The organism is Serratia sp. CY82433 (assembly GCF_052166535.1).
Lineage (GTDB): Bacteria > Pseudomonadota > Gammaproteobacteria > Enterobacterales > Enterobacteriaceae > Serratia > Serratia sarumanii.
Window position 1 is genome coordinate 56253 of the sequence record NZ_JBJNOR010000002.1, and the last position, 56979, is coordinate 113231.

The 56979-nt window shown below is 61.1% G+C and carries 51 protein-coding genes (2 of these 51 running past the window's edge); 22 read left to right on the forward strand and 29 right to left on the reverse strand.

Going from position 1 to position 56979, the window contains the following annotated elements:
* The 4 genes from ACJ8PI_RS13875 to ACJ8PI_RS13890 form a co-directional block, all read left to right on the forward strand.
* Nucleotides 1-196 carry the 3' portion of an SDR family NAD(P)-dependent oxidoreductase gene (locus ACJ8PI_RS13875; RefSeq protein ID WP_239509788.1) on the forward strand. The gene continues 605 nt to the left of window position 1, outside the view, so only the last 196 of its 801 coding nucleotides appear in the window; its start codon lies beyond the left edge, outside the window; the stop codon is at nt 194-196.
* Between the two features lie 12 nt (nt 197-208).
* Complete coding sequence (locus tag ACJ8PI_RS13880; RefSeq protein ID WP_060706240.1) at nt 209-1180, forward strand: aldo/keto reductase; 972 nt, start codon at nt 209-211, stop codon at nt 1178-1180.
* A 29-nt stretch (nt 1181-1209) separates the two neighbouring features.
* The gene (locus ACJ8PI_RS13885) at nt 1210-2202 is read left to right on the forward strand and encodes a Vgb family protein (protein ID WP_239509789.1); all 993 of its coding nucleotides are present in this window, start codon (nt 1210-1212) and stop codon (nt 2200-2202) included.
* Between the two features lie 196 nt (nt 2203-2398).
* The gene (locus ACJ8PI_RS13890; RefSeq protein ID WP_060439082.1) at nt 2399-3016 is read left to right on the forward strand and encodes a Fic/DOC family protein; all 618 of its coding nucleotides are present in this window, start codon (nt 2399-2401) and stop codon (nt 3014-3016) included.
* Here ACJ8PI_RS13890 and ACJ8PI_RS13895 read toward each other — a convergent pair.
* Nucleotides 3013-3180 (reverse strand): hypothetical protein, encoded by a 168-nt coding sequence (locus tag ACJ8PI_RS13895; RefSeq protein ID WP_162846236.1) that lies wholly within the window; start codon nt 3178-3180, stop codon nt 3013-3015. The genes ACJ8PI_RS13890 and ACJ8PI_RS13895 overlap by 4 nt on opposite strands.
* A gap of 392 nt (nt 3181-3572) precedes the next feature.
* Between ACJ8PI_RS13895 and mutS the strand changes: the two genes are divergently transcribed.
* A complete protein-coding gene (gene mutS, locus ACJ8PI_RS13900; RefSeq protein ID WP_041037851.1) occupies nt 3573-6128 on the forward strand; it encodes a DNA mismatch repair protein MutS in 2556 nt (851 codons plus the stop codon).
* Nucleotides 6129-6208: 80 nt separating this feature from the next.
* On the opposite strand, the gene rpoS is transcribed toward mutS, so the two are convergent.
* The 8 genes from rpoS to ftsB form a co-directional block, all read right to left on the reverse strand.
* Nucleotides 6209-7207, reverse strand: coding sequence for an RNA polymerase sigma factor RpoS (gene rpoS, locus ACJ8PI_RS13905; protein WP_004932578.1), 999 nt, complete (start codon nt 7205-7207; stop codon nt 6209-6211).
* Nucleotides 7208-7261: 54 nt separating this feature from the next.
* Nucleotides 7262-8260, reverse strand: a complete 999-nt coding sequence (gene nlpD / locus ACJ8PI_RS13910; protein WP_033652940.1) for a murein hydrolase activator NlpD — start codon at nt 8258-8260, stop codon at nt 7262-7264.
* 325 nt (nt 8261-8585) lie between these two features.
* Nucleotides 8586-9212, reverse strand: a complete 627-nt coding sequence (locus ACJ8PI_RS13915) for a protein-L-isoaspartate(D-aspartate) O-methyltransferase (RefSeq protein ID WP_033637164.1) — start codon at nt 9210-9212, stop codon at nt 8586-8588.
* Nucleotides 9206-9967, reverse strand: a complete 762-nt coding sequence (gene surE / locus ACJ8PI_RS13920; RefSeq protein WP_033637163.1) for a 5'/3'-nucleotidase SurE — start codon at nt 9965-9967, stop codon at nt 9206-9208. The genes ACJ8PI_RS13915 and surE overlap by 7 nt, the downstream gene beginning before the upstream one ends.
* Complete coding sequence (truD, locus tag ACJ8PI_RS13925; protein ID WP_033649256.1) at nt 9948-10994, reverse strand: tRNA pseudouridine(13) synthase TruD; 1047 nt, start codon at nt 10992-10994, stop codon at nt 9948-9950. Before truD ends, surE begins: the two co-directional genes overlap by 20 nt.
* A gap of 4 nt (nt 10995-10998) precedes the next feature.
* Nucleotides 10999-11472 carry a 2-C-methyl-D-erythritol 2,4-cyclodiphosphate synthase gene (gene ispF / locus ACJ8PI_RS13930; RefSeq protein ID WP_004932594.1) on the reverse strand — a complete coding sequence of 158 codons (474 nt, stop codon included), beginning with the start codon at nt 11470-11472 and terminating at the stop codon, nt 10999-11001.
* A gap of 10 nt (nt 11473-11482) precedes the next feature.
* Nucleotides 11483-12190 carry a 2-C-methyl-D-erythritol 4-phosphate cytidylyltransferase gene (gene ispD / locus ACJ8PI_RS13935; RefSeq protein ID WP_033649254.1) on the reverse strand — a complete coding sequence of 236 codons (708 nt, stop codon included), beginning with the start codon at nt 12188-12190 and terminating at the stop codon, nt 11483-11485.
* A gap of 3 nt (nt 12191-12193) precedes the next feature.
* Nucleotides 12194-12514 (reverse strand): cell division protein FtsB, encoded by a 321-nt coding sequence (ftsB, locus tag ACJ8PI_RS13940; protein WP_016929043.1) that lies wholly within the window; start codon nt 12512-12514, stop codon nt 12194-12196.
* Between the two features lie 403 nt (nt 12515-12917).
* Between ftsB and ACJ8PI_RS13945 the strand changes: the two genes are divergently transcribed.
* From ACJ8PI_RS13945 to ACJ8PI_RS13955, 3 genes are all read left to right on the forward strand, one after another.
* On the forward strand, nt 12918-13688 hold the full coding sequence (locus ACJ8PI_RS13945) for a basic amino acid ABC transporter substrate-binding protein (protein ID WP_033637160.1): 771 nt from the start codon (nt 12918-12920) through the stop codon (nt 13686-13688).
* 180 nt (nt 13689-13868) lie between these two features.
* The gene (locus tag ACJ8PI_RS13950; protein ID WP_086556831.1) at nt 13869-14636 is read left to right on the forward strand and encodes an amino acid ABC transporter permease; all 768 of its coding nucleotides are present in this window, start codon (nt 13869-13871) and stop codon (nt 14634-14636) included.
* Nucleotides 14620-15342, forward strand: a complete 723-nt coding sequence (locus tag ACJ8PI_RS13955; RefSeq protein WP_039568894.1) for an amino acid ABC transporter ATP-binding protein — start codon at nt 14620-14622, stop codon at nt 15340-15342. The genes ACJ8PI_RS13950 and ACJ8PI_RS13955 overlap by 17 nt, the downstream gene beginning before the upstream one ends.
* 52 nt (nt 15343-15394) lie before the next feature.
* Here the strand turns inward: ACJ8PI_RS13955 and ACJ8PI_RS13960 are convergent, their stop codons facing one another.
* The 5 genes from ACJ8PI_RS13960 to cysG form a co-directional block, all read right to left on the reverse strand.
* Nucleotides 15395-15721 (reverse strand): DUF3561 family protein, encoded by a 327-nt coding sequence (locus ACJ8PI_RS13960; RefSeq protein WP_004932611.1) that lies wholly within the window; start codon nt 15719-15721, stop codon nt 15395-15397.
* A gap of 84 nt (nt 15722-15805) precedes the next feature.
* Complete coding sequence (gene cysC, locus ACJ8PI_RS13965; RefSeq protein WP_077791443.1) at nt 15806-16495, reverse strand: adenylyl-sulfate kinase; 690 nt, start codon at nt 16493-16495, stop codon at nt 15806-15808.
* Nucleotides 16434-17861, reverse strand: a complete 1428-nt coding sequence (cysN, locus tag ACJ8PI_RS13970; RefSeq protein ID WP_442528120.1) for a sulfate adenylyltransferase subunit CysN — start codon at nt 17859-17861, stop codon at nt 16434-16436. The genes cysC and cysN overlap by 62 nt, the downstream gene beginning before the upstream one ends.
* A gap of 11 nt (nt 17862-17872) precedes the next feature.
* A complete protein-coding gene (cysD, locus tag ACJ8PI_RS13975; RefSeq protein WP_004932620.1) occupies nt 17873-18781 on the reverse strand; it encodes a sulfate adenylyltransferase subunit CysD in 909 nt (302 codons plus the stop codon).
* 22 nt (nt 18782-18803) lie between these two features.
* Nucleotides 18804-20234: a siroheme synthase CysG gene (gene cysG, locus ACJ8PI_RS13980; RefSeq protein WP_060422416.1), complete on the reverse strand. Its 1431-nt coding sequence runs from the start codon at nt 20232-20234 to the stop codon at nt 18804-18806.
* A gap of 261 nt (nt 20235-20495) precedes the next feature.
* Between cysG and ACJ8PI_RS13985 the strand changes: the two genes are divergently transcribed.
* Nucleotides 20496-21566, forward strand: a complete 1071-nt coding sequence (locus tag ACJ8PI_RS13985; RefSeq protein ID WP_049196060.1) for an aminopeptidase — start codon at nt 20496-20498, stop codon at nt 21564-21566.
* Between the two features lie 55 nt (nt 21567-21621).
* Here the strand turns inward: ACJ8PI_RS13985 and ACJ8PI_RS13990 are convergent, their stop codons facing one another.
* From ACJ8PI_RS13990 to cysJ, 3 genes are all read right to left on the reverse strand, one after another.
* Complete coding sequence (locus ACJ8PI_RS13990; RefSeq protein ID WP_016929052.1) at nt 21622-22356, reverse strand: phosphoadenylyl-sulfate reductase; 735 nt, start codon at nt 22354-22356, stop codon at nt 21622-21624.
* 62 nt (nt 22357-22418) lie between these two features.
* Nucleotides 22419-24134: an assimilatory sulfite reductase (NADPH) hemoprotein subunit gene (cysI, locus tag ACJ8PI_RS13995; RefSeq protein WP_060427205.1), complete on the reverse strand. Its 1716-nt coding sequence runs from the start codon at nt 24132-24134 to the stop codon at nt 22419-22421.
* Nucleotides 24134-25936: an NADPH-dependent assimilatory sulfite reductase flavoprotein subunit gene (gene cysJ / locus ACJ8PI_RS14000; RefSeq protein ID WP_060430870.1), complete on the reverse strand. Its 1803-nt coding sequence runs from the start codon at nt 25934-25936 to the stop codon at nt 24134-24136. The genes cysI and cysJ overlap by 1 nt, the downstream gene beginning before the upstream one ends.
* A gap of 436 nt (nt 25937-26372) precedes the next feature.
* On the opposite strand from cysJ, the gene queD reads away from it, so the two are divergent.
* The gene (queD, locus tag ACJ8PI_RS14005) at nt 26373-26732 is read left to right on the forward strand and encodes a 6-carboxytetrahydropterin synthase QueD (RefSeq protein WP_004932638.1); all 360 of its coding nucleotides are present in this window, start codon (nt 26373-26375) and stop codon (nt 26730-26732) included.
* Between the two features lie 29 nt (nt 26733-26761).
* Here queD and queE read toward each other — a convergent pair whose 3' ends face one another.
* Nucleotides 26762-27433 (reverse strand): 7-carboxy-7-deazaguanine synthase QueE, encoded by a 672-nt coding sequence (queE, locus tag ACJ8PI_RS14010; protein WP_041033308.1) that lies wholly within the window; start codon nt 27431-27433, stop codon nt 26762-26764.
* A gap of 326 nt (nt 27434-27759) precedes the next feature.
* Here queE and ACJ8PI_RS14015 point away from each other — a divergent pair, with 326 nt between their 5' ends.
* The 4 genes from ACJ8PI_RS14015 to ACJ8PI_RS14030 all read left to right on the forward strand — a co-directional run bounded on the left by ACJ8PI_RS14015 (nt 27760) and on the right by ACJ8PI_RS14030 (nt 34200).
* On the forward strand, nt 27760-29100 hold the full coding sequence (locus ACJ8PI_RS14015) for an MFS transporter (protein ID WP_033637149.1): 1341 nt from the start codon (nt 27760-27762) through the stop codon (nt 29098-29100).
* 379 nt (nt 29101-29479) lie between these two features.
* Nucleotides 29480-31171: a urocanate hydratase gene (hutU, locus tag ACJ8PI_RS14020; RefSeq protein ID WP_025159649.1), complete on the forward strand. Its 1692-nt coding sequence runs from the start codon at nt 29480-29482 to the stop codon at nt 31169-31171.
* The gene (gene hutH, locus ACJ8PI_RS14025) at nt 31168-32703 is read left to right on the forward strand and encodes a histidine ammonia-lyase (protein WP_033637148.1); all 1536 of its coding nucleotides are present in this window, start codon (nt 31168-31170) and stop codon (nt 32701-32703) included. Before hutU ends, hutH begins: the two co-directional genes overlap by 4 nt.
* Nucleotides 32704-32805: 102 nt before the next feature.
* Nucleotides 32806-34200 (forward strand): amino acid permease, encoded by a 1395-nt coding sequence (locus ACJ8PI_RS14030; RefSeq protein WP_033652933.1) that lies wholly within the window; start codon nt 32806-32808, stop codon nt 34198-34200.
* Between the two features lie 116 nt (nt 34201-34316).
* On the opposite strand, the gene eno is transcribed toward ACJ8PI_RS14030, so the two are convergent.
* From eno to rlmD, 5 genes are all read right to left on the reverse strand, one after another.
* A complete protein-coding gene (gene eno, locus ACJ8PI_RS14035) occupies nt 34317-35612 on the reverse strand; it encodes a phosphopyruvate hydratase (protein WP_033637140.1) in 1296 nt (431 codons plus the stop codon).
* A gap of 81 nt (nt 35613-35693) precedes the next feature.
* Nucleotides 35694-37331, reverse strand: coding sequence for a glutamine hydrolyzing CTP synthase (gene pyrG, locus ACJ8PI_RS14040; RefSeq protein WP_033637139.1), 1638 nt, complete (start codon nt 37329-37331; stop codon nt 35694-35696).
* 348 nt (nt 37332-37679) lie between these two features.
* Nucleotides 37680-38474, reverse strand: a complete 795-nt coding sequence (gene mazG / locus ACJ8PI_RS14045) for a nucleoside triphosphate pyrophosphohydrolase (protein ID WP_060452769.1) — start codon at nt 38472-38474, stop codon at nt 37680-37682.
* A gap of 102 nt (nt 38475-38576) precedes the next feature.
* Nucleotides 38577-40808: a GTP diphosphokinase gene (gene relA / locus ACJ8PI_RS14050; RefSeq protein WP_033637137.1), complete on the reverse strand. Its 2232-nt coding sequence runs from the start codon at nt 40806-40808 to the stop codon at nt 38577-38579.
* 9 nt (nt 40809-40817) lie between these two features.
* Nucleotides 40818-42167 carry a 23S rRNA (uracil(1939)-C(5))-methyltransferase RlmD gene (rlmD, locus tag ACJ8PI_RS14055; protein WP_033652930.1) on the reverse strand — a complete coding sequence of 450 codons (1350 nt, stop codon included), beginning with the start codon at nt 42165-42167 and terminating at the stop codon, nt 40818-40820.
* Between the two features lie 66 nt (nt 42168-42233).
* Here rlmD and barA point away from each other — a divergent pair, with 66 nt between their 5' ends.
* Nucleotides 42234-44960, forward strand: coding sequence for a two-component sensor histidine kinase BarA (gene barA, locus ACJ8PI_RS14060; RefSeq protein ID WP_041033294.1), 2727 nt, complete (start codon nt 42234-42236; stop codon nt 44958-44960).
* A 65-nt stretch (nt 44961-45025) separates the two neighbouring features.
* Here barA and degP read toward each other — a convergent pair whose 3' ends face one another.
* Complete coding sequence (gene degP, locus ACJ8PI_RS14065) at nt 45026-46465, reverse strand: serine endoprotease DegP (protein ID WP_033649228.1); 1440 nt, start codon at nt 46463-46465, stop codon at nt 45026-45028.
* 180 nt (nt 46466-46645) lie between these two features.
* Nucleotides 46646-48163, reverse strand: coding sequence for a dGTPase (gene dgt / locus ACJ8PI_RS14070; protein ID WP_033649226.1), 1518 nt, complete (start codon nt 48161-48163; stop codon nt 46646-46648).
* A gap of 129 nt (nt 48164-48292) precedes the next feature.
* Here dgt and mtnN point away from each other — a divergent pair, with 129 nt between their 5' ends.
* The 4 genes from mtnN to ACJ8PI_RS14090 all read left to right on the forward strand — a co-directional run bounded on the left by mtnN (nt 48293) and on the right by ACJ8PI_RS14090 (nt 50862).
* Complete coding sequence (gene mtnN / locus ACJ8PI_RS14075; protein WP_033652925.1) at nt 48293-48994, forward strand: 5'-methylthioadenosine/S-adenosylhomocysteine nucleosidase; 702 nt, start codon at nt 48293-48295, stop codon at nt 48992-48994.
* Between the two features lie 22 nt (nt 48995-49016).
* Nucleotides 49017-49802: a vitamin B12 ABC transporter substrate-binding protein BtuF gene (gene btuF / locus ACJ8PI_RS14080; protein ID WP_060431104.1), complete on the forward strand. Its 786-nt coding sequence runs from the start codon at nt 49017-49019 to the stop codon at nt 49800-49802.
* Nucleotides 49802-50416, forward strand: a complete 615-nt coding sequence (locus ACJ8PI_RS14085; RefSeq protein WP_033637131.1) for a TRIC cation channel family protein — start codon at nt 49802-49804, stop codon at nt 50414-50416. The genes btuF and ACJ8PI_RS14085 overlap by 1 nt, the downstream gene beginning before the upstream one ends.
* A gap of 200 nt (nt 50417-50616) precedes the next feature.
* Nucleotides 50617-50862: a hypothetical protein gene (locus tag ACJ8PI_RS14090; RefSeq protein WP_164134592.1), complete on the forward strand. Its 246-nt coding sequence runs from the start codon at nt 50617-50619 to the stop codon at nt 50860-50862.
* A gap of 56 nt (nt 50863-50918) precedes the next feature.
* Here the strand turns inward: ACJ8PI_RS14090 and erpA are convergent, their stop codons facing one another.
* Both erpA and clcA read right to left on the reverse strand, forming a co-directional pair.
* Complete coding sequence (erpA, locus tag ACJ8PI_RS14095; RefSeq protein WP_004932708.1) at nt 50919-51263, reverse strand: iron-sulfur cluster insertion protein ErpA; 345 nt, start codon at nt 51261-51263, stop codon at nt 50919-50921.
* 89 nt (nt 51264-51352) lie between these two features.
* On the reverse strand, nt 51353-52792 hold the full coding sequence (gene clcA / locus ACJ8PI_RS14100; protein WP_033637129.1) for a H(+)/Cl(-) exchange transporter ClcA: 1440 nt from the start codon (nt 52790-52792) through the stop codon (nt 51353-51355).
* Between the two features lie 174 nt (nt 52793-52966).
* Here clcA and hemL point away from each other — a divergent pair, with 174 nt between their 5' ends.
* Nucleotides 52967-54256 carry a glutamate-1-semialdehyde 2,1-aminomutase gene (hemL, locus tag ACJ8PI_RS14105; RefSeq protein ID WP_033637128.1) on the forward strand — a complete coding sequence of 430 codons (1290 nt, stop codon included), beginning with the start codon at nt 52967-52969 and terminating at the stop codon, nt 54254-54256.
* Between the two features lie 60 nt (nt 54257-54316).
* Here the strand turns inward: hemL and ampE are convergent, their stop codons facing one another.
* Together ampE and ampD are read right to left on the reverse strand one after the other, a co-directional pair.
* On the reverse strand, nt 54317-55171 hold the full coding sequence (ampE, locus tag ACJ8PI_RS14110) for a beta-lactamase regulator AmpE (protein ID WP_025301586.1): 855 nt from the start codon (nt 55169-55171) through the stop codon (nt 54317-54319).
* Entirely contained in the window at nt 55171-55767 is a 597-nt protein-coding gene (gene ampD, locus ACJ8PI_RS14115) for a 1,6-anhydro-N-acetylmuramyl-L-alanine amidase AmpD (RefSeq protein ID WP_039568845.1), read from the reverse strand. The genes ampE and ampD overlap by 1 nt, the downstream gene beginning before the upstream one ends.
* A gap of 84 nt (nt 55768-55851) precedes the next feature.
* Here ampD and nadC point away from each other — a divergent pair, with 84 nt between their 5' ends.
* Nucleotides 55852-56742, forward strand: coding sequence for a carboxylating nicotinate-nucleotide diphosphorylase (nadC, locus tag ACJ8PI_RS14120; RefSeq protein ID WP_019455086.1), 891 nt, complete (start codon nt 55852-55854; stop codon nt 56740-56742).
* 189 nt (nt 56743-56931) lie between these two features.
* On the forward strand, nt 56932-56979 hold the 5' end (the start) of the coding sequence (gene ppdD, locus ACJ8PI_RS14125) for a prepilin peptidase-dependent pilin (protein WP_041033285.1). 390 nt of this gene lie beyond the right edge of the window; 48 of the gene's 438 nt are visible here — the first part of the coding sequence; it begins with the start codon at nt 56932-56934; its stop codon lies off the right edge, out of view.

Here is a 56979-nt window from a genome sequence, read left to right on the forward strand (position 1 = left end):
CACGCCGATGACGCGCGGCAGCGTGGCCGACAGCGCGGCGTTCGCGCCCTTTATCGCCCATACGCCCGCCGGCCGCTTGGGCGAATCGGAAGACATCGGCGATGTGGCGCTGTGGCTGGCGACGGAGGAAGCCCGCTTCATCACCGGCCAAAGCCTGCTGGTGGACGGCGGTTACACCATCGCCGGCATGCGCTGAGGAGACGATGCCATGAACTACGTTCGGCTTGGCGACAGCGGCCTGCAGGTGTCCCGCCTCTGCCTGGGCGGCATGACCTACGGCGATCCGGCCTGGCGCCCCTGGGTGCTGAAGGAGGATGAAGCGCGCCCCTTTATCCGCGAGGCGCTGGAAGCGGGCATCAACTTTTTTGATACCGCCAACATTTACTCCGGCGGAGAAAGCGAGCGCATTCTCGGCCGCGCGCTGAAGGCGTTCGCCCGTCGAGAAGACGTGGTGATCGCCACCAAGGCCTACTTTCCGATGGACGCGCAGCCGAACAGCCGGGGGCTGTCGCGCAAGCACCTGCTGCACAGCATTGACGCCTCCTTGCAGCGGTTGGGAACGGATTACCTCGATCTGTTCGTGCTGCACCGCTTCGACACCGAAACGCCGATCGAAGAAACTGCCGACACCCTCGATGGCCTGGTGCGGGCGGGCAAGATCCGCTATCTCGGCGCGTCTTCACTGCACGCCTGGCGCCTGATGAAAATGCTGGCCTTTCAACGTCAGCACCGCCTGGCGCCGTTTATTTCGTTGCAAAGCCAATACAACCTGGTGACGCGTGAAGACGAAGAAGAGCTGATCCCGCTGTGCCTGGAGGAAGGTCTTGGCCTGACGCCCTGGTCGCCGCTGGCCCGCGGCGTGCTGGCCGGCTCCGGCAGTGGCGGCACGCTGCGCGCCGCCACCGACGAGCAGGCTCCCCGTTGGTACGGCGGCAGAAACGAGGTCGAACGCACCGTCGCTGCGGTAGCGGAGGTGGCGGCCGCGCGCGGCGTTCCCCCGGCGCAAATCGCGCTGGCCTGGCTGTTGGCCAAACCCGGCGTGGCATCGCCGCTGGTGGGCATGTCCAAGCCACACCATCTGCAGGATGCACTGGCGGCGCTAGACCTCAGGCTATCGCAAGAAGACGTGGCCGCGCTGGAGGCGCCAATGGCGCACGCTGCCCGCCCCGAACGTTGGTAGCCCCTTTTCCTTCATTCCAGGAGAAAGACATGGCATACGCTGTGACCGCGCGAGCGGCGTTATTCACCCTCGCTACTGCACTCACCCTCAGCACGCCGGCGCAGGCCGCCGTCGATGCACACTGTACGGAAAGCAGTATGACGCTGCCGCCCGGCGCGCTTTACCCCAACGGCATCGCCCGCGCGGCGGACGGCACGCTGTATGTCGGCCTGATCACCAGCGGCAACGTGCTGCGCAAACGGCCGGGTAAAGCGTGGGAAACCTTTTTCCCCGGCGCTGACACGGTGTTCGCCTCAAACGCGCTGCGGCTGGACGAACGGCGCGGGCTGCTGTGGGGCAATTCGCCGGATTTCCTCTCCGGCGGCAAAACGCGCGCCAACCGCATCTACGCGCTGAACGTCGCGGATGGCACGCTCAACCGCAGCCTGGCGCTGCCGGCGGGAGAAATGGGCAACGATATCGTGCTCGGCGCAGACGGTACGGTGTACGTGACGGAAACCCGCGGCGGCGGCATCCTGCGCCTGCGGCCGGGCGAAGCGGCATTCAGTACGCTGTATCAGGATCCACGCTTAGCGGCGCCCAGCGGGCTGGGCGCCGCCGGGATCGTGCTGCTCGACGACCGGCTGCTGGCTGTCGCCAATTTCGGCACCGGTAAGCTCTACACCTTCCGCTATAACGATCCAAAGCCGCAGCTGACGGAAATGCAGCTGCCGCGCCTGATTGAAAACCCGGACGGGATGGGGTTGGCACCGGACGGCGCGCTGATCGTGCTGGAAAACGGGATCCAGAGCGGCCAGGGGCGGATCCTGCGGATCCCGTCTCCCAAGGCGGCAGGCATGCACCGGATTGAGGTCTTGCGCGAAGGCATGGAATCGCCGGTCAATCTGACTATCACCCCACAAGGCTGCGCCTTCGTCAGCGAATCGCGCATTCGCCACCGCCTGCTGCCCGGCCATGAATCCGAAGTGCCCGACAGCTTCCGTCTCTATCAACTGCCCCTGCCCCTCACCGCCGCGCAATAAACTCCACGCCGCCTCAGCGGGCGGCGACTTGCGTTGTGCCGTTAACATCCAATGAATTGAAAATATTTATTTCGATGGTATTAATCAGAACTATGATTAATTCTAACTTAACAAACTGATTTTAATTAAATTGTTCCACTACACATCGCTGATTATACTTGCCTTATCCCCCACCTCATTATCATCGAGCGTATTCATGAGCCGATACCATATTTCCAGCAGCGAAGGTCAATATGAGAAAGAATCCGGCGAGCAAGTTCTAGCCAATAAGCTGGGTATCACCGATAGCGACGAACTCGACGGCGCCGAGTTGGTGTTGCTGGAGCAGCTCTACCGTTCCGTTTTCGAACAGCACTTTCCATTAGGAAGAATCACCGTCGAGATGCTTAAGGGATGGCATCACCGCTGGTTAGGCAATATTTATGCGTGGGCTGGACAAGCAAGAACCGTCAATATCAGCAAAGGAGGCTTCATGTTTGCCCCTTCGACGCGATTGCCCAAACTACTGGACGATTTCGAAGTGAAATACCTGGCAAGTTACACACCTTGCTCAGACATGAGCGAAGAACAGCTGATAGAAGCGATCGCGATAATCCATGTTGAACTGATACTCATACACCCTTTTAGAGAAGGGAATGGCCGTTTGTCACGGCTGCTGGCCGATGTGATGGCGGTTCAGGGTGGGCATAAACCGTTGGATTATCAAAGCTGGGAACAAAACAGAGCCCAATATATCTCGGCTATTCACTCGGGTATGAACATGAACTACGAGCCGATGAAACACTGGGTCAACCAAGCACTAAGAAAGTATTAGGCAAGGCGCAGATGAGCGAATTTTTTACGCACTTCTTCTAAAGAAGCTTCAATTCTGGCTGAAGGTTGACCTGTTTCAACCGCCGTTGATGTCGCCACTGAGCGGGCAATGTCCGTACGAGATGGCTTAACATAACCCACCGGCACTTTTTTAGTATTACTCATGACGCCCCCCGATCAGAAAATTCATTGATGAGATTATATCAAGGATTGTACATAACTTCATGCCCCTCACCGCCGCGCAATAAACTCCACGCCGCCTCAGCGGGCGGCGACTTGCGTTGTTGCCCGCAGGCGAACGACAATCTCGCTTCGTTACAACTCCTCCTTGCGCAGCGCTTCCCATTTTTACCTGTGACAGCCGATTGCCCGCTGGGCTAGTATAAGCGTCTGTGCAAACTTCGAGTTTGAGCGCGCCGTTTGGCGTTTTGATGATTTGATTTGCGCCGCCCGCCAAGCGCTGAATGGGGCGGCGCCTGCTGAAACAATGTGATAGCGAATGACGACAATGAAAATCACAGTTCCCTTTACATTCAATGGATTGGAAAAATAATCGCATGAATAGCACCGATAAACTCGATTCGCATACGCCGATGATGCAGCAGTACCTGCGCCTCAAGGCCCAGCATCCTGAAATCCTGCTGTTCTACCGCATGGGCGACTTCTACGAGCTGTTTTACGACGACGCCAAGCGCGCTTCCCAGCTGCTGGATATCTCGCTGACCAAACGCGGCGCCTCGGCGGGTGAACCGATCCCGATGGCCGGCGTGCCGCACCACGCGGTAGAGAACTACCTGGCCAAGCTGGTACAGCTCGGCGAGTCCGTCGCCATCTGCGAGCAGATCGGCGATCCGGCCACCAGTAAAGGGCCGGTCGAGCGCAAAGTGGTGCGTATCGTCACGCCCGGCACCATCACCGACGAAGCGCTGCTGCAAGAGCGCCAGGACAACCTGCTGGCGGCGATCTGGCAGGACGCGCGCGGCTTCGGCTACGCCACGCTGGACGTGAGCTCCGGCCGCTTTCGCGTCGCCGAGCCGCAGGATCTGGAAACCATGGCCGCCGAGCTGCAGCGCACCAATCCGGCCGAGCTGCTCTACCCGGAAACCTTCGAACAAATGGCGCTGATCGAACAGCGCCACGGCCTGCGCCGCCGCCCGCTGTGGGAATTCGAGCTTGAGACCGCGCGTCAGCAGCTCAACCTGCAGTTCGGCACCCGCGATTTGACTGGTTTCGGCGTCGAACAGGCGCACCAGGCGCTGCGCGCCGCCGGCTGCCTGCTGCAGTACGTCAAAGATACTCAGCGCACTTCGCTGCCGCACATTCGCGGCATCACCATGGAGCGCCAGCAGGACGGCATCATCATGGACGCCGCCACCCGCCGCAACCTGGAACTGACGCAGAGCCTGTCCGGCGGCAGCGACAACACGCTGGCGGCGATCCTCGATCGCACGGTCACGCCGATGGGCAGCCGCATGCTGAAACGCTGGCTGCACATGCCGACCCGCGATATCAAGGTTCTCACCGCCCGCCAACAGGCGATCGGCGCATTGCAGGAGCTGTTCACCGATCTGCAGCCTTCGCTGCGCCAGGTGGGCGATCAGGAGCGAATTTTGGCGCGTCTGGCGCTGCGCACCGCCCGGCCGCGCGATCTGGCGCGCATGCGCCATGCTTTCCAGCAACTGCCGGGCATCCGCGCGCTGCTGCAAGATGTGGAAACGCCGCACGTGCAGCAGCTGCTGTCTCAGGTGGGCCAGTTCGACGAGCTGCGCGAGCTGCTGGAACGCGCGGTCATTGAATCCCCACCGGTGCTGGTGCGCGACGGCGGCGTGATCGCCCCCGGTTACAACAGTGAGCTGGACGAGTGGCGCGCACTGGCCGACGGCGCCAGCGATTACCTCGATCGGCTGGAGATCCGCGAGCGTGAAAAGCTGGGGCTGGATACGCTCAAGGTCGGCTTCAACGGCGTACACGGCTACTACATTCAGGTCAGCCGCGGCCAAAGCCACCTGGTGCCGATCCACTATGTGCGCCGTCAGACGCTGAAAAACGCCGAGCGCTACATCATCCCGGAATTGAAAGAGTACGAAGACAAAGTGCTCACCTCCAAGGGCAAGGCGCTGGCGATCGAGAAAAGCCTGTACGACGAGTTGTTCGATCTGCTGCTGCCGCACCTGGCGGAGCTGCAGCAAAGCGCCGCCGCACTGGCCGAACTGGACGTGCTGGCCAACCTGGCCGAGCGTGCCGATACCCTGAACTACGCTTGCCCGGCCATGAGCGAGCAGCCGGGGATCCGCATTACCGAAGGCCGTCACCCGGTGGTGGAGCAGGTGCTGAGCGAGCCGTTTATCTCCAACCCGCTCACCCTGTCGCCACAGCGCCGTATGCTGATCATTACCGGCCCGAACATGGGCGGTAAAAGCACTTATATGCGGCAAACGGCGCTGATCGTGCTGATGGCGCACATCGGCAGTTACGTGCCGGCCACCAAGGCCACCATCGGCCCGGTGGATCGCATCTTCACCCGCGTCGGCGCGGCGGACGATCTGGCTTCCGGCCGCTCCACCTTCATGGTGGAGATGACCGAAACCGCCAACATCCTGCACAACGCCACCGAGCACAGTCTGGTGTTGATGGATGAAATCGGCCGCGGCACCTCCACCTACGACGGCCTGTCGCTGGCCTGGGCCTGCGCCGAGAACCTGGCCAACCGCATCAAGGCGATGACGCTGTTCGCCACCCACTACTTCGAGCTGACGACCCTGCCGGAGAAAATGGAAGGCGTGGTTAACGTGCATCTGGACGCGCTCGAACATGGCGATACCATCGCCTTCATGCACAGCGTGCAGGACGGTGCCGCCAGCAAAAGCTATGGCCTGGCGGTCGCCGCATTGGCCGGCGTGCCGCGCGACGTCATCAAGCGCGCCCGCCAGAAGCTGCGCGAGCTGGAGTCTATCTCCAGCCACACCGCCTCGGGCAGCGTCGATGCCACCCAGATGACGCTGCTGCAGGAAGAAACCTCGCCGGCGGTTGAAGCCCTGGAAGCGCTGGATCCGGATTCCCTGTCGCCGCGCCAGGCGCTGGAATGGATCTACCGGCTGAAAAATATGGTGTAGTCTGGCGCCAAACGCGGGCATAAAAAAAAAGGTGAGCATGACGCTCACCGTTTTTATTTGATGCGGTTCAACAACCGGCGTTATTCGCGGAACAGCGCCTCAATGCTCAGGCCCTGCATCTGCAGAATCTCACGCAGACGGCGCAGACCTTCAACCTGAATCTGACGGACGCGCTCGCGCGTCAGGCCAATCTCCCGGCCTACGTCTTCCAGCGTCGCCGCTTCATAGCCCAGCAGGCCGAAACGACGCGCCAACACTTCACGCTGTTTGGCGTTCAGTTCGAACAGCCATTTGACGATGCTTTGCTTCATATCGTCGTCTTGCGTGGTGTCTTCAGGCCCGTTGTCCTTCTCGTCGGCCAGAATGTCCAGCAGCGCTTTCTCCGAATCCCCGCCCAGCGGCGTATCCACCGAGGTGATGCGCTCATTCAGACGCAGCATGCGGCTGACGTCATCCACCGGCTTGTCGAGTTGCTCGGCAATCTCTTCAGCGCTCGGTTCATGATCCAGCTTGTGGGAAAGCTCGCGCGCGGTGCGCAGATAGACATTCAGTTCTTTGACGATATGGATAGGCAAACGAATGGTACGGGTTTGGTTCATGATCGCCCGTTCAATCGTCTGACGGATCCACCAGGTTGCGTAAGTGGAGAAGCGGAAACCGCGTTCCGGGTCGAATTTTTCCACTGCGCGAATCAGACCGAGGTTACCCTCTTCGATCAAATCCAGCAGTGCCAGACCGCGGTTGCTGTAGCGGCGGGCGATTTTCACCACCAGCCGCAGGTTGCTTTCAATCATGCGGCGGCGGGACGGCACGTCACCGCGCAGAGCACGCCGCGCAAAATAGACTTCTTCCTCTGCGGTCAGCAGAGGTGAATAACCGATCTCACCCAGATAGAGCTGCGTCGCATCCAATACGCGTTGCGTAACGCCTTGAGACAACAGCTCTTCTTCCGCTAAATCGTTCTCGCTGGTCTCTTCTTCTACCAGCGCTTTTTCATCAAACGACTCGGCCTCAGCTCCATTCTCGTCGAAATCCGCATCATCATGTAACTCGTTAACTTTCAGCGTATTTTGGCTCATATGCTGCTCCTACCCGTGATACCGCGAGCAGAATCTCAGCGTATTCTGCCCAATCTATCGCTGCGGAAGATAACGCAGCGGGTTTACGGATTTCCCCTTGTAACGAATTTCAAAATGCAAACGTACTGAACTGGTACCGGTGCTACCCATGGTGGCTATTTTTTGACCCGCCTTCACTTCTTGTTGTTCCCGGACCAGCATTGTGTCGTTATGAGCGTAGGCGCTCAGGTAATCATCATTATGTTTGATGATGATTAGATTACCGTAACCCCGTAAAGCGTTGCCTGCATACACTACGCGGCCATCGGCGGTAGCGAAGATCGGCTGCCCACGGGAACCGGCGATATCGACACCCTTATTCCCACCTTCTGATGAGGAAAAGTTATCAATAACCTTACCGTCAGTCGGCCATCTCCAGGTACTGACCGGAGCGCTGTTGCTGACGGTGCTGCTCACTGGTGGAGCGGCTTCCGGCGCGGTAACAGGCGCAGCCGCGGTCCCAACCGCTGCGGCCCCTGCTGCAGGTAACATCTTACCTACATTCTGTTTACCCGAGTTTTCAGAATACGCGTTAGTTGATTGAGAATCAACCGTTGCCGTCTGGATCTGGGAGGTGGAAGGTGGCTTCGGAACGCCGCCTTGGGTCGCGTCAGTCGTCGCCAACATACCGCCGCCGCCGTTGGCGGAACCATTACCAAGCTGAATGGTTTGGCCAACATTCAGGCTGTATGGCTCGGGAATATTGTTGCGCTGCGCCAGGTCGCGGAAATCGTTGCCGGTGATCCAGGCAATATAAAACAGCGTGTCGCCGCGCTTGACCGTATAAGTTTCGCCGCCGCTGTAACTCCCTTTAGGAATGGCGTTATAACTGCGGTTATAGACAATGCGGCCCTCTGGGCTGGCCTGCTGCGCCCCGCCATTATTATTGCCGGATGGAACGGCGCCGCCGCCCCCCACGCTGCTGATAGGGGCCGACGTTGAGGCATTGTTCGTACAACCCGCCAACCACAAACTTACCATCGTACACACCGCAACCCGGCGTAACGTAATCATTGGGCTTCCCGTGCTCATGCTTCCCCCATGACAGCAATATCAGTGATATATCCAAAATACCCTTTACATCGTAGCCGAGCTTTTGCCACTTCCCAGTTTCTGCGATGTAAAGGCGCCGCCGGCCGATCCCTGAATGCCAGGTCATCTCGCGCCGGAGCATCAAAACGCGCGCCAATGCTAACCAGATTGGCGTTGCCGCACCATAAGACAACTACGTAGAAAGGCCAATTCTAGTGAAAATTAACCTGATTGGAACGAGAAAACCTTATCCGGGCATGATGAAAGTGCAACAGATTTTGCCGACGGTCGAAAAATCAGACGATCGCTAGGCCAATTCGCCTTTCACCAGCGGCACAAAGCGCACCGCTTCTACCGCATCGACAACGAACTCGTTGCCATGACGCTGAATGCGTTTGAGAGTTTGAGCCTGCTCCCCCACCGGCAACACCAGAATACCGCCGTCGTCCAACTGTTCCACCAGCGCCTGCGGGATCTCCGGCGGCGCGGCAGTGACGATGATCGCATCGAACGGGCCGCGCGACGCCCAGCCCTGCCAGCCATCGCCGTGGCGGGTGGAAACATTGTGGAGATCGAGCTGCTTCAGGCGGCGCTTGGCCTGCCACTGCAACCCCTTGATGCGTTCGACGGAACAAACGTGTTGCACCAGATGCGCCAGAATGGCGGTCTGATAGCCGGAACCGGTGCCGATCTCCAGCACCCGCGAGGTGGGCGTCAGATTCAGCAGTTCGGTCATCCGCGCCACCATATAAGGCTGGGAAATGGTCTGGCCGGAGCCGATCGGCAATGCGGTGTTTTCGTAGGCCTTATGATCCAGCGCTTCGTCGACAAAACGCTCGCGCGGCACCGCCTCGATCGCCCGCAGCAGCTTTTCGTCCCGGATCCCCTGCTGCCGCAGCTGCGTCAGCAATGTTTGCATGCGCTTGTTCACCATTCCCCGCTAACCTCTGCTTTGGTTAACCATGTTTTCACGACTTCTTGCGCCGCGTAGGCGGTTAAATCCACCTGCAGCGGCGTTATCGCCACATAGCCTTGTTCCACCGCCGCAAAGTCGGTATCCGGCCCGGCATCAAATTTATCACCAGGCGGCCCGATCCAGTAGATATTTTGTCCGCGCGGATCCTGCTGGCAGAAGACCTTGTCGGCTGGATGGCGGCTGCCGCAGCGGGTCACGCGCAGGCCTTTGATCTCCGCCAGCGGCAGATCCGGTACGTTGATATTCAGGATTTTTCCGGTTCGCAACGGTTCGCGCTGCAGCGCGCGCAGGATGCGGCAGGTAATGACGGCGGCGGTCGCGTAGTGCCGGTGGCCGTTCAGCGACACCGCCAACGCCGGCAGCCCCAGGTGCCGGCCCTCCATCGCCGCCGCGACGGTGCCGGAATAGATGACGTCGTCGCCTAAATTCGGCCCGGCGTTGATGCCGGAGACCACGATATCGGGCGCCGGGCGCATCAAGGCGTTGACGCCAAGGTAAACGCAGTCGGTCGGCGTCCCCTGCAGCACCGCAATATCCCCGTTGGCCAGCGTCTGCGTGCGCAGCGGCGACTCCAGCGTTAAGGCATTGGAAGAGCCGCTGCGGTTACGATCCGGCGCCACAACCTGCACTTCGGCGAATTCCCGCAGTGCCGCCGCCAGCACCTGAATGCCCGGAGCGCTGACGCCGTCATCGTTACTCAGCAATATCCGCATCGCTGTCATCCTGCTGCATGATCTCGCGAACCACGCTGGTGGCGAAGCTGCCTGCCGGCAGCCAGAAGCGCAGTTCCACGGTAACGTCATCCCACCAGCTCCACCGCATATTTTGCGGCTGCAGCAGCAGGGCCCGACGAGCGGGGTCGACACGCTCGCGCTTTAAAAGCGTAAGCAATTCCGGCTGCTCCGCCAAGCATTGTTGTTCAAATGCCAACGCGCTGCCGGCGGTGCCCGGCTCGCCGTCGCCCGGCAACGTCGCGGTGACAACCAGCTCACCGGCATCCAAGCGCTGTTGCAACGTCTCCAGCTCATCGGCTTTGGCGACAAACCAGCTGCCGCGGCCGCTCAGCTGCAGGGCGTCACCTTCCAGCACGGTGCGCTGCAGGCCGTCCGCCAGGCGCCTGCTCGCGACCAGATTAAACAGCGCGCTGCGGCTGGCAGAGAGGTAAAAACTGCGCTTGCTGCGCTCTTTGACGCGAATTTCATCATTCGCCCAGCGGCGCGCCATCACCAGGTTGTTGCCGCCACGGCCGAAACGCTGGCTGCCGAAGTAGTTCGGCACGCCCTGCGCGGCGATGGCCTGCAGACGGCGCTCAACGTCCTGACGATCTGAAATCTGGCGCAGCACCAGCGTAAAGTGGTTGCCCTTCAGGTTGCCGATGCGCATTTTACGCAGGTGGCGGGCATACGAGAGCACCTCGCAGCCTTCCAGCGCAAACCGGGAGAAATCCGGCGTGTCCTTGCCCGGCATATGCAGGCAGAACCACTGTTCGGTCACCGCGTGGCGATCCTTCAAGCCGGCATAGCTGACGGAACGGGCGTGAATACCGGCGAAGCGCGCCAGATAGTCGGCCACGAACTGGGTATTGCAGCCGTTTTTGCGGATGTTCACCAGCACGTGCTCGCCTTCACCGTCCGGTGCAAAGCCCAGATCTTCCACCACCACGAAATCTTCCGGATTGGCTTTCAACACCCCGGTGCTCTGCGGCCGGCCATGCAGCCAGGTCAGATTCGCCATATCCATGCGGTTATTCCTTGATCAGCAAGGCAACCGCTTCGCAGGCGATGCCCTCACCGCGCCCGGTGAAGCCGAGCTGCTCGGTGGTAGTGGCCTTCACGTTGACGTCATCCATATGGCACTGCAGATCTTCCGCCAGGAAAACGCGCATCTGCGGGATGTGCGGCGCCATTTTCGGCGCCTGGGCGATAATGGTGATATCGAGGTTACCGAGGCGGTATCCCTTGGCGCGAATGCGTTTCCAGGCTTCGCGCAGCAGTTCGCGGCTGTCGGCGCCTTTGAACGCCGGATCGGTATCGGGGAACAGCTTGCCGATATCGCCCAGCGCCGCCGCGCCCAGCAGGGCATCGGTCGCGGCGTGCAGCGCGACGTCACCGTCGGAGTGGGCCAGCAAACCTTTGTCGTAAGGGATGCGAACACCGCCGATCACCAACGGGCCTTCGCCGCCGAATTTATGTACGTCAAAACCGTGACCGATACGCATGATGCGCTCCTTAATTGTCTAACTGAGTCAAATAGAACGCCGCCAGCGCCAAATCCTCCGGCCGCGTTACTTTAATGTTGTCCGCCCGGCCGGCGATCAGCAGCGGATGATAACCGCAATGCTCCAGCGCCGAGGCTTCGTCGGTGACGTTCGCGCCTTCATCCAGCGCGCGCTGCAGGCACTGCTTGAGCAACGGCAGCGGAAACAGCTGCGGCGTCAGCGCGTGCCACAGATCCTGCCGATCGACGGTATGGGCGATGGTTTCGCGGCCGGGTTCGGCGCGTTTCATGGTGTCGCGCACCGGCGCGGCGAGAATGCCGCCGACCTTGCTGTGTGCGGTAATCGCCAGCAGGCGCTCGAGATCGTCGGCGTGCAGGCAGGGGCGCGCGGCGTCGTGCACCAGCACCCAGTCCGCATCGCCCGCCAGATTCAGCCCGGCCATCACCGAATCCGCGCGCTGCTTGCCGCCCTCGGTGACGATCACCCGCGGATCCTGGGCGATCGGCAACTGTTCGAACTGGCGATCTTCGGGGCCGATCGCCACGATCACCCGCTCGATGCGCGGGTGGCGCAACAGGGCATGGATGGCGTGTTCGACGATACTATGCCGGCCGATAGTTAAATATTGCTTCGGGCATTCCGCCTGCATGCGGCTGCCGATACCGGCAGCGGGCAGGACGGCAATCACCGAGGGAAAGGTGCCTGCGGAGTGATTCATGCGTTATTTTTGTGCGTTGTTTTGCGAGGAAGACGCCGCGTTGCGTCTGGATTGGTCAGGAACCAGACGATAGAAAGTCTCACCGGGCTTGATCATGCCCAGCTCATTACGCGCACGCTCTTCGATCGCTTCCTGTCCGCCGTTCAAATCGTCGATTTCGGCAAACAGCTGATCGTTACGCGCTTTCAACTTGGCGTTGTTGCCCTGCTGGACCGCAACGTCTTCATTGACCCGCACGTAATCGTGAATACCATTTTTGCCCAGCCACAGTGAATACTGTAACCAACCGAGCAATGCCAGCAATAGCAGCGTAAGTTTTCCCATCTCCGCCCCCTGAAAAACCGACCAATCATCCCACAACTTCTCGTTGGACTCCACACTGAGAGCGGCATTTCAACGCCAAATTCAGAATACGGATGAAGGGTTCCCGAGTTTATAACCCAAATCCGCGGCGAAAGCGGCAAAAAAAGCCCCTTTTACCCGACGCGCGCGGCGCGTTTTCCGATGAGAGACACACTGCCCTTCCTCCATTATGCAGCAAGAATCACTGCACCGCCGCTTACCGGCCCATCGCTTACGCCACAGCAATGCAAAAAATGAATATTTACCACCATAGAAAGAATAATCCTCATGCAGTGGTTGCACTTTCATTCATTGAAGCTTATTTTTATGCACTACTAGTGCATAAATAATTCCAATGTATAACCTTTCATTATCGGGGATCGCGATGTTAAAACGTTTAGTTCTGATCGGCGCCTGCCTGGCCGCCACCTTCTCCACCGCCGCGTTGGCGGCTGAACCTACCTACGTCGTCGGCTCCGGCGGCACCTATCGGCCGTTCGAATTTGAAAACAGCCAAAAACAGCTGGAAGGGTTCGACATCGACATCATCAAAGCGGTGGCCAAGGCCGAAGGCTTCCAAATCAAACTGATCAATACGCCGTGGGAAGGGATCTTCGCCACGCTGAATTCCGGCGATCGCGATATCATCATTTCCGGCATCACCATCACCGACAAGCGCAAGCAAATGGTTGATTTCTCTGCGCCTTATTTCCCGGCCGAACAGGCCATCGTCGTGCCGCAAGACTCGACGGTCGATTCCATCGCCGCGCTGAAAGCGCTGAAGGTCGGCGTGGTGAACTCCAGCACCGGCGACATCGTGGTGTCCGATGTGCTGGGCAAAAACAGCACCGCCATCAAGCGCTTCGACAATACGCCGCTGATGCTGCAGGAGCTGTATGAAGACGGCATCGGCGCGGCGGTCGGCGACGTCGGCGTGGCCAAGTTCTATATCAAAACCCACCCTGAGAAGGCCTTCAAGCTGGTGTCCGACGCCAAGTTCGAGCGCCAGTATTTCGGCATCGCCGTCGCCAAAGGCAACGACGAACTGCGTAACAAGATTAACGCCGGCCTGAAGAAGATCGTCGCCGACGGCACCTACGCCAAGATCTACCAAACCTGGTTCGACAGCAACGTACCGACGCTGCCGGCGGAATAATCAACTGGCGCGCCTCAGCGCAGTCGGCCAGCAAATAAACAGGCGTAGCGAGCTAAGTCAGATTGGGTGCGGCCAGCGCACAGCCACCGGAGTGGACACGCAGTCCATGAGGATGGCGAGCACTGCCCAATCCCAAGATGACAACGCGCAGTAGCCTTAACACGCTTAAATAAGGATCTGATCTTGAACTTCCGCTGGGAGATTATCCAGGAATACGCGCCGCTGTTTATGGAAGGCGCCTGGATGACCATCAAATGCACCATTATCTGCGTGCTGCTGGGCACCACCTGGGGATTGATCCTCGGGCTGGGCCGTTTGGCGCAGGCGCCGCACGGCATCTGGAAACCCATACTGCATTACGGCGTTCAGTGGCCGGTGCGCATCTACATCAGCGCCTTTCGCGGCACGCCGCTGTTCGTACAAATCATGGTCGTGCACTTCGCGCTGGTGCCGCTGTTCATCAACCCGCGCGACGGCCTGCTGGTCACCAGCGGCCTGATGAGCGTCGATTTCGCCCGCGCGCTGCGCGCCGACTACGGCGCCTTTCTCTCCTGCGTGGTGGCGATCACGCTCAACGCCGGCGCCTATGTGTCGGAAATCTTCCGCGCCGGGATCCAGTCTATCGACCGCGGCCAAATGGAAGCTTCGCGTTCGCTGGGCATGAGCTACGGCAAGACCATGCGCCAGGTGATCCTGCCGCAGGCCTTCCGCCGCATGCTGCCGCCGCTGGGCAACAACGCCATCGCCATCGTCAAGGATTCGTCGCTGGCCTCCGCCATCGGCCTGGCGGATCTGGCCTATGCCGCCCGCACCGTCTCCGGTGCCTACGCCACCTACTGGGAGCCCTACCTGACCATTTCGCTGGTCTATTGGGTCATCACCTTCCTGCTCTCGCTGCTGGTGCAACACATGGAAAAGAGGTTCGGTAAAAGTGATTCGCGTACATAACCTGCAAAAACAGTTCGGCGAGAGCCACGTGCTGCGCGGCATTTCCTGCCGGATCGCCGCCAACGAAGTGGTATGCGTCATCGGCCCTTCCGGCTCCGGGAAGAGCACCTTCCTGCGCTGCATCAACGCGCTGGAAACGCTCTCCGGCGGCGAGATCGAGGTCAACGGCTTCGCCGTCCACGATCAGAAAACCGACCTGAACAAGATGCGTGAAAGCGTGGGCATGGTGTTCCAGCGCTTCAACCTGTTCCCGCACATGACGGTGTTGGAAAACATCATCATGGCGCCGGTGAGCGTGAAGAAACGGCCGCGCGCCGAAGCCATCGCGCAAGCCGAACAGCTGCTGCGCAAGGTCGGCCTGCTCGACAAGATAGACGCCTACCCCAACAGCCTGTCCGGCGGCCAACAGCAGCGGGTGGCCATCGCCCGCGCGCTGGCGATGGAGCCGAAGATCATGCTGTTCGACGAACCCACCTCCGCGCTCGATCCGGAGCTGGTGGGCGAAGTGTTGGCGGTGATGAAGTCCCTGGCCCACGAGGGCATGACCATGGTGGTGGTCACGCATGAGATGGGCTTTGCCCGCGAGGTGGCCGATCGGGTGCTGTTTATCGATCAGGGGATCATTCAGGAGGAAGGTGCGCCGCAGCAGATCTTCAGCCATCCGGCCAATCCGCGCACACAGGCGTTTCTGAGCAAAGTTTTGTAACCTTCGGCACCGCTTTGCAATCCTTCGGGCGCCGGCATCGGCGCCCGCTCTCTCACCACCCGGTCAAGAAGCTAAACACCAGCCAGAACAGGCACAGCACGATGGCGCCGGTCAGCAACAGCGTCAGGATCAGACGGCCGCGCAACAGCATGCTGAGGGTGATGCCGATCAGCACCGACAGCGGCATCAGCGCCAGGAAGAACGGCCAGGTATAAAGCAGGAAAAACAGCGTGTTGGAACCGTAAACCAGAAACGGCAACGCGAACGCCAGCCAGTAGAAAACAAAGCCGCTGACGCCGCCCAGGAAAGAATAAGAAGGCTCCTCTCTCTCCTGTTTTGACTGCTTGGAGTCGATCAAGATAGGCGTGACATTTTGCATAGTGATCCCTGGTTATTCGGCTCGCTCTGCGGCGGCTTAGAGTAAAAAGCGCATGGCGAAAAACGCCACACGCTTTTTTTGAATTCAGGGTTTGATAATAGCCTGACCACGCAACACGTCTAACAATTGCGCAATCAAATTTGTTACCAATTGTTGGCCATCGAGGTGGATTTCCGGCTGCTGCGGCGCCTCGTAAACCGCGTCGATGCCGGTGAAATTGCGCAGCTCGCCGGCGCGCGCTTTTTTATACAATCCCTTCGGATCGCGCGCCTCGCAGATCGCCAACGGCGTGTCGACGAACACTTCGATAAAGCGATCGTCGCCGAGCATCTCGCGCACCATCTGCCGCTCGGCGCGGTGCGGCGAAATGAACGCGGTCAGCACCACCAGCCCGGCATCCACCATCAGTTTGGCCACTTCCCCCACCCGGCGGATATTCTCGCGCCGATCTTCGTCCGAGAAGCCGAGATCGCGGCACAGGCCGTGGCGCACGTTATCGCCGTCCAGCAGATAGGTGCTGACGCCGAGCCCATGCAGAGCCTGCTCCAGCGCGCCGGCGACGGTGGATTTGCCCGAGCCGGACAGCCCGGTAAACCACAGCACCGCGCCGCGATGGCCATTGCGCGCTTCGCGATCCGCGCGCGTCACCGCGTGCGGATGCCAAACCACGTTCTCATCGTCCGGCCCGGTCGCCCTCAGTTCAGCGGCCACCTTATCGGCCACCGAGCAGATCGCGTGCGCCCCAGTGCGGGAAGTGCTTGCGCACCAGCGCATTCAACTCCAGCTCGAAAGCGCTGAACTCGCCGTGCGCCGCCGGGGTGGCCTGCAGCGTTTCACGCACCAGACCGGCGCCCACCGTGACGTTGCTCATGCGATCGATGAAGATCAGCCCGCCGGTGTCGTGATTGCTCTGATAGCTGTCCAGCACCAGCGGCTCGTCGAAGGTCAGCTCCACCAGGCCGATGCCGTTAAGCGGCAACGTGTCTGCCGGGTGTTGCGCCAGCGTATTGATCTCCACCTGATGGCGGATGCTCTCCACGCGGGCGCGGGTCTTTTTACCGGCGATCTTGATGTCGTAGCTCTGGCCCGGCACCAGCGGCTGCTCGGCCATCCATACCACGTCCACCAGCGCGCTCTGCGCCGCCTGCAGGCTTTCGCCGGCGTCGACCAGCAGATCGCCGCGGCTGATGTCCACCTCATCCTTCAGCACCAGCGTAATCGCCTCGCCCGGCACCGCCTCTTGCAGATCGCCGTCGAAGGTCACGATGCGCGCCACGCTGGACTCCACGCCGGAAGGCAGCACCTTGACCCGTTGCCCCACCCGCACCACGCCGGCGGACAGCGTGCCGGCATAGCCGCGAAAATCGAGGTTCGGGCGGTTGACGTACTGCACCGGGAAGCGCAGCGGCTGGTTTTCTCGCTCGCTGACCACGTCCACGCTCTCCAGCACTTCCAGCAGCGTCGGGCCGCTGTACCACGGCATATGGGCGCTTTCGCTCGCCACGTTGTCGCCGTCCAGCGCCGACAGCGGCACGAATTTGATGTCCAGATCGCCTGGCAGCTGCTGGGCGAAGGTCAGGTAATCCTGTTTGAACTGCTCGAACACCGCTTCCTGGTAGTCCACCAGATCCATCTTGTTCACCGCCACCACCAGATGGCGAATGCCCAGCAGGGTCGCGATAAAGCTGTGGCGGCGAGTCTGGTCCAATACCCCTTTGCGCGCGTCGATCAACAGGATCGCCAGCTCGCAGGTGGAGGCACCGGTGGCCATGTTGCGGGTGTACTGCTCATGCCCCGGGGTATCGGCGATGATAAATTTGCGTTTTTCAGTCGAGAAATAGCGATAGGCCACGTCGATGGTGATGCCCTGCTCGCGCTCGGCCTGCAGGCCGTCCACCAGCAGCGCCAGATCGAGCTTCTCGCCCTGGGTGCCGATGCGTTTGCTGTCGCTGTGCAGCGTCGACAGCTGATCCTCGTAGATCTGGCGGGTATCGTGCAGCAGGCGGCCAATCAGGGTGCTTTTGCCGTCATCGACGCTGCCGCAGGTCAGAAAGCGCAGCAGGCTCTTGTGCTGCTGCGCGTGCAGATAGGATTCGACGCCGCCCTGGTCGGCTATTTGTTGTGCGATTGCGTTGTTCATCCGGCGGCTCCTTAGAAATACCCTTGACGCTTTTTCAGCTCCATCGAGCCGGACTGATCGCGATCGATCATCCGCCCCTGGCGTTCACTGGTGGTGGAGACCAGCATCTCTTCGATGATCTCCGGCAGGGTTTGCGCCTGCGAGTCCACCGCGCCGGTCAGCGGCCAGCACCCCAGGGTGCGGAAACGCACCATGCGCTGGCTGATCACTTCACCCGGCTGCAGATCGATGCGATCGTCGTCCACCATCATCAGCATGCCGTCGCGCTCCACCACCGGGCGAGGTTTCGCCAGGTACAGCGGCACGATGTCGATCTTTTCCAGGAAGATGTACTGCCAGATATCCAGCTCGGTCCAGTTCGACAGCGGGAAGACGCGGATGCTCTCCCCTTTGTTGATCTGGCCGTTGTAGTTGTGCCACAGCTCCGGCCGCTGGTTTTTCGGATCCCAGCGGTGGAAGCGATCGCGGAACGAATAGATGCGCTCTTTGGCGCGCGATTTCTCCTCGTCGCGTCGCGCACCGCCGAAGGCGGCGTCGAAACCATACTTGTTCAACGCCTGCTTCAGGCCCTCGGTCTTCATGATGTCGGTATGCTTGGCGCTGCCGTGCACGAACGGGTTGATGCCCATCGCCACCCCTTCCGGGTTTTTATGCACCAGCAGCTCGAAGCCGTACTCCTTCGCGGTGCGATCGCGGAATTCGTACATTTCGCGGAACTTCCAGCCGGTATCGACGTGCAGCAGCGGGAACGGCAACGTACCGGGGAAGAACGCCTTGCGCGCCAGATGCAGCATCACGGAAGAGTCTTTACCGATGGAATACAGCATCACCGGGTTGGCGAATTCAGCGGCGACTTCACGGATGATATGGATACTCTCCGCCTCCAATTGCCGCAAATGAGTGAGTCGTTTTTCGTCCATAACAGATCCTTAAAAGCCTTGCCTATGCCAAATTCACGACGGCCGGGCGCGCGGCCCCTTCCGTCTGCGATTGATGCCCGAACCAGGCGATTTGATGGTGCAGTTCCACCACTTCGCCAATCACCAACAGCGCCGGCAGCGGCGCCCGTTGGGCCAGATGTTCCAGTTGATCCAGCGTGCCGATCTGCACCTGCTGATCGGCGCGCGTGCCGCGGCTGATCACCGCCACCGGCGTATCGGCAGCGCGGCCGTGGGCGATCAGGCGTTGGCTGATGTCCGCCGCCTTCATGGTGCCCATGTAGATAGCCAGCGTCTGCCGCGCCCGGGCCAGATCGGCCCAGTCCAGGCCATCGCCGTCGGGGCGGCAGTGGCCGGTGATAAAGGTCACGCTCTGCGCGTGGTCGCGGTGCGTCAGCGGAATGCCGGCGTAGGCGGTCGCCCCCGCGGCGGCCGTGACGCCCGGCACCACCTGAAACGGAATGCCGGCGGCGGCGGCCACCTGCAGCTCTTCGCCGCCGCGGCCAAAGATGAACGGATCCCCGCCCTTCAGGCGCACCACGCGTTTGCCCTGCTGCGCCAGCTCCACCAGCAGCCGGTTGGTCTCTTCCTGGATCACCGAGTGCGCGCCGGCGCGCTTGCCCACGCAGATGCGCTCGGCGTCGCGGCGCACCAGATCGAGGATCTCGCCGCTGACCAGGTGGTCATACAGCACCACGTCCGCCTGCTGCATCACCTGCAGCCCGCGCAGGGTCAACAGCCCCACGTCGCCTGGCCCGGCGCCCACCAGGGCTATCTCGCCCTGCACGCCTTCATCGCCTGCGGCGAAGCTTTGCAAATCCTGCTCCAGCTGCCGCTCCGCCTGCGCCGTCTGGCCGTTGGCCACCAGCGTGGCGAAACGGCCGCCGAAGGTTTTCTCCCAGAAACGACGACGTTCGCCGATCGAGGCCAGCCGCTGTTTGGCCTGGCCGCGCCAGCGGCCCGCCACCTGCGCCATCTGCCCCAAACTGGCGGGCAGCAACGCCTCCAGCTTTTCGCGCAGCAACCGCGCCAGCACCGGCGCCTGGCCGCTGGACGACACCGCCACCACCAGCGGCGAGCGATCGATGATCGACGGGAAGATGAACGAACAGCGCGGCTGATCGTCCACCACGTTGGCCAACACCCGGCGTTTATCCGCCTCGGCGAACACCGCGGCATTCAGCGCGTTGTCGTCCGTGGCGGCGATCGCCAGAAACACGTCGTCCAGCTGTTGCGGGTCAAAGGTTTTCCCCAGCCAGAGCAGTTGCCCTTGCTGACGTTGTTGTTCCAGTTCCGGTGAGAGCGACTGCGCAACTATCCGTATTTCAGCCCCGGCGCGCTGAAGCAGATCGACTTTGCGCGCAGCCACGTCACCGCCGCCAACGACCAGCACCGGACGTTGTTTCAGATCGGCGAATATTGGTAGATAGTCCACAACAGCCTTTTCATATAACAGAAAGATAGTGTGACTATACGGGCTGAGATTTAGCCTCTGAAATGACGAAAAGGAATGATTAGTTCCTTTATGGAATATAGGCCGCAACGCCAGAGGCAAACGGTGATAACTGCGGCGACGGTTTGCGCATTCGCGCGAAAATTAAGAGACGGGGAAATTGTGTAATGCCGCCCGGCGTCTCATACTGGGTGCCGAAGAAAAATGATCGGCAGCGCCGATAGCAAAGAAGGATTTTTCGGTATGTTTTCCCGTTTTTACCTGAAGACCAGCCTGCTGGCCCTCGCACTCGGCGGCGTCTTCAGCGTTTGTGCCGCACAGCCCGCAAAAGACGCGCCAATGGGCCGTTTCGCCGCCGAACAGACCCGCCACATCGCCACTTACTTCCCCGGCCGCATGGCGGGCAGCCCGGCCGAATTGCTCACCGCCGACTACCTGAAGCAGCAGTTCAGCAAGATGGGTTATCAAAGCGATATTCGCAGCGTCAACACGCGCTATCTCTACACCAGCAAAGACGGCAAGAAGAATTGGAACAACGTCACCGCCAGCTCGGTGATCGCCGCCCGCAACGGCGACAGCCCGAAACAAATAGTGATTGTCGCCCACTTCGACACCTACACGCCGCAGAGCGACGAAGACCTGGATAACAACCTCGGCGGCCTGACGCTGCAGGGCGTCGACGACAACGCCTCCGGCATCGGCGTGATGCTGGAGTTGGCGGAGCGACTGAAGAGCATCCCCACCGCCTACGGCCTGCGCTTCGTCGCCACCAGTGCCGAAGAGCTCGGCTCGCTGGGCGCACAGAACTACCTGCAACGCATGAGTGCGGAAGAGAAAAGCAACACCGTGCTGGTGATCAACCTCGACAGCCTGATCACCGGCGATCGTCTGTACTTCAACGCCGGGCGCAACACGCCGCCGCAAATGGCGAAACGCTCCCGCGATCGCGCGCTGGATATCGCCCACCGCTACGGCATCGCCGCCGCCAGCAATCCGGGCAGCGCCCAGCATCCGAAGGGCACCGGCTGCTGCTCCGATCAAGAGGTGTTCGACGCCGCAGGCATCCCGGTGCTGTCGGTGGAGGCCACCAACTGGTCGCTGGGCGACAAGGACGGCTACCAGCAGCGCGCCGTCAGCCCGCACTTCCCGCAGGGCATCACCTGGCACCGCCCGCAGTACGACAACCTGCAGTATCTGGATCGCTATCTGCCGGGGCGGATCGACAAACGCAGCCGCGAAAGCGTGCAGATCCTGCTACCGCTGATCAAAGAGCTGGCGCAGGCGCACCCACCGAAAGCACAGAAGAAAAAGTAGCCCGCAAAAAAACAGGGCCCAGCATTGCTGAGCCCCGTCATGTTGATCGCGCCGTTTAGCCTTCGTGCAGGCCGCACTCGCGCTTCAGGCCGAAGAAACGCGTCTCTTCCTCGCTCATGCCCGGCTCCCACTTCTGGGTGGTGTGGGTATCGCCTACCGACAGGTAGCCCTGCTCCCACAGCGGGTGATAGCTCAGCCCATGTTCGGTCAGGTACTGGTAAATCTTGCGGTTGTCCCAGTCGATGATCGGCAGGATCTTGAACACCCCGCGCTGCACCGCCAGCACCGGCAGATTGGCGCGGCTGCCGGACTGCTCGCGCCGCAGGCCGGCGAACCAGCTCTGCGCCCCCAGCGTCTCCAGCGCGCGGTTCATCGGCTCGACCTTGTTGATCTGGTTGTACTTCTCAATCCCTTCCACGCCCTGCTCCCACAGTTTGCCGTAGCGCGCCTCTTGCCAGGCGGGAGACTGTTCGGCGCGGAACACCTGCAGATTCAGCTTCAGCTGGTCGGTCAGTTGATCGATAAAGCGGTAGGTTTCCGGGAACAGGTAACCGGTGTCGGTCAGGATCACCGGGATATCCGGCCGGATGCGCGTCACCAGGTGCAGGCATACCGCCGCCTGAATGCCGAAACTGGACGAGAGTACGAACTCGCCGGGCAGATGCTCCAGCGCCCATGCAACGCGCTGTTCGGCGCTGAGGGTCTCCAGTTGGCCGTTGACCACCGCCAATGCCAGCGCCTGCCCGGATTTGGGCAACGCGTTCAGCGCCGCCAGATCGAATTCAGCCATGTTGTCTCTCCTGCTACTTGAAATTACCTGTGCGGCCCCTCTGCCCCAGGGGCCGCCCGGCCTCACTCCCAGAAATCTCGCGCCGGATCCAGCACCGGTTTGACGATGCCCGCGCGGATGGTGAAGTCGCCGAAGCCTTCGCCGGCGTTGCGCTCCTTCGCCCAGCGCCCCACCAACAGGTCGATCTCGCTCAGGATCTCGTCTTCGTTGATGTTCTCGCGGTACATGCGCGGAATGCGCGTGCCTTCGCGGTTGCCGCCCAAATGCAGGTTATAGCGGCCGACCGCCTTGCCCACCAGCCCCAGCTCCGCCAACAGCGCGCGGCCGCAGCCGTTTGGGCAGCCGGTGATGCGCAGCACGATATGCTCGTCACCCACCCCGTGCCGATGCATGATCCCTTCCACCTTGGTGACGAACTGCGGCAGGAAGCGCTCGGCCTCCGCCATCGCCAACGGGCAGGTCGGGAACGATACGCAGGCCATCGAGTTCTTGCGTTGCTCACTGATCTCGTCGTCGATCAGGCCATGATCGCGCGCCAGGGCTTCGATCTTCGCCTTCTCGCTTTCCGGCACGCCGGCGATGATCACGTTTTGGTTCGCCGTCAGACGGAAGTCGCCTTTATGGATCTTGGCGATCTCCGCCATACCGGTCTTCAGCGGGCGCCCCGGATAGTCCAGCAGGCGGCCGTTCTCGATAAACAGCGTCAGGTGCCATTGATCGTCGATGCCCTTCACCCAACCGATGCGATCGCCGCGGCCGGTGAATTCATACGGCCGGATCGGCGCGAAGGTGATACCGGCGCGCTTTTCCACTTCGGCGCGGAAAACGTCCACCCCGACGCGCTCCAGCGTGTATTTGGTTTTGGCGTTCTTGCGATCGGTGCGGTTGCCCCAGTCGCGCTGCGTGGTCACCACCGCTTCCGCCACCGCCAGCGTATGCTCGAGCGGAATGTAGCCGAATTCGCTGGCCTGCCGCGCGTAGGTCTTCTTGTTGCCGTGTTCGATGGACAGCCCGCCGCCCACCAGCAGGTTGAAGCCTACCAGCTTGCCGTTTTCGGCGATCGCCACGAAGTTCATGTCGTTGGCGTGCAGATCGACGTCGTTCTGCGGCGGGATCACCACCGTGGTTTTGAATTTGCGCGGCAGGTAGGTCGGCCCCAGAATCGGCTCTTCGTCGGTGGTGGCCACCTTCTCCTGATCCAGCCACACCTCAGCGTAGGCGCGGGTGCGCGGCAGCAGGTGTTCGGAGATCTTCTTCGCCCACTCGTAGGCTTCCTGATGCAGCTCGGATTCCACCGGGTTGGAGGTGCACAGCACGTTGCGGTTGACGTCGTTGGCGGTCGCCAACGCGTCCAGCCCCAGGCGGTTCAGCAGCTGGTGCACCGGTTTGACGTTGCCTTTCAGAATGCCGTGAAACTGGAACGTCTGGCGGTTGGTGATGCGAATGCTGCCGTACAGCGTGCTCTCCTGCGCGAACTTGTCGATGCCCAGCCACTGCTGCGGGCTGATGATGCCGCCCGGCAGGCGGCAGCGCAGCATCATGGCGTGGCGCGGCTCCAGCTTCTGCTCGGCACGTTCGGCGCGAATGTCGCGGTCATCCTGCTGGTACATGCCGTGGAAACGGATCAGCAGGAAGTTGTCGCCGTTGAAGCCGCCGGTCAGGCCGTCGTTCAAATCTTCGGCGATGGTGCCGCGCAGGAAGTTGCTCTCCTTCTTCATGCGCTCCGCATCGGCCAGTTTGCCTTCGACTACCAAAGGCCCGGGGTGTTTATCACTCATCAGTAAACATCTCGCTGATAACGGCGCTCAAGGCGCAGCTCACTTAAAAATTCATCCGCCTGCTCGGTATCCATGCCACCGTGCTCGGCCACCAGTTCCAGTAATGTGTTTTCCACGTCTTTCGCCATGCGATTGGCATCGCCGCAGACGTAAATGTGCGCGCCTTCCTGAATCCAGCGCCACACTTCCGCGCCCTGTTCGCGCAGTTTGTCTTGTACGTATATTTTATGTTGCTGGTCGCGGGACCAGGCCAGATCGATGCGGGTCAGCAGGCCGTCTTTCACGTAGCGCTGCCATTCGACCTGATACAGGAAATCTTCGGTGAAGTGCGGGTTGCCGAAGAACAGCCAGTTTTTGCCGCCGGCGCCGTCGGCGTCGCGCTGCTGCATAAAGGCGCGGAACGGCGCGATGCCGGTGCCCGGGCCAATCATGATCACCGGCGTTTCCGGGTTGGCCGGCAGGCGGAAGTTGTCGTTGTGTTCGATAAACACCCGCACGTCGCCGTCTTCCTCCAGGCGATCCGCCAGGAAGCCGGAGGCGCCGCCGCTGCGGGCGCGCCCGTCGATGTCGTAACGCACCACGCCCACGGTGATGTGGACTTCGCTTTCGTTCTCCGCCTGCGAAGAGGCGATGGAGTACAGACGCGGCGTCAGCGGGCGCAGCAGGCCGACCAGCTGTTCGGCGCTCAGATCCGCCGGCGCCTGACGCACCATGTCGACGATCGGCGTGTTGTGCGCGTACTGCTGCAGCGCGACTTTATCCGCCAGCAGGCCGATCAGCGTTTCGTCGCGCGACAGCGCGGCGTATTTATCGACGATCGGCGTGGTGTTCTGCGTCAGCTCGAAATGGCTGCGCAGCGCCTGCGCCAGCGGCAGGGTTTGCCCTTCCACCTCGACCGGCTCGTCGCCTTTCAGCCACAACAGCTGCACCAGTTCGTCCACCAGCGCCGGATCGTTGTCGAACCATACGCCGAGCGCATCGCCCGGCTGATAGCGCAGGCCGGAGTCGCCCAGATCGATTTCGATATGGCGCACGTCTTTATCCGACGCGCGGCCGGTAATTTTCTGATTGACCGCAAGCTGGGCGGTAAGCGGTTGTTCCTTGCTGTACGGGCTGCTGTCGATCAGATCGACCGCACCGCTGGCCAACACGCCCGGTGCGGCGCTTTCCGCCGGCGCGCGCGCCTTCAGCACCGACACCACCTGTTTACGCCAGGCGACGGCCAGTTCCTGGTACTCCACGTCGGCGTCCACGCGCTCCACCAGGCGCTCGGCCCCCAGCTCGGCCAGCTTGCCGTCGAAATCCTTACCAGACTGGCAGAAATTCTCATAAGAGGTGTCACCCAGCCCGAACACCGCAAAAGCGGTGTCATTCAGCTTCGGCGCCTTCTTCGAGAACAGGAATTTATGCAGCGCCACCGCTTCTTCCGCCGGCTCGCCTTCCCCCTGCGTAGAGGCGACGATCACCAGCAGGCGCTCTTGAGCTATCTGCTTGAACTTGTAGTCGCCGGCGCTGATCAGCGTGGCGCTCAGATTGGCGGCCAGCAGATCGTCGCGCAGCTGCTCCGCCAGGCGGCGCGCATTGCCGGTCTGCGAAGCGGAAATGATGGTGATGCCGGCGGCAGCCGCAGGGGCGACAGGCGCAATGGCCACGGCTCCGGGCTGTTGATTGACCATGCCCCAAAAATAGCCGGACAGCCACGCCAGCTGCGTCGGCGAATAGTCGCCGATCGTCGCCTGCAAGCGCGCCAGCTGTTCGGGCGTCAGCGGGAGCAAAGATGTTGGAGGAGCCTGAGTCGTCATTGCTGTACTTATTTCCTATACTTAGCGCCTTTCCTGCCAGGCGCGCGCCAGTGTCAGTCGCTGTCTCTTCGCTGCGTCGGGTGTGCGGAAAAGATCAGGAGAGTTTGTAAGGTTACCGAGCAGAATAGCAACGATTAAATAAGGGATAGCAATAAATCATAACCAAAATGACTAAGCTGTTTTTCCGGTAAGAGATAACGCTTAAACCGTTAAACAAAGTTTTTTATCCAGATGAAATTAAAGCGCTTTTTTTCATCGTTTTTTCACCGTTCAACATTTCGGCTCATTACCCCAGCCGATAGGTGCCGCAAACACCAAACAAAAAAAGTGTTAACCGGGCGCGGTTATCGCGGCGCTAGACCATAACGGTATAAATGGCAAGCAGACGCGCTTTCCGGTACTATGCGGCGGTTTTTGAGTCAATGAGGCCGTAATAATGGCAACCACGCTGTTTAAAGATTTTCAGTTTGAAGCCGCACACCGTTTGCCCCACGTGCCGGAGGGCCATAAGTGTGGCCGTCTGCATGGGCATTCGTTTATGGTGCGTCTGGAAGTGACCGGTGAAGTGGATCCCCACACCGGTTGGGTGATGGATTTCGCCGAGCTCAAGGCTGTGTTTTCCCCGATCTGGGAGCGGCTGGATCACCATTATCTGAACGATATTCCAGGATTGGAAAATCCCACCAGCGAAGTGCTCGCCGCCTGGATTTGGCAGCAGCTCAAGCCCCAGTTGCCGGAACTGACTGCGGTGATGGTGAAAGAGACCTGTACTGCGGGATGCGTATATAAAGGTTAAAAGAAAGGGCGCCCAAGGGCGCCCTGATTTTAGGCGATGTTCAGATACTTGTGGGTCTGCATCGACAGCCGCCAGTTGCGCGCGATGCAGGTTTCGATGCACAGGCGGGTCGCCTCTTCTTTCTGGCTGATCGGCTGCAGCGCAATAATCCGTGCCTTGTCGTCCTGCAGCGTCGCCAACAGCGCGTCCAGCGCCTCGATGTCGCGCTCGCGCGCCACCGGATGCTTCACCTCGTCGGCGCGCCGCAGCGCCTGATCCAGCACCTTCATGCCGCCGCGCATATTCACCTTCGGCGAAACCGTCACCCAGGTGTTGGCGGAACAGCGCACCTCGTGGGTGCCGCTGGTCTCAATCTGGCAGCCATAACCATGCTGTTCGAACAGCTCGGTCAGCGGCGCCAGATCGTAGATGCAGGGTTCGCCGCCGGTGATCACCACATGGCGCGCGGTGTAACCTTGTTGGCGCATCACCGCCAACAGCTGCTCGGCGCTGGCGTTGCCCCAGGCGTCGCTCTCTTCTGTTTTGACCAGGATCCGTTGCAGGTCGACTTCCCGATTGGCTTCCTTTTCCCAGGTATGTTTGGTGTCGCACCAACTGCACCCTACCGGGCAGCCCTGCAAGCGGATAAAAATGGCCGGCACGCCGGTGAAAAAGCCTTCGCCCTGCAAGGTTTGGAACATCTCATTGATCGGGTACTGCATCGGTTTCTCAATCTGGAAAAGTAAAAAGCGATTATCGCAGATTCCAGCCCGGCGACCAAACGGCCAACATTGTATTAAATTTTATTCTCCGCGCCGCCGCCAGCATATCTCACCACCCACGGCGTTCATTTAATTTGTGAGTCGGGCTTTGGCCTTTCATTCACGGTGTAACCTGCTTCGCAAAAACAACATTTATTTAACGCATAAGATAAATATATTTGACATAAAGCGCCGACGCGCAGATGTATATACAAGCAAACACAAGCCGAGCGTCAGTTTCGGCCACGTTCCATCCATCACGACTACATCTGCGTTTAGAGGGTGCCATGACTCATTCCACCAGCGAGTTGAACATTCAGCAGGCCATCGACGACAGCAAGTTTTCGCTGTTTCACTGGACCCTGATCATTCTCGGATTCCTGATCCTCGCCATCGACGGTTTCGATACCGCCGCCATGGGCTATATCGCCCCCTCGGTCGCCAAAGACTGGGGCATCGTCAAACAGGATCTGGGGCCGGTGCTGAGCGCCGCGCTGCTGGGGCTGTCGCTCGGCGCGCTGATCGCCGGGCCAATCTCCGATCGCATCGGCCGCAAGCGCGTGCTGGTGTTTTCCTGTCTGTTCTTCGGCCTGTCGAGCCTGGCCACCGCCTACGCCGGCTCGCTCAACAGCCTGACGCTGTGGCGCTTTCTCACCGGCCTCGGGCTGGGAGCGGCGATGCCCAACGCCATCACGCTGATCTCCGAATACGCGCCGCAGCGCTGCCGTTCGCTGGCGATCAACACCATGTATTGCGGTTTTCCGCTGGGCGCGGCCGGCGGCGGCGCCATTTCATCGTGGCTGATCCCGAGCTACGGCTGGCACAGCGTGCTGCTGCTCGGCGCCATTGCGCCGCTGGCGTTGACGGTTTTGCTGATCCTGCTGCTGCCGGAATCAGTCAAATACATGGTCAACCGCGGGCAGGATGCGGCGAAGATCAAGCGCATCGCACAGCGCTTCGTCAGCCAGAGCCTGGACGGCGTGACGCGTTTTTACCTGTACGAAGAGAAGCTGACGCACACCAAGACCAGCGTCGGCCTGCTGTTCAGCCGCCCTTACCTGCTCGGCACGCTGATGCTGTGGCTGACCTACTTTATGGGGCTGGTAATCTACTACGTGTTGCTGAGCTGGATGCCGATCCTGATGCAGGGGCTGGGTTACCAGCTGGAGCAATCGGCGATGCTCACCTCGCTGTTCACCTTCGGCGGCACGCTTGGCATCCTGGTGGCCGGCTGGCTGATGGATCGCTGGAACGCGCATAAGGTGGTCTCGAGCGGCTTTGTCGCCACTGCCCTGCTGATCGTGGCGATGGCGACCGAGGACAAACACATCGTGCTGCTGGGCGCCTTCATCTTCCTGATGGGCGTCACCATGAACGGCGCGCAGTCCGGGCTGCAAACGCTGGCGGCCACCTTCTACCCCACCCACAGCCGCGCCACCGGCATCGCCTGGATGCAGGGCATCGGCCGCTTCGGCGGCGTCGCCGGCACCATGATGGGCGCCCAACTGCTGGCGATGCAGTGGGAGGTGCAGAGCATCCTGATGTTCCTGTGCGTGCCGGCGCTGATCGCCGCCATCGCCACGGTATGCAAAATGAGCCGCAAACCGACGCTACAACCGGCGGCCTGACCCTGGCAAGCCCGCCACCGACGGCGGGCTTTTTCCCTGCGGCGATAGGGTTTGTTTATCCTCTGGCCGCAACTGTAATCAGTCTGTAAAAATATTGTGACTAGCCGCCCAAAAATGAGTCATTTTTAATTCATTTTTGCCGAACAGCTCACTTTTCTCCGGTTTTCCATACATGAAGCCGGCGATAAAAAATCGCATATCAAACTGATATAAAAAGAAAATAACTTTTTCTTATGCCACTTTTAAGCGGCAACTGGTCAGTGTTGCATATGCTTGTACATACAAGTATATGTTAATAAACCCTACGCATTGTTATGCCGTGGTACTCATCCCCCACCGCGGCATGGAATCTGCACCGATACTGTTTGAGGAAACTGCTGTGACTACAAATAACAAAGTTCGCAATGTCGATGTACGCGCGCCACGCGGCACACAATTAAACGCAAAAAGCTGGCTGACCGAAGCGCCGTTACGCATGCTGATGAACAACCTCGATCCTGAAGTTGCGGAGAACCCACACGAGCTGGTGGTGTACGGCGGCATCGGCCGCGCCGCGCGCGACTGGGATTGCTACGACAAGATCGTCGAAACGCTGAAAACGCTGGAGGAAGACGAAACCCTGCTGGTGCAGTCCGGCAAGCCGGTCGGCGTCTTCAAAACCCACAGCAACGCGCCGCGTGTGCTGATCGCCAACTCCAACCTGGTGCCCCACTGGGCAACCTGGGAACACTTCAACGAGCTGGACGCCAAAGGCCTGGCCATGTACGGCCAGATGACCGCCGGCAGTTGGATCTACATCGGCAGCCAGGGCATCGTTCAGGGCACCTATGAGACCTTCGTCGAAGCGGGCCGCCAGCATTACGACGGCAGCCTGCAGGGCCGCTGGGTGCTGACCGCCGGCCTGGGCGGCATGGGTGGCGCGCAGCCGCTGGCCGCGACGCTGGCGGGCGCCTGCTCGCTGAACATCGAATGTCAGCAGAGCCGCATCGATTTCCGCCTGAAAACCCGCTACGTCGATGAGCAGGCTAAAGATTTGGACGACGCGCTGGCACGCATCAAAAAATACACCTCGGAAGGCAAAGCCATCTCCATCGCCCTGTGCGGCAACGCGGCGGAAATCCTGCCTGAGCTGGTTCGCCGCGGCGTGCGCCCGGACATGGTCACCGATCAGACCAGCGCCCACGATCCGCTGAACGGCTACCTGCCGAAAGGTTGGAGCTGGGAAGAATATCGCCAGCGCGCCCAGACCGAGCCGGCCAAAGTGGTCGCCGCCGCCAAGCAGTCGATGGCCGATCACGTCAAAGCCATGCTGGCCTTCCAGCAGATGGGCGTGCCGACCTTCGACTACGGCAACAACATCCGCCAGATGGCGAAAGAAACCGGCGTCGACAACGCCTTCGACTTCCCGGGCTTCGTGCCGGCCTACATCCGTCCGCTGTTCTGCCGCGGCATCGGGCCATTCCGCTGGGCGGCGCTGTCCGGCGATCCGCAGGACATCTACAAAACCGACGCCATGGTGAAAGAGCTGATCCCGGATGACGAACACCTGCACCGCTGGCTGGACATGGCGCGCGAGCGCATCAGCTTCCAGGGCCTGCCGGCGCGCATCTGCTGGGTTGGCCTCGGCCAGCGCGCCAAGCTGGGCCTGGCGTTCAACGAAATGGTGCGCCGCGGCGAACTGTCCGCCCCGATCGTCATCGGCCGCGATCACCTAGATTCCGGCTCCGTTTCCAGCCCGAACCGTGAAACCGAAGCGATGAAAGACGGCTCCGATGCGGTTTCCGACTGGCCGTTGCTCAACGCCCTGCTGAACACCGCCAGCGGCGCCACCTGGGTTTCCCTGCACCACGGCGGCGGCGTCGGCATGGGCTTCTCCCAACACTCCGGCATGGTGATCGTCTGCGACGGCACCGACGAAGCCGCCGAGCGCATCGCCCGCGTCCTGCACAATGACCCGGCTACCGGGGTCATGCGTCACGCCGACGCCGGTTACGATATCGCTATCGACTGCGCCCGTGAGCAAGGCCTGAATCTGCCGATGGTTGCCGCGACCCAAGGAGAAAAAGCATGAAAGCGCTGACTATTCGCCCGGGCAAACTGACGCTGGCCCAGCTACGCGACGTCTATCAACACCCGGTGACGCTGACGCTGGACGACAACGCCTACGCGCCAATCCAGCAGAGCGTGGCCTGCGTGGAACGCATCGTTGAAGAAAACCGCACCACTTACGGCATCAATACCGGGTTTGGCCTGCTGGCTTCGACGCGCATCGCCCGCGACGATCTGGAAAACCTGCAGCGTTCGATCGTGCTGTCGCACGCCGCCGGCGTGGGCGAGCCGACCGACGACAACCTGGTGCGCCTGATCATGGTGCTGAAGATCAACAGCCTGTCGCGCGGCTTCTCCGGCATTCGTCTGGAAGTCATTCAGGCGCTGATCGCGCTGGTCAACGCCGAAGTTTATCCGCATATTCCGCTGAAAGGCTCCGTCGGCGCCTCCGGCGACCTGGCGCCGCTGGCGCACATGAGCCTGGTGCTGCTGGGCGAAGGCCAGGCGCGCCATCAGGGCCAATGGCTGCCGGCGACCGAAGCGCTGGCCAAGGCCGGCCTGAAACCGCTGACGCTGGCGGCGAAAGAGGGCCTGGCGCTGCTGAACGGCACCCAAGTCTCCGCCGCCTTCGCACTGCGCGGCCTGTTCGATGCCGAAGATCTGTTCGCCGCCGCGACCGTGGCGGGCAGCCTGACGGTGGAAGCGGCGCTGGGCTCTCGCAGCCCGTTCGATGCGCGCATCCACGAGGTGCGCGGCCAGCGCGGCCAGATCGACGCCGCCCTCGCCTACCGCCACCTGCTCGGCGCGCGCAGCGAAGTCTCCGACTCGCATCGCAACTGCGAAAAAGTGCAGGATCCTTACTCCCTGCGCTGCCAGCCGCAGGTGATGGGCGCCTGCCTGACGCAGATCCGCCAGGCCGCCGAGGTGCTGGAAATTGAAGCCAACGCCGTCTCGGATAACCCGCTGGTGTTCGCCGAACAGGGCGACGTGCTGTCCGGCGGCAACTTCCACGCCGAGCCGGTGGCGATGGCCGCCGATAACCTGGCGCTGGCGTTCGCCGAAATCGGTTCGCTGTCCGAGCGCCGCATCTCGCTGATGATGGACAAGCACATGTCGCAACTGCCACCGTTCCTGGTGGAAAACGGCGGCGTGAACTCCGGCTTCATGATCGCCCAGGTGACCGCCGCGGCGCTGGCCAGCGAAAACAAAGCGCTGGCGCACCCGTCGAGCGTCGACAGCATTCCGACCTCCGCCAACCAGGAAGACCACGTTTCCATGGCGCCGGCCGCCGGTCGCCGCCTGTGGATCATGGCGGACAACGTGCGCGGCATTCTGGCGGTCGAATGGCTGGCCGCCTGCCAGGGCCTGGATTTCCGCAACGGCCTGAAGACCTCGGAAGGTCTGGAGCAGGCGCGCCGCCTGCTGCGCGAGCATGTCAGTTTCTACGACAAGGATCGTTTCTTCGCCCCCGACATTGAAGCCGCCAGCCAACTCTTGGCGGCCGGTCACCTGACATCGCTGCTGCCTGCGGCGCTGCTGCCTAGCCAGGCATAATCATCACACACTGAATCACGCAGTTTGTTCTGCCCCGCCGGGTGCGTTCCACCCGGCGCGGGCAGCGCGTGCCTGTTCGGCAAACACTTAACGGGAAGCAACATGCGTAACGAAACAACACAACTCAGACGCGGACTAAACGCGCGGCACATCCGTTTCATGGCTCTCGGCTCGGCGATCGGCACCGGCCTGTTCTACGGCTCCGCCGGCGCCATCCAGCTGGCCGGCCCGGCCGTGCTGCTGGCCTACCTGGTGGGCGGCGCGGCGGTGTTCATGGTGATGCGCGCGCTGGGTGAAATGGCGGTGCACCAGCCGGTTTCCGGCTCGTTCGGCCACTACGCCAGCCACTATCTCGGCCCGCTGGCCGGGTTCCTCACCGGTTGGACCTACACCTTCGAAATGGTGATCGTCGCCCTGGCAGACGTCACCGCCTTCGGCATTTATATGGGGCTGTGGTTCCCGGACGTCGCCCAGTGGGTCTGGGTGCTCAGCATCATTCTGTTTATCGGCGCGCTCAATTTGTGCAGCGTCAAGGTGTTCGGCGAGCTGGAATTCTGGCTGTCGCTGGTCAAGGTCGCCGCCATCGTGGCGATGATCGTCGGCGGCGCGGCGGTGATGCTGTTCGGCTTCGGCCAAGCCCAGCACGCTACCGGTATCAGTAACCTGTGGCAGCACGGCGGCTTTATGCCTAACGGCATCGGCGGCGTGGTCGCGTCATTGGCGGTGGTGATGTTCGCCTTCGGCGGCATCGAGATCATCGGCATTACCGCCAGCGAGGCGAAAGACCCTGCCAAAGTGCTGCCGAAAGCGATCAACGCCGTGCCAGTGCGCATCCTGCTGTTTTACGTGCTGACGCTGACGGTGCTGATGGCGATCTACCCGTGGAACAGCATCGGCCAGAACGGCAGCCCGTTCGTTGAGATCTTCAGCAACCTCGGCATCAGCTCCGCCGCCAACGTGCTGAACGTGGTGGTGATCACCGCCGCCATCTCGGCCATCAACAGCGACATCTTCGGCGCCGGCCGCATGATGTACGGCATGGCGCAGGACGGCCAGGCGCCGCGCAGCTTCACCAAACTGACCGCCAGCGGCGTGCCGTGGATGACGGTGCTGGTGATGTCGGTCGCCCTGCTGCTGGCGGTGGTGCTCAACTACCTGATCCCGGAGAAGGTCTTCATGATCATCGCCTCGATCGCCACCTTCGCCACCGTCTGGGTGTGGCTGATGATCCTGCTGTCGCAGATCGTCATGCGCCGCACGCTGTCGCCGGAAGAAACTCGTCAGTTGAGCTTCCCGGTGCCATGGTGGCCGGTGGCGCCGGCATTGGCGACCGCATTTATGGCATTCGTCATCGGCCTGCTCGGTTACTTCGAAGAGAGCCGCATCGCGCTGTACGTCGGGCTGGTGTGGATCGCTTTACTCACCGTGGCTTACTGGCTGTGGGTGCGCAAGAAAGGCGGGGGTTCACCGGTGACCGCGGCAACGCAACAGATGTAACGCTCGCTTCTGATAAAACCCGCTGCGGCGGGTTTTTTAATGCGCTTTTGGCCAAACGCTGGCCATAAAAAAACCCGCCGCAGCGGGTTTTTATTTAGCAACCGAATCGGTCGAACTTACTGGCCTTTAACTTCTTTCAGGCCGTTGAATGGCGCACGGTCACCCAGCGCTTCTTCGATACGGATCAGTTGGTTGTACTTGGCAACGCGGTCAGAACGGCTCATGGAACCGGTTTTGATCTGGCCAGCCGCAGTCCCTACCGCCAGGTCGGCGATGGTCGCGTCTTCGGTTTCACCGGAACGGTGAGAGATCACCGCGGTGTAGCCGGCGTCTTTCGCCATCTTGATAGCCGCCAGAGTTTCGGTCAGAGAACCGATCTGGTTGAATTTGATCAGGATGGAGTTAGCGATGCCTTTCTCGATTCCTTCTTTCAGGATCTTGGTGTTGGTAACAAACAGATCGTCGCCCACCAGCTGGATTTTGTCGCCCAGAACTTTGGTCTGGTAAGCGAAGCCCGCCCAGTCGGATTCATCCAGGCCGTCTTCGATAGACACGATTGGGTACTGTTTGGTCAGATCTTCCAGGAAGTGAGTGAACTCTTCGGAAGTGAAGGCTTTGTTGCCTTCGCCGGCCAGCACGTATTTACCGTCTTTGTAGAATTCGGAAGCCGCGCAGTCCATCGCCAGAGTGACGTCTTTGCCCAGCTCGTAGCCCGCCGCTTTTACCGCTTCAGCGATAACCGCCAGCGCTTCGGCGTTGGAACCCAGGTTTGGCGCGTAGCCGCCTTCGTCGCCCACGGCGGTGTTCATGCCTTTGGCTTTCAGAACTTTCGCCAGGTGGTGGAACACTTCAGAACCGATGCGCACCGCTTCTTTCAGGGTTTTCGCGCCAACCGGCTGAATCATGAATTCCTGAATGTCGACGTTGTTGTCAGCGTGCTCGCCGCCGTTGATGATGTTCATCATCGGCAGTGGCATGGAGAATTTGCCTGGGGTGCCGTTCAGTTCAGCGATGTGCTCGTACAGCGGCATACCTTTAGAGGCTGCAGCCGCTTTCGCTGCTGCCAGGGAAACCGCCAGAATGGCGTTGGCGCCGAAGTTGGATTTGTTTTCGGTGCCGTCCAGCTCGATCATGATCTTGTCGATGTTCGCCTGGTCTTTGGCATCTTTACCCAGTACTGCCTGAGCAATCGGACCGTTTACTGCAGCAACGGCTTTCAGTACGCCTTTACCCAGGAAACGAGACTTGTCACCGTCACGCAGTTCCAGCGCTTCGCGGGAACCGGTAGAAGCACCTGACGGCGCAGCAGCCAGGCCGACGAAACCGCCTTCCAGATGAACTTCGGCTTCAACAGTCGGGTTACCGCGGGAGTCGATGATTTCACGACCGATGACTTTAACGATTTTGGACATTAGGTTTTCCTCAGTACAAGTTAAACTAAAACTCCAGACAAACAGCGCGCGGTTCTCACCGCGCGCCGCCTACCAAATATTTTATTTCACCTGGCGCTTCTGATGCTCGCCTGCGGCTTTCACGAAGCCGGCGAACAGCGGATGCCCATCACGCGGCGTAGACGTAAATTCCGGGTGGAACTGACAGGCTACAAACCACGGGTGATTCGGCAGTTCAATGATCTCGACCAGCTTGTTGTCGGCGGAACGACCGGCGACACGCAGCCCTGCGGCTTCGATCTGCTTCAACAGCATGTTGTTAACTTCGTAACGGTGACGGTGACGCTCGACAATGGTCGGTTCGCCATACAGCTGACGCACCAGGCTGTTGTCGATCAGGTTGCACTGTTGGCCACCTACGCGCATCGTGCCGCCCAAATCGCTTTCTTCGCTGCGCACTTCGACGTTGCCGTCTTCGTCGCGCCATTCGGTGATCAACGCCACCACCGGGTACTTACAGTCTGGCATAAACTCGGTGGAGTTGGCGTTTTCCATGCCCGCCACGTTGCGAGCGAACTCCATCAGCGCCACCTGCATGCCCAGGCAAATGCCCAGGTAAGGAATGTTGTTCTCGCGCGCATAGCGTGCGGTCATCACTTTGCCTTCCACGCCGCGGTAACCGAAGCCGCCCGGGATCAGGATCGCGTCCAGCCCTTTCAGCACTTCCACGCCGCGGGTTTCCACGTCCTGCGAGTCGATCAGCTTGATGTTCACGGTCAGACGGTTTTTCAGCCCGCCGTGCTTCAGCGCTTCGATCACCGACTTGTAGGCGTCCGGCAGCTCAACGTATTTGCCGACCATGCCGATGGTCACTTCGCCGCCCGGATTGGCTTCTTCGTAGATCACCTGTTCCCATTCGGCCAGGTTGGCTTCCGGTGCGTTCAAGCTGAATCGTTTACAAATATAATCGTCCAGCCCCTGAGATTTCAATAGGCCTGGGATTTTATAAATAGAATCAACGTCTTTCAGAGAGATAACCGCTTTTTCTGGCACGTTGCAGAAAAGCGCGATTTTAGCGCGTTCGTTAGCAGGAACTGCGCGATCGGAACGGCAAATCAGCACATCAGGCTGAATACCGATGGAAAGCAGCTCTTTTACGGAATGCTGGGTCGGCTTGGTTTTCACTTCGCCGGCCGCCGCCATGTACGGCACCAGCGTCAGGTGCATATACAGAGTGTGCTCGCGGCCCACTTCCACCGCCATCTGACGGATAGCTTCGAGGAACGGCAGCGATTCGATATCGCCGACGGTGCCGCCGATTTCCACCAGCACCACATCGTGGCCTTCGCCACCTTCGATGATGCGCTCTTTGATCGCGTTGGTGATGTGCGGAATGACCTGCACGGTCGCACCCAGATAGTCGCCGCGGCGTTCTTTACGCAGCACGTCGGAGTAGATGCGGCCGGTGGTGAAGTTGTTGCGACGCGACATTTTGGTGCGGATGAAGCGCTCGTAGTGACCCAAATCCAGATCGGTTTCTGCGCCGTCTTCGGTGACGAAAACTTCCCCATGCTGAATCGGGCTCATGGTGCCCGGATCCACGTTGATGTACGGGTCCAGTTTCATGATGGTAACGTTGAGGCCACGGGCTTCAAGAATAGCCGCCAGAGAGGCTGCGGCAATGCCTTTACCCAGAGAGGATACGACCCCGCCGGTCACAAAAATATAATTAGTTGTCATGCTGAACCTGAGAGTTTAGGTTTAAAGACGATGGAAGAACCAGGACGGGAAAGTAGTATACCCGAACCTCTCCTGACCTACAAACGATCGTTTTGCTGTCCATCATCTCGGCCGCCCTCCCGTGTTCATCAGGGTTTACTCCGCCGGCGCCGCATAAACCCTCCAGGTAAAACAAAGAGTTAGCAGAGAAAATTTCTTTTTACCGCCCCTCAGGAGCGATAAAACGCCTTAGATTTCAGTTTGTTGCCCTTTTGCCGCCGCCGGCAGCCATGCGCCTGTGACCTGACTGAAAGCTTAACCGTTTCAGCTCGGGCGAACCTTGTCGGCGATCAACATTGTCGCGGCGATTCAGCTTTCCTGACGTTTCACCTGTTGCCAGGCGTCTTCCATCTGCTCGAGCGTGGCGTCTTCAAGCCGCAGCCCGCTTTGCTGGACAATCTCTTCCACCTGGCGGAAGCGGCGCTCGAACTTGCGGTTCGCCGCCTGCAGCGCGTTCTCCGCCTTGTGGCCTAAATGGCGCGACAGGTTCACCGTGGCGAACAGCAGATCGCCGATCTCCTCTTCCAGCTTGCTCTCGTCGACCACCGCCTGGCGGGCTTCGTGCATCACTTCGTCGATCTCTTCGTACACTTTGTCCAGTACCGGCCCCAGGGTGTTCCAGTCGAAGCCGACCGAGGCACAGCGTTTCTGGATCTTGTGCGCTTTCATCAACGCCGGCAGCGCCTGCGGAATGTCGTCCAGCACCGAGTGCAGCGCTTTTTCGGCGCGCTCGCCAGCCTTCAGCTGCTCCCAGCGCGCCGCCACGGCTTCGCTGTCTCCGCCCTCGGCGTCGCCGAAAATGTGCGGGTGACGCCGCTCCAGCTTGTCGCTGATGGCGGTGCACACCTCATCGAAATCGAACAGCCCCTGCTCCTGCCCCATCTGGGCGTAAAACACCACCTGAAACAGCAAGTCGCCCAGCTCGTCGCGCAAATCGGCATAGTCCTGCCGCTCGATGGCGTCCAGCACTTCGTAAGTCTCTTCCAGCGTATAAGGCGCAATGGTGGCGAAGGTTTGCTTGCGGTCCCACGAGCAACCGATCTGCGGGTCGCGCAGCGTTTTCATGATGTTCAGCAGACGCTGCAGCGGAGTGGATTGGGTCATAAAAAATCTCTGAGAAAGCATGGGGGCGCAGGGGAGCGCCCGCCGAATTCATGGATTTCGGGCCGCATCCGCTATCGATACGGCCCGAAAGGCGATGTGGGCTTAGTTGCCGTGCAGACGCTTGGCGTCTATCACGTCCGGCAGCTGGTTCAGCTTCGCCAGCACCCGGCTCAGCACCTGCTGGTTGTAGATTTCGATATCCATGTCGATGGTGGCCAACTGCTTCTTGGTGTCGCTGCGGCTGGCGACGCCCAGTACGTTGACCTTTTCGTTGGCCAGAATGGTGGTAATGTCGCGCAGCAGCCCGCTGCGATCGTTGGCCATCACGCGCACCACCAGCGAATAACCGCTGGAGTAGCTTTCACCCCATACCGCGTCGACGATGCGCTCCGGCGCGTGCGATTGCAGATCGACCAGCTGATCGCAGTCCGCCCGGTGGATCGAAATACCGCGCCCCTGGGTGATAAAGCCGACGATGTCGTCGCCCGGGATCGGCTGGCAGCAGCGGGCGATGTGGTGCATCAGGTTGCCCACGCCCTCCACCACCACCCGGCCATTGTCCTTGTTGCGGGCCGGCGGCGGCGCTTTCTGCTGCACCAGCTGGCGCAGCGCCTCGCGATCCTGCTCTTCGGCGCTCGGCTTGTTGAACTTGCCCTGCAGGTAATTCACCATCTGGTTCAGGCGAATGTCCCCACCGCCGATCGCCGCCAACACCTCGTCCAGCGAGTTCATGTTGTAGCGCGGGATCAACAGCTTCTCGGCCTCTTTCAGGCTGATGCCGAGATGCTCCAGTTCGTTGTCCAGCATCTGACGACCGGCGAGGATGTTCTTGTCGCGATCCTGCTTGCGGAACCAGTTATGGATCTTCGAGCGCCCGCGGCTGGTGGTGACATAGCCCAGGTTCGGGTTCAGCCAGTCGCGGCTCGGGTTCGGCTGCTTCTGGGTGATGATCTCAATCTGATCGCCCATCTTCAGCTGATAGGTAAACGGCACGATGCGGCCGCCGATCTTGGCGCCGATACAGCGGTGACCGACGTCGCTGTGAATGTGGTAAGCGAAATCGAGCGGCGTGGAGCCGGCCGGCAGATCCACCACGTCGCCTTTCGGCGTAAACACATACACCCGATCGTCGAACACCTGGCTGCGCACTTCGTCGAGCATCTCGCCGGAGTCCGCCATTTCTTCCTGCCAGGCGATGAGCTTGCGCAGCCAGGCGATGCGTTCTTCGTAGCCGGAGCGCACGGTCACGCCCGCGCCCTCTTTGTACTTCCAGTGCGCGGCTACGCCCAGCTCGGCGTCTTCATGCATTTGCCGCGTGCGGATCTGAATCTCGACGGTTTTGCCGCGCGGCCCCAGCACCACGGTGTGGATCGACTGGTAGCCGTTGGGTTTCGGGTTGGCGACGTAGTCGTCGAACTCGTCCGGCAGATGGCGGAAGTGGGTATGCACGATACCCAACGCCGCATAGCAATCCTGCAGGCGCTCCGCCACGATGCGCACCGCGCGCACGTCGAACAGTTCGTCGAACGCCAGGTGCTTTTTCTGCATCTTGCGCCAGATGCTGTAGATGTGTTTCGGCCGGCCGTAGATCTCCACCCGAATGCCTTCGCTGGCCATTTCGGCGCGCAGCCCGGCAACGAAATCGTCGATGAACTGTTCGCGATCGATGCGGCGCTCATGCAACAGCTTGGCGATGCGCTTGTATTCTTCCGGATGCAGGTAGCGGAAGCAGAAATCTTCCAGTTCCCACTTCAGCTGGCCGATGCCGAGCCGGTTGGCCAGCGGGGCGTAGATGTTGGAACACTCTTTCGCCGCCAGCACGCGCTCGTCTTCCGGCGCGTCTTTCACCTCGCGCAGGTGAGCGATGCGCTCCGCCAGCTTGATGACCACGCAGCGGAAATCCTCCACCATCGCCAACAGCATGCGGCGCACGTTGTCGACCTGTTCGGAGGCCATCGAGTCGTTTTGGGTGGCTTTCAGTTGGCGAATGGCGTCCATGTCGCGCACGCCGTGCACCAGCGCGACAATGCCCTTGCCGAACGCTTCGGTCAGGGTCTCTTCCTGCACGATGCCGGCATCCACCAGCGGGAACAGCAGCGCTGCGCGCATGCTGTCGTTATCCATGCTCAGCGTCGAGAGGATTTCCACCATCTCCAGACCACGCCACAGCAGCAGCGAGGCGTCGGGGTGATTCTGGGTCTGCTGCTCACAATAACGCCAGGTTGCGGCCAATCGCTCACATGACTGCGGGTTAGGTAGCCCCAAGCCGGCTATCCACTCATCGAGAGCGAACTCACCCGCCGTATTCAGATGTGCACTTCTTACCGCAACCATAACTTCTCCCTACTTTGCAGCGACCTCTGGCGCGCGCTCGTTGATAAACAGCGCCATTGATTCAAGATGCCCCGTGTGCGGAAACATATCCAACATCCGCACGCGCGCAAGACGATAACCGGCGCTCAACAGCACTTTGCTGTCGCGAGCCAGCGTGGTGGGGTTACAGGAAACATACACCACCCGCGCCGGCGCCAGTTTTACAATGTGTGACATCACCCCGGCCGCACCGGCGCGGGCGGGATCCAGCATCACCTTATCAAACCCTTGTGCTGCCCAAGGTTGCCGCGCAACGTCGTCCTCCAGATTCTCGTGGAAGAACGATGCATTATTCAGCTTATTCTTATGTGCATTATATTGCCCATTCGCTACCAGCGTGGCAACACCTTCGATGCCCACCACCGCAGCGGCGCGGCGCGCCAGCGGCAGGGTAAAATTGCCCATGCCGCAGAACAGGTCCAGCACCCGATCATTGGGTTGAATGTCGAGCCATTCAAGGGCCTGCGCCACCATTTGTTGGTTTACGGCGTCATTGACCTGAATAAAGTCGCGCGGACTGAAGTCTAAGCGTAGCCCGTCAACCTGATAATACGGCGTGTCACCGCACAGTTTTTCCACGCGATCGCTGTCCGGCGCCAGGTAAACGGCGAGGTTTTCCCGCTCGCCAAACGCCAACAGCGCCTGCCGATCCGCCTCTTTCAGCGCGTCGAGATGGCGCAGCACCAGCAGCGGGCCGTTATCCGCCAGCACCAGCTCTACATGCCCCAGCCGCCGTACCGCCTGCAGCCCGCTCAGGCAGGCGCGCACCGGCGCCAGCAGCCGTTCCAACTCCGGCCGCAGCACCGGGCAGTGCTCCACCGCCACCAGCTCGCTGGAGGCCGCCTGTCGAAAGCCCATCATCAGGCGCTGCGGCTTGGGCTGCCACGCCAGGCTCAGGCGGGCGCGACGGCGATAGCCGTATTCCGGGCCGGCGATCACCGGCTCCTGCTGCGGGGTCACCCCGGTTTCGCGGGCGATCATGCGCACCAGCGCCGCCGCCTTGCTCTGCTGTTGCAGCGCCTCATCCGCATGCTGCTGCTGGCAGCCGCCGCACACGCCGAAATGCGGGCAGCGCGGCGCCACCCGCTGTGGGCTGCGGCTCAGCAGGCGCTTGAGCTTGCCTTTGGCGAACTGGCGCTTATCTTCGGTCAGCTGGATTTCCGCCTGCTCGCCCGGCAATACGCCCGGCACGAACACCGCTTTGCCGTCGTGGCGCGCCACGCCCTGGCCGAAAGGGTCGAGATCGCTCACCGTCACGGTGAAGATTTGTGAGCTCTGCCGGGTCGTCACGCGGCGTTTGGGAGAGTAGAATTGCGCCATATTTGTCGATTGTGTGCTGGTTCATTAAGCTAGTGTCAGCTGTCAATTCTCCCACATTGGAATCCCATGACCAAATACAGCCTGCGTGCGCGCATGATGATCCTGATTCTGGCCCCGACCTTGCTGATTGGTTTGCTGCTCAGCACCTTCTTCGTGGTGCACCGCTATAACGAGCTGCAGGAGCAACTGGTCGACGCCGGCGCCAGCATCATCGAGCCGCTGGCGGTGGCCAGCGAGTACGGCATGACGTTCCGCAGCCGCGAATCGGTCAGGCAGTTGGTCAGTCTGTTGCACCGCCGCCATTCGGACATCGTGCGTTCGATCACCGTGTTCGATGCGCAGAACAATTTGTTCGTCACCTCCAATTATCACCACAACTTCGCTCAGCTGCAGCTGCCGAAAGGCGTGCCGTTGCCCACTGAGCTGATGCTCACCCGACGCGGCGATTCGCTGATCCTGCGCACGCCGATCCTGTCGGAAAGCCAGTATCCGGATGAAACCGCCGACGGCGGCAGCCACCCCGACAACAACCTGGGCTATGTGGCGATCGAGCTGGATCTGCAGTCGGTGCGGCTGCAGCAATATAAAGAGGTGTTCGTCTCCACCCTGCTGCTGTTGCTGTGCATGTGCATCGCCATCCTGTTCGCTTACCGGCTGATGCGCGACGTGACCGGCCCGATCCGCAACATGGTGAATACCGTCGACCGTATCCGCCGCGGCCAGCTCGACAGCCGCGTGGAGGGCTACATGCTCGGCGAGCTGCACATGCTGAAGAACGGCATCAACTCGATGGCGATGTCGCTCACCGCCTATCACGAAGAGATGCAGCAGAACATCGATCAGGCCACCTCCGACCTGCGTGAAACGCTGGAGCAAATGGAAATTCAGAACGTCGAGCTGGATCTGGCGAAAAAACGCGCGCAGGAAGCGGCGCGCATCAAGTCCGAATTCCTGGCCAACATGTCGCACGAGCTGCGCACCCCGCTCAACGGCGTAATCGGCTTCACCCGCCAGATGCTGAAAACCGATTTGAGCGCGACCCAGACCGACTATTTGCAGACCATCGAACGCTCGGCCAACAACCTGCTGACCATCATCAACGACGTGCTGGACTTCTCCAAGCTGGAGGCCGGCAAGCTGGTGCTGGAGCATATTCCGTTCGCCCTGCGTGAAACGCTGGACGAAGTGGTGGTGCTGCTGGCGCCCAGCGCCCACGATAAGGGGCTGGAACTGACGCTGGATGTGCACAACGACGTGCCGGAGCAGGTGATCGGCGACTCGCTGCGCCTGCAGCAAATCATCACCAACCTGCTGGGCAACGCCATCAAGTTCACCGAAACCGGCAATATCGATATTCGCGTCGAGCTGCGCAAACGGCTGGATCGCCGGGTGGAAGTGGAAGTGCAGATCCACGACACCGGCATCGGCATCTCCGAACGCCAGCAGTCGCAGCTGTTCCAGGCGTTTCGTCAGGCAGACGCCAGCATCTCCCGCCGCCACGGCGGCACCGGGCTGGGGCTGGTGATCACGCAAAAACTGGTGAAAGAGATGGGGGGCGATATCTGCTTCCACAGCCAGTTAAACCGCGGCTCGACCTTCTGGTTCCACATCACGCTGGATCTGAACGAGGGCATGCTGTCGCTGGCGCCGAGCCTGCCGGATCTGAACGGCAAAACGCTGGCCTATATCGAGTCCAACCCGACGGCGGCACAGGCGACGCTCAACATGCTCAGCGTCACGCAGCTGGTGATCACCCACTCGCCGACGCTGGCCCAGCTGCCGCCAGGCCACTATGACTTCCTGCTGGCCGGCGTGCCCATCCCGTTCCGCGCCAATATGGCGCAGCACGAGGACAAATTGCTGGCCTCGCTGAAGCTGGCCGATCGGGTGATTCTGGCGCTGCCGTGCCAGGCGCAGATCGACGCCGAGCTGCTTAAACAACAAGGCGCGCTCGGCTGCCTGATCAAGCCGATCACCAGCACCCGGTTGTTCCCGCTGCTCAGGATGGAGACACCGACACGCCTCACCGCGCCGCCTGAGCGTAAACGCCTGCCGCTGACGGTGATGGCGGTTGACGACAACCCGGCCAACCTGAAGCTGATCGGCACGCTGCTGGGGGAACAGGTAGAAAAAACCCTGCTGTGCGAGAGCGGCGAGGAAGCGCTGGCGCTGGCGCGCGACAACGTGCTGGATCTGATCCTGATGGACATTCAGATGCCGAAGATGGACGGCATTCACGCCAGCGAGCTGATCCGCCAGCTGCCGCATCACAACTCCACGCCGATCGTCGCCGTTACCGCCCATGCCGCCAGCGGCGAGCGCGAGCACCTGCTGCAGGCCGGGATGGACGACTATCTGGCCAAGCCGATCGACGAGAAAATGCTGACCCGCGTGCTGTCGCGCTACCACAGTGGCGACGTGGAAAACGCCGTCGCCGACGACGCGCCGCTGTCGCTCGACTGGCCGCTGGCGCTGCGTCAGGCGGCCAATAAACCGGATCTGGCGCGCGATCTGCTGCAAATGCTGCTCGATTTCCTGCCGCAGGTGCGCGAGCGGGTGCAAGCGCTGCTCGACGGCCAGCATGACGACGAGATCCTCGATCTGGTCCATAAGCTGCACGGCAGCTGCAGCTACAGCGGCGTGCCGCGCCTCAAGCAGCTGTGTTTCTACCTCGAGCGGCAGCTGCGCCAGGGCGTCACCAACGACGAGCTGGAGCCGGAGTGGCTGGAGCTGTTGGATGAGATTGAACTGGTGATCCACGCGGCGCGCGCGCATCTGACGCAACCGGCCTGAATCCTCAGGCCATAACGCAAAAAGGCACGCCGCAGCGTGCCTTTCTTTTTAACGCCAGACGCCTATCACTGCGCCAGCAGGTACAGCTGGCTTTCGCCGCGCTGGATATTCAACGCCAGCACCGACGGCTTGCTGTCGAGGATTTTACGCAGCTCGCCCAGGTTCTGGATCGGCTGCTGGTTCACGCCCAGGATCACATCGCCCTTTTTCAGGCCGATACGCGCCGCGGCGCTGCCGGCTTTCACGCTGTCGACCTTGACGCCCTTCACATTGCCGACCTGGGTGTTGCTCAGCTCGGCGCCTTCGATGCCGGTGTAGATATTGCCCGAGGCCACCTGAGTCTGCGCGCTTTGCTCCAGCGTGACGTCAATCGTCACCGGTTTGCCGTCGCGAATAATGCCCAGCGACATCTTGCTGCCGACCGGCAGCGTGCCGATCTCCGCCCGGAACGAGGCGAAGCTGGAGATGGCCTTGCCGTTCATGGTGACGATCACGTCGCCGGCCTTGATGCCCGCCTTCGCGGCGGAAGACTTCGGCATCACCTGGCTGACGAAGGCCCCGCGCTGCGCGTCGACCTTCATCGCCTTGGCCAGCTCAGAGTTCAGCTCGGTGCCCATGATACCCAGCTCGCCGCGTTTCACCTGGCCATATTCGACCATTTGCGCCGTCAGGTTTTTCACCATGTTGCTCGGAATGGCGAAGCCGATACCGATGTTGCCGCCGTCCGGCGCCAGGATCGCGGTGTTGATGCCGATCAGCTCGCCGTTCAGGTTAACCAGCGCGCCGCCGGAGTTACCGCGGTTGATCGCCGCATCGGTCTGGATGAAGTTTTCATAGTTTTCGATGTTCAGGCCGCTGCGCCCCAGGGCGGATACGATGCCCGAAGTGGCGGTTTCACCCAGCCCGTACGGGTTGCCGATCGCCACGGTGTAATCGCCGACGCGCAGCTGATCGGAATCCGCCATCTTGATCGCCGTCAGATTCTTGAAGTCTTTCAGCTGGATCAACGCGATATCGGAACGCGGATCCTTGCCGATCACCTTGGCGTCGAAACGACGGCCGTCACTCAGCTGCACCTGAATCTTGTTGGCGTTGTCCACCACGTGGTTATTGGTCACCACATAGCCCTTGGCGGCATCGATGACCACCCCGGCGCCCAGCGCCTGGAATTTCTGCTGCGTGCCCTGCGGCTGGCCATCCGGCCCTGGCTGTTCGCCGCCCTGACACATCGGTGAGCCCTGGAATGGCGAACCGTCCTGGCAGAACGGCGAATCTTCGCCGAAGAACTGTTGGAACTGCTGCGGCATGCGCGGCGTATTGACCGTGGTGCTGCCCTCAACGTTAATGCTCACCACGGAAGGCATCACCTTTTCCAGCATCGGCGCCAGGCTCGGCAGCTGTTGGGTGTTGGAAGAGGCGGTTTCAGCGGCGCTGGCCGTGACCGGGCCCATCGCCATACCGATACTGAATGCCAGTGCGCTCAGAACTAATGCGGTTTTTTTCATCTGTGTGTCTCTTATAAAGTCGTTCAAAAAGAATGGCCGTCTTGCGTGCTTATTCAGAGTTAATTAATAGCCCGAAGTTCCGGCACAGATGATTGGCAATAGTAAACAAATATTGTCCGTCTTTACAAAAGTCGAGACAGCCAACCGGTTGGAATTGCTGACAATTATTCTTCAGTTGAATTATTCCGCCGCCATCAATCGACGATATTCATCATAGGCGTAAAGGTCGGTCATTCCGCTGATATAGTCCTGCAATAAACGGGCGCGGAAATAATATTCCCGAATGGCTTGCTGCTCCGGCGATAAATGCTGCAGCCCCTCTACCGCCTCCGCATACGCCAGTCGATGCTTGGTGGACAGCTTGTGGAACAGGCGCGTTTCGATCGGGTAAGCGCGGTGGCTGTCCTCGCGCACCAGCTGGCTGAAGTCCGCCAGCGACATCGCCAGCAGCGGGCTGTAAATGTCCAGCAGGCCGCTGATCACCCGGTAGCCTTGCAGCTCGAGCTGCTCGACCTCCGGGTGGTTGAACACGTGCTTGAACGCCACATTTTTAAATATTTTCAGCAGCCGGTACGCCGGGCTGGAATCCTCCAGCAGCGCCTGATTGAAACTGCCCTGATAGACCGCGTCCAGATTGTCGATAAAGCGCTGCGCCGCGTGCGGCACCAGCCGCGCCACGGTAAACACCCGCAGATACATGAAGAACTGATCTTCCGCGCTGCGCCGCGCGCCGCCGCGATCGATCTTGCGAAACGCGCTGGCGACGGTCTTGTCGAACAGATCGCCCGGCGCCACTTCGCCCCACTCCTGAATCAGGTGCTGATACAGCTGCTCGACGGTGAAAATGCTCTTCTCCACCGCGTCTTCCAGATCGGCCACGCAGTACGAGATATCGTCGGCGGCCTCCATGATATAGGTCAGCGGGAAACGATCGAACTCGCCCATGTGCAGCTCGCGCCGCAGCCGATCGACGAAGGCCTCTTCCGCCAGATAGTAGCCGGGCTTTTTCATCAGATAGCTGTGGCTGGCGGGGATGTCGCTCGCCCAGTAGGCCGGGCGGGTGTATTTCAAAATGCAGCCGACCTGCGCGTAGGTCAGGTTGAGCTTCAGCAGGCTGTACACCATGCGGATCGCCTGGGCGTTGCCCTCGAAGTGGCTGAGATCCTGACGGATCCGGCTACGCAGCCGGTTCAGATCGCTCTCCCCTTCATGCAGGCGCAGCGTCGCCACCTGGCAGCGATCGTGGCTGCCCGGCTCGCTGCCGCAGCTGGCGGGATCGAGCCGTTGGGCGAACCAGTCGTTGATCGCCGACTCACCGAAGTGACCGAACGGCGGATTGCCGATGTCGTGCATCAGACAGGCCATTTCCACGATGCTTTCAAACGGATCGAGCAGCCGGGTCAGGCCGAGCTCATCAATTCTCCCCGCCTGTTTGAAGCGGTTGAGGATCTCTTTGGCGATGTGGCGCCCGACCTGCTGCACCTCCATCGAGTGCGTCAGGCGGCTGCGCACCGCCGCGTTGCGCTCCAGCGGAAACACCTGGGTTTTTTGCTGCAGACGGCGAATGGCGGCCGAGTTGACGATGCGCCCGCGATCGCTCTCGAACTGCCGCACGATGTCGTACTCTTCCTCGGCCTCGATCGGTTTGCTGAAAGGCCGTTGGAAGCTGATTTTTTGCTTGAAGTCGATCCCGGACATCTGTTTCTCCGCCGTTGCGCCCTGCCCCCGTGATAACAATTCCCGGCGGCGGATGCAACGCATTATCTCTCTCACACAGCCATGATAGACTATGCCGCAATTCTCACGGCCAATCAGCGAGTGTTATTTATGAAAGTAGGCATCATCGGCGCAATGGAGCAGGAAGTCACCCTGCTGCGCGAGCAAATCGAAAACCGTCAAACCATCCAGCGCGCGGGCTGCGAAATCTACACCGGCCAGATCGGCGGCGTTGAGGTGGCCCTGCTGAAATCCGGCATCGGCAAAGTTTCTGCGGCCATGGGCACCACCCTGCTGCTGGAACACTGCAGCCCGGATCTGGTGATCAACACCGGTTCCGCCGGCGGCCTGGCCAGCACCCTGCGCGTGGGCGATATCGTGGTGTCGGAAGAAGTGCGCTACCACGACGCCGACGTCACCGCCTTCGGCTACGAGCCGGGCCAGATGGCCGGCTGCCCGGCGGCGTTCGTCGCCGACGACGCGCTGATCGCGCTGGCGGAAGGCTGCATCAAACAGCTGGATCTGCACGCGGTGCGCGGCCTGATCTGCAGCGGTGACGCCTTCATCAACGGCGCCGAGCCGCTGGCGCGCATTCGCGCCACCTTCCCGCGCGTCGCCGCCGTGGAAATGGAAGCCGCGGCGATCGCCCACGTCTGCCATCTGTTCGGCACGCCGTTCGTGGTGGTGCGCGCCATTTCCGACGTCGCCGACAGCGAGTCGCACATGAGCTTTGACGAGTTCCTGGTGGTAGCGGCCAAACAGTCCACGCTGATGGTCAACGCCATGCTGCAAACCCTGGCCAAGCGCGGTTAATGTGAGGCTGCGCTTTACCTCGATGCTCTGTTTGTTGGCGCTCTGGCTGGCCATGCCGGCCGGCGCCGCCCAGCGGGTGATCAGCCTGGCGCCCAACGCCACCGAACTCGCCTATGCCGCCGGCATGGGCGATGTGCTGGTGGCGGCGAGCGCCTATTCCGATTATCCGCCGCAGGCCGCCAGGCTGGAGCAGGTGGCCTCCTGGCAGGGCATCAATCTGGAGCGGGTGCTGGCGCTCAAGCCAGATCTGATCCTCGCCTGGCGCGGCGGCAATCCGCAGCGCGTGCTGGATCAGCTCGCCGCGTTCGGCATCCCGATCTTCTATGCGGACGCCGACAATCTCGAAGGGATCGCCGGTTTGCTGGATAAACTGGCGCAATACAGCCCGCACCCGGAGCAGGCGCATCAGGCGGCGGAAGGCCTTCGCCGCCAGTTCGCCGCTCTCAGACAACAGTATGCCGCTAACCCAGCGCGGCGCGTGCTGCTGCAGTTCGGTACCCAGCCGCTGTTCACCAGCTCCGGCGCCACATTGCAAAGCCAGGTGCTGGCGCTGTGCGGCGGGCAGAACGTCTTCGCCGACAGCCGCACCCCTTGGCCGCAAATCAGCCGCGAACAGGTGCTGGCGCGTCAGCCGCAGGCCATCGTCATCACCGGCGGCGCGAAAGAAGCCGCCAATGTGAAAGCCTTCTGGGCGCCGCAGCTGCAGGTGCCGGTGATCGCGCTGAACGAAGACTGGTTCAACCGCGGCGGGCCGCGCATCCTGTTGGCGGCGCAGCAGCTGTGCCGCCAGCTGGCGGAGATCCGCTGATGCTGGTGTTCTGGTTGGATATTCTCGGTACGGCGGTGTTCGCCATCTCCGGCGTACTGCTGGCCGGCAAGTTGCGCATGGATCCGTTCGGCGTGCTGGTATTGGGCGTGGTCACCGCGGTCGGCGGCGGCACCATCCGCGACATGGCGCTGGCCAACGGCCCGGTGTTCTGGGTCAAGGATCCCACCGATCTGGTGGTGGCGATGATCACCTGCGTCTTGACGCTGCTGCTGGTGCGCCAGCCGCGCCGTCTGCCGCAGTGGGTGCTGCCGGTGCTGGACGCCGTCGGACTGGCGGTGTTCGTCGGCATCGGCGTCAACAAGGCCTTCGCAGCCGGCACCGGCCCGCTGGTGGCAATCTGCATGGGGGTGATCACCGGCGTCGGCGGCGGCATTATCCGCGACGTGCTGGCGCGCGAGATCCCGATGATCCTGCGCACCGAGATTTACGCCACCGCCTGCATCATCGGCGGCATCGTGCACGCCACGGCGTTTTACACCTTCAGCATGCCGCTGCAACAGGCCATGATGCTGGGCATGATCATCACCCTGGCCATTCGGTTGGCGGCCATCCGCTGGCACCTCAAATTGCCCGCCTTTATTCTCGAACGCTGAGCCGTCGCCCTGTGGGACGGCGCTTGGCAACGCCGCATTGGGTGATTCATTAGACTAAAAACGGGCTTAGTGGTATTATTTTCACCCAATAAATAGCGTAGTGACGATGTAAAATTCTGTTATCCGCAGGTTAATCCCTTCCCCGCGCTGTTAAACCTTTTTAACTTTTTGCCGATAAGTCATCACAAGATTGCTTACGGATGGCTATTCCCGCAATGATGAAAAAAATTCTGCTTGCCTGCTGTGGCACCCTGCTGAGTGGCGCCTCGCATGCCGATGCCGTCAGCGGCCGGATCGGCGTTACTCTGACCATTGAACCGCAATGCGCCGTGCGCCTCGAGGCCGCCGCCCCACGGGCCGAATGCAGCCATGCGGCGGCGCAGCCGAACATTACCCGCCAACCGGCGCTGGAGAACGGGGCGGAAGTGATCCTCGTGGAATGGTAGGCATAAAAAAACCCGCCGGCCGTAAGGCGAGCGGGTTGATATTCTGACAGGCAAACTCAGATGCTGAACGACGAACCGCAACCGCAGGTGGTTTTGGCATTCGGGTTGGTCACCACGAAGCGCGACCCTTCCAGCCCTTCGGTGTAGTCCACCGAACCGCCGACCAGATACTGCAGGCTCATCGGATCGACCACCAGCGCCACGCCCTGCTTCTCGATGGTCATGTCACCATCGTTGACCTTGTCGTCAAAAGTGAAGCCGTACTGGAATCCGCTGCAGCCGCCGCCGGTAATGTAAACCCGCAGCTTAAGGTTCGGGTTTTCTTCGTCAGCAATCAGGAACTTAACCTTGTTTGCTGCTGCCTCGGTAAATTGCAGGGGCAGTGCCGTTTGATCACTCATACTCTTTACTCCCAACATTGTTCAGCATCAGATCGCTACTATGGCTGCCTGATTAATATTAACGATTATCCGATACCTGAGTGTTGCGTTCAAGTATTCACCGCATTTGTTGTATTTTCCTTACCTGTTTTCTCCGCCGCTTCCCGCGCCAGCTGCGCCTCCTGCCTTTGCAGCGTGCGGGCCAGGATCGACGAATACAGCGGCTTGCCGCCGAGCAGCTGCGCCACCACCGTGGCGCCGAGGCAGGTGATGATCATCGGTAAAATGAGTTGGTAGTTGTCGGTCATTTCCAGCACCAGCACGATGCCGGTCAGCGGGGCGCGCACCGTAGCGGCGAACAGCGCCCCCATGCCGGCGATGGCGAAGGTGCCCGCTTCGATGCCGTACTGCGGGAACAGGTGCGCCCCCGCCAGCCCGAAGGCGGTGCCGAACAGCGTGCCCAGCGCCAGCATAGGCGCGAAGATGCCGCCCGGCGCGCCGGAGCCGAAGCACAGCAGCGTAGTGAAGATGCGGGTAATAAAGATGAACATCAACATGCCGACGCTGTAATTGCCCGCCGCGGCGATCGGGATCAGCCCAAAGCCGCCACCCGCCGCCTCCGGCTGGATCAGCCCCAGAATGCCGCACACGCCGCCGAGCAGCCCGCCCATCAGCAAGACATTGCGCATTCTGCCGCCGTGCAAACGCGCGAACATATCCTGAGTGCGGAAGATCAGCGCGTTGAATCCCACGCCCACCGCGCCGAATATCGCCCCCAGCACCAGATAGAGCCACAGGGTATTAATGGGCGCCGAAGAAAGTTTGTCGACCGCGATCACCGAGCCCTGGCCGTTAAACAGCTGGAACACCACGCTCGACATGATCACGCCGATAAACACCGCTTTAATCGAGATCAGGTTGTAGCGGAACTGCGGCCGCATCTCTTCGATGATGAACAAGATGCCGGCCAGCGGCGCGTTGAACGCAGCGGACAACCCGGCGGCAGCCCCGGTCGCCAGCAGCGTATGACGCGCCTCGGCGCCGCGAATGCGCAGCACGTCCAATACCATGCGCCCGACGTTGCCGCCCATTTGCACCGTGGGCCCTTCGCGCCCCAGCACCATGCCCGCCCCCAGCGTGCCCATGCCGCCGATGAATTTCACCGGGATAACGCGCCACCAGCGCACCGGCCGCAGCTCCTCCAGCGCGCCTTCGATCTCCGGAATGCCCGAGCCGCCCGCCTCAGGGGCAAAGCGCCGCACCAGGTAATAGCCCAGCGCCGCCAGCGCGGCGGACAGGATAAACGCCAGCGGCCACACCAGGATCCAGGAGTCGGCGACCTGCGCCAGCGAAGCCAGCCGCTGCTGCTGCACCCACTCCACCGCCTTATCGAAGGCCACGCCGAGCAAACCGGCCAGCGTCCCCACCAGCGCGGCCATCACCAGGATCGCCACCGGCGTTTTATCGCGGCGAATAAACTGACGCACCGCATCGCTGCGGCTAAGACGCGGGCTCAACGTCCCGACTGGCTGTGATTGTGATTCCGTCATCGCGAGTAATTCGTTAGGTAATTTGTAATACAAATAGGCAAGGCGGTTATTCTACCCCAACCCGGCGGCGGGCGCTGCCGTTAATGGTATCTGACTGTGATCGTTTCATAACGCGGCGCTCTCCTCTAGAATAGCGCGGTCAAATCATTCAAAAGAGAATCCAGGAGCCGATTTATGAGCCTACACAGCAAGTCCGAAAGTCTGTACGCCCAGGCGCAACAGTTGATCCCCGGCGGGGTGAACTCTCCGGTGCGTGCATTCACCGGCGTGGGCGGTGTGCCGCTGTTTATCGAGCGGGCAGACGGGGCTTATCTGTTCGATGCCGACGGCAAGGCCTATATCGACTATGTCGGTTCCTGGGGGCCGATGGTGCTGGGGCACAACCACCCGGCGATCCGCGACGCGGTGATCGAAGCGGCGCAGCGCGGCCTGAGCTTCGGCGCGCCGACCGAGATGGAAGTCAAAATGGCGCAGCTGGTCACCGAGCTGGTGCCAACGATGGATATGGTGCGCATGGTGAACTCGGGCACCGAAGCCACCATGAGCGCCATCCGCCTGGCGCGCGGCTACACCAACCGCGACAAAATCATCAAGTTCGAAGGCTGCTACCACGGCCACGCAGACTGCCTGCTGGTGAAAGCCGGTTCCGGCGCGCTGACCCTCGGCCAGCCGAACTCACCGGGCGTGCCGGCCGATTTCGCCAAGCACACCCTGACCTGCACCTATAACGACCTGGATTCGGTGCGGGCCGCCTTCGAGCAGTACCCGTCCGAGATCGCCTGTATCATCGTCGAGCCGGTTGCCGGCAACATGAATTGCGTGCCGCCGCTGCCGGAATTCCTGCCGGGCCTGCGCGCGCTGTGCGACAAGTACGGCGCGCTCTTGATCATCGATGAAGTGATGACCGGCTTCCGCGTGGCGCTGGCCGGCGCACAGTCCTATTACGGCGTCGAGCCGGATCTGACCTGCCTCGGCAAAATCATCGGCGGCGGCATGCCGGTGGGCGCCTTCGGCGGCCGCCGCGACGTGATGGACGCGCTGGCGCCGACCGGCCCGGTCTACCAGGCGGGCACCCTGTCCGGCAACCCGATCGCCATGGCGGCGGGCTATGCCTGCCTGACCGAAGTGTCGCAGGTGGGCGTGCACCAGACGCTGACCGAACTGACCGAGATGCTGGCCGCTGGCCTGCTGCACGCGGCGCAGGAAGAGAATATCCCGCTGGTGGTCAACAACGTCGGCGGCATGTTCGGCCTTTTCTTCACCGACGCGCCGGCGGTCACCTGCTACCAGGACGTGATGCAGTGCGACGTGGAACGCTTCAAGCGCTTCTTCCACCTGATGCTGGAGGAAGGGGTGTATCTGGCGCCGTCCGCCTTCGAAGCGGGCTTCATGTCCGTGGCGCACAGCAAGGAAGACATTCAGCGCACCATCGACGCCGCGCGTCGCTGCTTCGCCAAGCTGTAATCCCGGCCGAATGACCAAAAAAACGGGCGCCTCGGCGCCCGTTTTGCTTTTCGCTGCCGCTTAAAGCAGCGTGCCGTAAATGGTCAACAGCGCCACCACCACCACGATGATCATCGTCACCTTGCGCGCCAGCGTCACCGCCGCCCGCGGCGTTTGCACCGGATCCATATGCGGATCGCGCGCCAGCGAGAACTGCGCCAGCCGCGTCAGCACCTGATACGACGATGAATGCCGATCCCCCAGCGAGGCGAACCAGGCCGGCAGCGCCCGCTCGCCGTGGCCGAACAGCGCATAGGCCACCCCGGCCAAGCGCACCGGGATCCAGTCCAGCCAGTTCAGCAGGTGATCGATGCCCGATTGCGAACGCTCCAGCGGCGTATTGTGGCGCGCCAGCCAGGTTTGATAGGCGCGCAGGAAGGCATACCCCGCCAGCGCGATCGGCCCGTAAGGCCCAAAGACCACGAACCAGAACAGCGGCGCCAGGTAATAACGGAAGTTGATCCACAGCAGCGCGTTTTGCAGCTCGCGCAGGCGCAGCTCTTCGCTGCAGTCCACCGGCAAACCGTGGATCAACGCCAGCTCTTCCGCCATCTGATCGCTGGCGTGGGTATCGCCCTGCCGCGCCGCTTTCAGATAGGCGCGGTAGTGTTTGCGCTTGATGCCGGCGCCGACGCACAGCAGATCGATGACGATCCACAGCAGCAGCGTCACCACGCCGAAGAACAACCCGTGCGACAGCCACAGAACGCCCCAGACGACCACCATCCAGGCGGCGGTCATCGCCAGCGTCTGCGCCAGCGAAACCCGATGCAGCCGCTGAAACACCACTTCGAGACGGTGATCCAGCTGCCAGTGTTCTCCCAGCTTAAACAGGCGCTCCCAGGCCAAAACCAGCAACAGCGTAAACAGCGTCATTAGCGATTCCTCTCCCTTTTTCTTGTCTCAAGCATAGCGTCGGCGGGCGCGCCGCGTTGTTCCAGAGATGCCAGATAGCGATCCCAATCGAACGCCGGCCCGGGATCGGTCTTGCGGCCGGGGGCGATATCGCAATGCCCGGCGATATTGGCCACCAGCGGCGGATAATGTTCGGCCAGCAGCGCGGTGACCGCCTGCAGCGCGCGGTATTGCGCCTCGGTGTAGGGTAACTGATCGGTGCCTTCCAGCTCGATGCCGATGGAGAAATCGTTGCACCGGTCGCGCCCCTGATACAGGGAAACGCCCGCGTGCCAGGCGCGCTGGTCGAAGGGCACGTACTGCACGATCTCCCCGTCGCGGCGGATCAGGCAGTGCGCCGACACCCGCAGCTGATGGATCTCGGCAAAATAGGGATGCTGTGCGGGATCGAGCGTGCCGGTAAACAGCTGGTCGATATAGGGGCCGCCGAACTCGCCGGGCGGCAGGCTGATGTTGTGGATGACCAGCAGCGACGGCGGCTCGTCATCCGGGCGCCGATCGCAGTGCGGCGAGACCACTCGCGTCACCCCGATAATCCAGCCATTTTCCAACTGCATCAGACACCTCTCTGCGGTGGTACTTATTCCTGCAACAGAGTAGCATGTTCCCCTACGATCTAACCGTCCATTTCGGAGTTTTCCATGCCGACACGCCGCTACAGTGCCGACAGTCGCCGCACCGAGCTTCTTGAACGAATTGAAAGTGATATTCCCTATGCCGTCGCCCAAGCGCTGCGCGAAGACCTGGGGGGTGAAGTCGACGCCGGGCGCGATATTACCGCGCAATTGTTACCGGCGGACAAGCAGGCCGAAGCCACCGTCATCACCCGCGAAGCCGGCGTATTCTGTGGCCGCCGCTGGCTGAATGAGGTCTTTATTCAATTGGGCAACCAGGTGCAGGTGGAGTGGCTGGTGGCGGACGGCGACCGTCTGACGCCAAACCAACCGCTCTGCCGGCTGCGCGGCCCCGCGCGGGTGATGCTGACCGGCGAGCGCACCGCGCTGAACTTCGTGCAGACGCTCTCCGGCGTCGCGACCGAGGTCAGCCGCTACGTGGCCCTGCTGGAAGGCACCCGGACTCGCCTGCTCGATACCCGCAAAACCCTGCCCGGCCTGCGCACCGCGCTGAAATACGCCGTGCTGTGCGGGGGTGGCAGCAACCACCGGCTGGGGCTGTCCGACGCCTTCCTGATCAAGGAAAACCACATCATCGCCTCCGGCTCTATCAAGAACGCGGTGGAAAAAGCCTTCTGGCTGCACGCCGACGTGCCGGTGGAAGTGGAAGTCGAATCGCTCGATGAACTGCAGCAGGCGCTGGACGCCGGCGCCGACATCATCATGCTGGACAACTTCAGCGTCGAGATGATGCGCCAGGCGGTCGCCCAAACCCAGGGCCGCGCCCAGCTGGAAGTATCCGGCAACGTCACCAGTGAGACGCTGCGCACCTTCGCCGAGACCGGCGTGGATTACATTTCGGTCGGCGCGCTGACCAAGCATGTGACCGCGCTCGATCTGTCGATGCGCTTCAAATGATCCCCTCGCCCCCGGCCGCTGCCGGGGGCGTTACCGTAAAATTGCGAAGCCCCTCGCACCCTTTTATTCACCGCTGCAAACAACGTCATTACTGATGGAAGCGCGCCGAGAAACGCGCAAAAGCCCCTCGCCGTGCCCCCGTGCAAACCGCTACCGTTGCCTTCCACACCCTTATGGAGGAGACAACGCATGGAAACGCAACGCGGCTTTACCCTGATAGAACTGATGGTGGTGATC

Excerpts from the sequence above, each read along its gene's own strand:
- ACJ8PI_RS13880 (WP_060706240.1), top strand. The coding sequence starts at position 209 with ATGAACTACGTTCGGCTTGGCGACAGCGGCCTGCAGGTGTCCCGCCTC.
- ACJ8PI_RS13885 (WP_239509789.1), top strand. The coding sequence starts at position 1,210 with ATGGCATACGCTGTGACCGCGCGAGCGGCGTTATTCACCCTCGCTACT.
- ACJ8PI_RS13890 (WP_060439082.1), top strand. The coding sequence starts at position 2,399 with ATGAGCCGATACCATATTTCCAGCAGCGAAGGTCAATATGAGAAAGAA.
- ACJ8PI_RS13895 (WP_162846236.1), bottom strand. The coding sequence starts at position 3,180 with ATGAGTAATACTAAAAAAGTGCCGGTGGGTTATGTTAAGCCATCTCGT.
- mutS (WP_041037851.1), top strand. The coding sequence starts at position 3,573 with ATGAATAGCACCGATAAACTCGATTCGCATACGCCGATGATGCAGCAG.
- rpoS (WP_004932578.1), bottom strand. The coding sequence starts at position 7,207 with ATGAGCCAAAATACGCTGAAAGTTAACGAGTTACATGATGATGCGGAT.
- nlpD (WP_033652940.1), bottom strand. The coding sequence starts at position 8,260 with ATGATTACGTTACGCCGGGTTGCGGTGTGTACGATGGTAAGTTTGTGG.
- ACJ8PI_RS13915 (WP_033637164.1), bottom strand. The coding sequence starts at position 9,212 with ATGGTGAACAAGCGCATGCAAACATTGCTGACGCAGCTGCGGCAGCAG.
- surE (WP_033637163.1), bottom strand. The coding sequence starts at position 9,967 with ATGCGGATATTGCTGAGTAACGATGACGGCGTCAGCGCTCCGGGCATT.
- truD (WP_033649256.1), bottom strand. The coding sequence starts at position 10,994 with ATGGATATGGCGAATCTGACCTGGCTGCATGGCCGGCCGCAGAGCACC.
- ispF (WP_004932594.1), bottom strand. The coding sequence starts at position 11,472 with ATGCGTATCGGTCACGGTTTTGACGTACATAAATTCGGCGGCGAAGGC.
- ispD (WP_033649254.1), bottom strand. The coding sequence starts at position 12,190 with ATGAATCACTCCGCAGGCACCTTTCCCTCGGTGATTGCCGTCCTGCCC.
- ftsB (WP_016929043.1), bottom strand. The coding sequence starts at position 12,514 with ATGGGAAAACTTACGCTGCTATTGCTGGCATTGCTCGGTTGGTTACAG.
- ACJ8PI_RS13945 (WP_033637160.1), top strand. The coding sequence starts at position 12,918 with ATGTTAAAACGTTTAGTTCTGATCGGCGCCTGCCTGGCCGCCACCTTC.
- ACJ8PI_RS13960 (WP_004932611.1), bottom strand. The coding sequence starts at position 15,721 with ATGCAAAATGTCACGCCTATCTTGATCGACTCCAAGCAGTCAAAACAG.
- cysC (WP_077791443.1), bottom strand. The coding sequence starts at position 16,495 with ATGCGCTGGTGCGCAAGCACTTCCCGCACTGGGGCGCACGCGATCTGC.
- cysN (WP_442528120.1), bottom strand. The coding sequence starts at position 17,861 with ATGAACAACGCAATCGCACAACAAATAGCCGACCAGGGCGGCGTCGAA.
- cysD (WP_004932620.1), bottom strand. The coding sequence starts at position 18,781 with ATGGACGAAAAACGACTCACTCATTTGCGGCAATTGGAGGCGGAGAGT.
- ACJ8PI_RS13985 (WP_049196060.1), top strand. The coding sequence starts at position 20,496 with ATGTTTTCCCGTTTTTACCTGAAGACCAGCCTGCTGGCCCTCGCACTC.
- ACJ8PI_RS13990 (WP_016929052.1), bottom strand. The coding sequence starts at position 22,356 with ATGGCTGAATTCGATCTGGCGGCGCTGAACGCGTTGCCCAAATCCGGG.
- cysI (WP_060427205.1), bottom strand. The coding sequence starts at position 24,134 with ATGAGTGATAAACACCCCGGGCCTTTGGTAGTCGAAGGCAAACTGGCC.
- cysJ (WP_060430870.1), bottom strand. The coding sequence starts at position 25,936 with ATGACGACTCAGGCTCCTCCAACATCTTTGCTCCCGCTGACGCCCGAA.
- queD (WP_004932638.1), top strand. The coding sequence starts at position 26,373 with ATGGCAACCACGCTGTTTAAAGATTTTCAGTTTGAAGCCGCACACCGT.
- queE (WP_041033308.1), bottom strand. The coding sequence starts at position 27,433 with ATGCAGTACCCGATCAATGAGATGTTCCAAACCTTGCAGGGCGAAGGC.
- ACJ8PI_RS14015 (WP_033637149.1), top strand. The coding sequence starts at position 27,760 with ATGACTCATTCCACCAGCGAGTTGAACATTCAGCAGGCCATCGACGAC.
- hutH (WP_033637148.1), top strand. The coding sequence starts at position 31,168 with ATGAAAGCGCTGACTATTCGCCCGGGCAAACTGACGCTGGCCCAGCTA.
- ACJ8PI_RS14030 (WP_033652933.1), top strand. The coding sequence starts at position 32,806 with ATGCGTAACGAAACAACACAACTCAGACGCGGACTAAACGCGCGGCAC.
- eno (WP_033637140.1), bottom strand. The coding sequence starts at position 35,612 with ATGTCCAAAATCGTTAAAGTCATCGGTCGTGAAATCATCGACTCCCGC.
- pyrG (WP_033637139.1), bottom strand. The coding sequence starts at position 37,331 with ATGACAACTAATTATATTTTTGTGACCGGCGGGGTCGTATCCTCTCTG.
- mazG (WP_060452769.1), bottom strand. The coding sequence starts at position 38,474 with ATGACCCAATCCACTCCGCTGCAGCGTCTGCTGAACATCATGAAAACG.
- relA (WP_033637137.1), bottom strand. The coding sequence starts at position 40,808 with ATGGTTGCGGTAAGAAGTGCACATCTGAATACGGCGGGTGAGTTCGCT.
- rlmD (WP_033652930.1), bottom strand. The coding sequence starts at position 42,167 with ATGGCGCAATTCTACTCTCCCAAACGCCGCGTGACGACCCGGCAGAGC.
- barA (WP_041033294.1), top strand. The coding sequence starts at position 42,234 with ATGACCAAATACAGCCTGCGTGCGCGCATGATGATCCTGATTCTGGCC.
- degP (WP_033649228.1), bottom strand. The coding sequence starts at position 46,465 with ATGAAAAAAACCGCATTAGTTCTGAGCGCACTGGCATTCAGTATCGGT.
- dgt (WP_033649226.1), bottom strand. The coding sequence starts at position 48,163 with ATGTCCGGGATCGACTTCAAGCAAAAAATCAGCTTCCAACGGCCTTTC.
- mtnN (WP_033652925.1), top strand. The coding sequence starts at position 48,293 with ATGAAAGTAGGCATCATCGGCGCAATGGAGCAGGAAGTCACCCTGCTG.
- btuF (WP_060431104.1), top strand. The coding sequence starts at position 49,017 with ATGCTCTGTTTGTTGGCGCTCTGGCTGGCCATGCCGGCCGGCGCCGCC.
- ACJ8PI_RS14085 (WP_033637131.1), top strand. The coding sequence starts at position 49,802 with ATGCTGGTGTTCTGGTTGGATATTCTCGGTACGGCGGTGTTCGCCATC.
- ACJ8PI_RS14090 (WP_164134592.1), top strand. The coding sequence starts at position 50,617 with ATGGCTATTCCCGCAATGATGAAAAAAATTCTGCTTGCCTGCTGTGGC.
- erpA (WP_004932708.1), bottom strand. The coding sequence starts at position 51,263 with ATGAGTGATCAAACGGCACTGCCCCTGCAATTTACCGAGGCAGCAGCA.
- clcA (WP_033637129.1), bottom strand. The coding sequence starts at position 52,792 with ATGACGGAATCACAATCACAGCCAGTCGGGACGTTGAGCCCGCGTCTT.
- hemL (WP_033637128.1), top strand. The coding sequence starts at position 52,967 with ATGAGCCTACACAGCAAGTCCGAAAGTCTGTACGCCCAGGCGCAACAG.
- ampE (WP_025301586.1), bottom strand. The coding sequence starts at position 55,171 with ATGACGCTGTTTACGCTGTTGCTGGTTTTGGCCTGGGAGCGCCTGTTT.
- ampD (WP_039568845.1), bottom strand. The coding sequence starts at position 55,767 with ATGCAGTTGGAAAATGGCTGGATTATCGGGGTGACGCGAGTGGTCTCG.
- nadC (WP_019455086.1), top strand. The coding sequence starts at position 55,852 with ATGCCGACACGCCGCTACAGTGCCGACAGTCGCCGCACCGAGCTTCTT.